General features: G+C 60.4%; 61 protein-coding genes, 1 tRNA gene and 1 pseudogene (1 of these 63 cut by a window edge). 27 read left to right on the plus strand and 36 right to left on the minus strand.

Annotated features, from left to right (window positions below; translation table 11 throughout):
* Window positions 1-106: 106 nt before the first annotated feature.
* The 6 genes from I2G20_RS12730 to I2G20_RS12755 all read right to left on the minus strand — a co-directional run bounded on the left by I2G20_RS12730 (window position 107) and on the right by I2G20_RS12755 (window position 5,775).
* Window positions 107-415 (minus strand): carbonic anhydrase, encoded by a 309-nt coding sequence (locus I2G20_RS12730; RefSeq protein ID WP_196260114.1) that lies wholly within the window; start codon window positions 413-415, stop codon window positions 107-109.
* Window positions 416-932: 517 nt separating this feature from the next.
* Window positions 933-1,937: a TRAP transporter substrate-binding protein gene (locus I2G20_RS12735; protein ID WP_196260115.1), complete on the minus strand. Its 1,005-nt coding sequence runs from the start codon at window positions 1,935-1,937 to the stop codon at window positions 933-935.
* 47 nt (window positions 1,938-1,984) lie between these two features.
* Entirely contained in the window at window positions 1,985-3,259 is a 1,275-nt protein-coding gene (locus tag I2G20_RS12740) for a TRAP transporter large permease (RefSeq protein ID WP_196260116.1), read from the minus strand.
* Window positions 3,259-3,801: a TRAP transporter small permease gene (locus I2G20_RS12745; protein ID WP_196260117.1), complete on the minus strand. Its 543-nt coding sequence runs from the start codon at window positions 3,799-3,801 to the stop codon at window positions 3,259-3,261. Before I2G20_RS12745 ends, I2G20_RS12740 begins: the two co-directional genes overlap by 1 nt.
* 42 nt (window positions 3,802-3,843) lie before the next feature.
* Entirely contained in the window at window positions 3,844-4,797 is a 954-nt protein-coding gene (locus I2G20_RS12750) for a phosphoglycerate dehydrogenase (RefSeq protein ID WP_196260118.1), read from the minus strand.
* Between the two features lie 39 nt (window positions 4,798-4,836).
* Window positions 4,837-5,775 (minus strand): dihydrodipicolinate synthase family protein, encoded by a 939-nt coding sequence (locus I2G20_RS12755; RefSeq protein WP_207747631.1) that lies wholly within the window; start codon window positions 5,773-5,775, stop codon window positions 4,837-4,839.
* Between the two features lie 343 nt (window positions 5,776-6,118).
* Here I2G20_RS12755 and I2G20_RS12760 point away from each other — a divergent pair, with 343 nt between their 5' ends.
* Window positions 6,119-7,123: a substrate-binding domain-containing protein gene (locus tag I2G20_RS12760; protein ID WP_196260119.1), complete on the plus strand. Its 1,005-nt coding sequence runs from the start codon at window positions 6,119-6,121 to the stop codon at window positions 7,121-7,123.
* Window positions 7,124-7,284: 161 nt separating this feature from the next.
* Here I2G20_RS12760 and I2G20_RS12765 read toward each other — a convergent pair whose 3' ends face one another.
* From I2G20_RS12765 to I2G20_RS12790, 6 genes are read right to left on the minus strand one after another with little or no spacing between them, the layout of a single operon-like run.
* Window positions 7,285-9,096 (minus strand): CocE/NonD family hydrolase, encoded by a 1,812-nt coding sequence (locus I2G20_RS12765; RefSeq protein WP_207747632.1) that lies wholly within the window; start codon window positions 9,094-9,096, stop codon window positions 7,285-7,287.
* A 14-nt stretch (window positions 9,097-9,110) separates the two neighbouring features.
* The gene (locus I2G20_RS12770) at window positions 9,111-10,676 is read right to left on the minus strand and encodes an ABC transporter substrate-binding protein (protein WP_196260121.1); all 1,566 of its coding nucleotides are present in this window, start codon (window positions 10,674-10,676) and stop codon (window positions 9,111-9,113) included.
* 34 nt (window positions 10,677-10,710) lie between these two features.
* Window positions 10,711-11,691: an ABC transporter ATP-binding protein gene (locus I2G20_RS12775; RefSeq protein ID WP_196260122.1), complete on the minus strand. Its 981-nt coding sequence runs from the start codon at window positions 11,689-11,691 to the stop codon at window positions 10,711-10,713.
* Window positions 11,691-12,677 (minus strand): ABC transporter ATP-binding protein, encoded by a 987-nt coding sequence (locus tag I2G20_RS12780; RefSeq protein ID WP_196260123.1) that lies wholly within the window; start codon window positions 12,675-12,677, stop codon window positions 11,691-11,693. Before I2G20_RS12780 ends, I2G20_RS12775 begins: the two co-directional genes overlap by 1 nt.
* Window positions 12,674-13,600 carry an ABC transporter permease gene (locus I2G20_RS12785; RefSeq protein ID WP_196260124.1) on the minus strand — a complete coding sequence of 309 codons (927 nt, stop codon included), beginning with the start codon at window positions 13,598-13,600 and terminating at the stop codon, window positions 12,674-12,676. Before I2G20_RS12785 ends, I2G20_RS12780 begins: the two co-directional genes overlap by 4 nt.
* Window positions 13,597-14,571 carry an ABC transporter permease gene (locus I2G20_RS12790; RefSeq protein WP_196260125.1) on the minus strand — a complete coding sequence of 325 codons (975 nt, stop codon included), beginning with the start codon at window positions 14,569-14,571 and terminating at the stop codon, window positions 13,597-13,599. The genes I2G20_RS12785 and I2G20_RS12790 overlap by 4 nt, the downstream gene beginning before the upstream one ends.
* Before the next feature lie 137 nt (window positions 14,572-14,708).
* Between I2G20_RS12790 and I2G20_RS12795 the strand changes: the two genes are divergently transcribed.
* Together I2G20_RS12795 and I2G20_RS12800 are read left to right on the plus strand one after the other, a co-directional pair.
* Window positions 14,709-15,620, plus strand: a complete 912-nt coding sequence (locus I2G20_RS12795; protein ID WP_196260126.1) for a LysR family transcriptional regulator — start codon at window positions 14,709-14,711, stop codon at window positions 15,618-15,620.
* Window positions 15,621-16,252: 632 nt separating this feature from the next.
* Window positions 16,253-16,600 carry an NIPSNAP family protein gene (locus tag I2G20_RS12800; RefSeq protein WP_196260127.1) on the plus strand — a complete coding sequence of 116 codons (348 nt, stop codon included), beginning with the start codon at window positions 16,253-16,255 and terminating at the stop codon, window positions 16,598-16,600.
* Between the two features lie 168 nt (window positions 16,601-16,768).
* Here I2G20_RS12800 and ftrA read toward each other — a convergent pair whose 3' ends face one another.
* Window positions 16,769-17,779: a transcriptional regulator FtrA gene (ftrA, locus tag I2G20_RS12805; protein ID WP_196260128.1), complete on the minus strand. Its 1,011-nt coding sequence runs from the start codon at window positions 17,777-17,779 to the stop codon at window positions 16,769-16,771.
* A 60-nt stretch (window positions 17,780-17,839) separates the two neighbouring features.
* Here ftrA and I2G20_RS12810 point away from each other — a divergent pair, with 60 nt between their 5' ends.
* Window positions 17,840-18,241: a rhodanese-like domain-containing protein gene (locus tag I2G20_RS12810; RefSeq protein WP_196260129.1), complete on the plus strand. Its 402-nt coding sequence runs from the start codon at window positions 17,840-17,842 to the stop codon at window positions 18,239-18,241.
* A gap of 361 nt (window positions 18,242-18,602) precedes the next feature.
* Here I2G20_RS12810 and I2G20_RS12815 read toward each other — a convergent pair whose 3' ends face one another.
* From I2G20_RS12815 to ccoN, 16 genes and pseudogenes are all read right to left on the minus strand, one after another.
* Window positions 18,603-19,481, minus strand: a complete 879-nt coding sequence (locus tag I2G20_RS12815; protein WP_207747633.1) for an alpha/beta fold hydrolase — start codon at window positions 19,479-19,481, stop codon at window positions 18,603-18,605.
* Window positions 19,482-19,937: 456 nt separating this feature from the next.
* The gene (locus tag I2G20_RS12820) at window positions 19,938-20,645 is read right to left on the minus strand and encodes a cytochrome c3 family protein (protein WP_196260131.1); all 708 of its coding nucleotides are present in this window, start codon (window positions 20,643-20,645) and stop codon (window positions 19,938-19,940) included.
* Window positions 20,642-21,115 carry a nitrate reductase cytochrome c-type subunit gene (locus tag I2G20_RS12825; protein ID WP_196260132.1) on the minus strand — a complete coding sequence of 158 codons (474 nt, stop codon included), beginning with the start codon at window positions 21,113-21,115 and terminating at the stop codon, window positions 20,642-20,644. Before I2G20_RS12825 ends, I2G20_RS12820 begins: the two co-directional genes overlap by 4 nt.
* On the minus strand, window positions 21,112-23,607 hold the full coding sequence (napA, locus tag I2G20_RS12830; protein WP_196260133.1) for a periplasmic nitrate reductase subunit alpha: 2,496 nt from the start codon (window positions 23,605-23,607) through the stop codon (window positions 21,112-21,114). The genes I2G20_RS12825 and napA overlap by 4 nt, the downstream gene beginning before the upstream one ends.
* On the minus strand, window positions 23,604-23,876 hold the full coding sequence (locus I2G20_RS12835) for a chaperone NapD (protein ID WP_196260134.1): 273 nt from the start codon (window positions 23,874-23,876) through the stop codon (window positions 23,604-23,606). Before I2G20_RS12835 ends, napA begins: the two co-directional genes overlap by 4 nt.
* On the minus strand, window positions 23,869-24,369 hold the full coding sequence (napF, locus tag I2G20_RS12840) for a ferredoxin-type protein NapF (RefSeq protein WP_196260135.1): 501 nt from the start codon (window positions 24,367-24,369) through the stop codon (window positions 23,869-23,871). Before napF ends, I2G20_RS12835 begins: the two co-directional genes overlap by 8 nt.
* Window positions 24,370-24,378: 9 nt before the next feature.
* Window positions 24,379-24,561 carry a periplasmic nitrate reductase, NapE protein gene (gene napE / locus I2G20_RS12845; RefSeq protein WP_196260136.1) on the minus strand — a complete coding sequence of 61 codons (183 nt, stop codon included), beginning with the start codon at window positions 24,559-24,561 and terminating at the stop codon, window positions 24,379-24,381.
* Between the two features lie 62 nt (window positions 24,562-24,623).
* Window positions 24,624-24,836 (minus strand): hypothetical protein, encoded by a 213-nt coding sequence (locus tag I2G20_RS12850; protein ID WP_196260137.1) that lies wholly within the window; start codon window positions 24,834-24,836, stop codon window positions 24,624-24,626.
* Between the two features lie 88 nt (window positions 24,837-24,924).
* Window positions 24,925-25,071, minus strand: a pseudogene (gene ccoS, locus I2G20_RS17290) (cbb3-type cytochrome oxidase assembly protein CcoS); the annotation flags it as partial.
* A complete protein-coding gene (locus I2G20_RS12860) occupies window positions 25,068-27,251 on the minus strand; it encodes a heavy metal translocating P-type ATPase (RefSeq protein WP_246473076.1) in 2,184 nt (727 codons plus the stop codon). The gene I2G20_RS12860 and the pseudogene ccoS, both read right to left, overlap by 4 nt.
* Before the next feature lie 20 nt (window positions 27,252-27,271).
* Window positions 27,272-28,066 carry a DUF2189 domain-containing protein gene (locus I2G20_RS12865; protein ID WP_196260140.1) on the minus strand — a complete coding sequence of 265 codons (795 nt, stop codon included), beginning with the start codon at window positions 28,064-28,066 and terminating at the stop codon, window positions 27,272-27,274.
* A gap of 15 nt (window positions 28,067-28,081) precedes the next feature.
* Window positions 28,082-28,282 (minus strand): hypothetical protein, encoded by a 201-nt coding sequence (locus I2G20_RS12870; RefSeq protein WP_196260141.1) that lies wholly within the window; start codon window positions 28,280-28,282, stop codon window positions 28,082-28,084.
* Entirely contained in the window at window positions 28,279-29,151 is an 873-nt protein-coding gene (ccoP, locus tag I2G20_RS12875; protein ID WP_196260142.1) for a cytochrome-c oxidase, cbb3-type subunit III, read from the minus strand. Before ccoP ends, I2G20_RS12870 begins: the two co-directional genes overlap by 4 nt.
* Complete coding sequence (locus I2G20_RS12880; protein ID WP_196260143.1) at window positions 29,148-29,315, minus strand: cbb3-type cytochrome c oxidase subunit 3; 168 nt, start codon at window positions 29,313-29,315, stop codon at window positions 29,148-29,150. Before I2G20_RS12880 ends, ccoP begins: the two co-directional genes overlap by 4 nt.
* The gene (gene ccoO / locus I2G20_RS12885) at window positions 29,315-30,046 is read right to left on the minus strand and encodes a cytochrome-c oxidase, cbb3-type subunit II (RefSeq protein WP_196260144.1); all 732 of its coding nucleotides are present in this window, start codon (window positions 30,044-30,046) and stop codon (window positions 29,315-29,317) included. Before ccoO ends, I2G20_RS12880 begins: the two co-directional genes overlap by 1 nt.
* 4 nt (window positions 30,047-30,050) lie before the next feature.
* On the minus strand, window positions 30,051-31,697 hold the full coding sequence (gene ccoN, locus I2G20_RS12890) for a cytochrome-c oxidase, cbb3-type subunit I (protein WP_196260145.1): 1,647 nt from the start codon (window positions 31,695-31,697) through the stop codon (window positions 30,051-30,053).
* Window positions 31,698-31,886: 189 nt separating this feature from the next.
* Here ccoN and I2G20_RS12895 point away from each other — a divergent pair, with 189 nt between their 5' ends.
* Window positions 31,887-32,390 (plus strand): DUF2249 domain-containing protein, encoded by a 504-nt coding sequence (locus I2G20_RS12895; RefSeq protein WP_196260146.1) that lies wholly within the window; start codon window positions 31,887-31,889, stop codon window positions 32,388-32,390.
* Here the strand turns inward: I2G20_RS12895 and I2G20_RS12900 are convergent.
* The 5 genes from I2G20_RS12900 to I2G20_RS12920 form a co-directional block, all read right to left on the minus strand.
* Window positions 32,387-32,818, minus strand: coding sequence for an Rrf2 family transcriptional regulator (locus tag I2G20_RS12900; protein ID WP_196260147.1), 432 nt, complete (start codon window positions 32,816-32,818; stop codon window positions 32,387-32,389). The genes I2G20_RS12895 and I2G20_RS12900 overlap by 4 nt on opposite strands.
* A 31-nt stretch (window positions 32,819-32,849) precedes the next feature.
* Window positions 32,850-33,092: a DUF2249 domain-containing protein gene (locus I2G20_RS17490; protein ID WP_343070344.1), complete on the minus strand. Its 243-nt coding sequence runs from the start codon at window positions 33,090-33,092 to the stop codon at window positions 32,850-32,852.
* A gap of 283 nt (window positions 33,093-33,375) precedes the next feature.
* Window positions 33,376-33,843 carry a hemerythrin domain-containing protein gene (locus I2G20_RS12910; protein WP_196260148.1) on the minus strand — a complete coding sequence of 156 codons (468 nt, stop codon included), beginning with the start codon at window positions 33,841-33,843 and terminating at the stop codon, window positions 33,376-33,378.
* A 7-nt stretch (window positions 33,844-33,850) separates the two neighbouring features.
* A complete protein-coding gene (locus I2G20_RS12915; RefSeq protein WP_196260149.1) occupies window positions 33,851-34,540 on the minus strand; it encodes an NnrU family protein in 690 nt (229 codons plus the stop codon).
* 85 nt (window positions 34,541-34,625) lie between these two features.
* Window positions 34,626-35,066 (minus strand): pseudoazurin, encoded by a 441-nt coding sequence (locus tag I2G20_RS12920; protein WP_196260150.1) that lies wholly within the window; start codon window positions 35,064-35,066, stop codon window positions 34,626-34,628.
* Between the two features lie 284 nt (window positions 35,067-35,350).
* Here I2G20_RS12920 and nirK point away from each other — a divergent pair, with 284 nt between their 5' ends.
* From nirK to I2G20_RS12935, 3 genes are all read left to right on the plus strand, one after another.
* Complete coding sequence (gene nirK, locus I2G20_RS12925; protein WP_196260420.1) at window positions 35,351-36,451, plus strand: copper-containing nitrite reductase; 1,101 nt, start codon at window positions 35,351-35,353, stop codon at window positions 36,449-36,451.
* 67 nt (window positions 36,452-36,518) lie between these two features.
* A complete protein-coding gene (locus tag I2G20_RS12930; RefSeq protein WP_246473077.1) occupies window positions 36,519-37,412 on the plus strand; it encodes an SUMF1/EgtB/PvdO family nonheme iron enzyme in 894 nt (297 codons plus the stop codon).
* Window positions 37,413-37,495: 83 nt separating this feature from the next.
* Window positions 37,496-38,200 (plus strand): Crp/Fnr family transcriptional regulator, encoded by a 705-nt coding sequence (locus I2G20_RS12935; RefSeq protein WP_425502642.1) that lies wholly within the window; start codon window positions 37,496-37,498, stop codon window positions 38,198-38,200.
* Here the strand turns inward: I2G20_RS12935 and I2G20_RS12940 are convergent.
* On the minus strand, window positions 38,163-38,396 hold the full coding sequence (locus I2G20_RS12940) for a DUF1858 domain-containing protein (RefSeq protein ID WP_196260151.1): 234 nt from the start codon (window positions 38,394-38,396) through the stop codon (window positions 38,163-38,165). The genes I2G20_RS12935 and I2G20_RS12940 overlap by 38 nt on opposite strands.
* Before the next feature lie 128 nt (window positions 38,397-38,524).
* Between I2G20_RS12940 and I2G20_RS12945 the strand changes: the two genes are divergently transcribed.
* Window positions 38,525-39,733: an NnrS family protein gene (locus I2G20_RS12945; RefSeq protein ID WP_196260152.1), complete on the plus strand. Its 1,209-nt coding sequence runs from the start codon at window positions 38,525-38,527 to the stop codon at window positions 39,731-39,733.
* Between the two features lie 3 nt (window positions 39,734-39,736).
* Window positions 39,737-40,240: a YbaN family protein gene (locus I2G20_RS17540; protein WP_196260423.1), complete on the plus strand. Its 504-nt coding sequence runs from the start codon at window positions 39,737-39,739 to the stop codon at window positions 40,238-40,240.
* 277 nt (window positions 40,241-40,517) lie between these two features.
* Here I2G20_RS17540 and I2G20_RS12955 read toward each other — a convergent pair.
* A tRNA-Ser gene (locus I2G20_RS12955) sits at window positions 40,518-40,607 on the minus strand.
* Between the two features lie 143 nt (window positions 40,608-40,750).
* On the opposite strand from I2G20_RS12955, the gene I2G20_RS12960 reads away from it, so the two are divergent.
* The 17 genes from I2G20_RS12960 to I2G20_RS13040 all read left to right on the plus strand — a co-directional run.
* Window positions 40,751-41,209 (plus strand): gamma-glutamylcyclotransferase family protein, encoded by a 459-nt coding sequence (locus tag I2G20_RS12960; RefSeq protein WP_196260153.1) that lies wholly within the window; start codon window positions 40,751-40,753, stop codon window positions 41,207-41,209.
* A complete protein-coding gene (locus I2G20_RS12965) occupies window positions 41,202-41,906 on the plus strand; it encodes an MBL fold metallo-hydrolase (protein ID WP_196260154.1) in 705 nt (234 codons plus the stop codon). Before I2G20_RS12960 ends, I2G20_RS12965 begins: the two co-directional genes overlap by 8 nt.
* Before the next feature lie 244 nt (window positions 41,907-42,150).
* Entirely contained in the window at window positions 42,151-42,672 is a 522-nt protein-coding gene (gene rplU / locus I2G20_RS12970) for a 50S ribosomal protein L21 (RefSeq protein WP_196260155.1), read from the plus strand.
* 12 nt (window positions 42,673-42,684) lie between these two features.
* A complete protein-coding gene (rpmA, locus tag I2G20_RS12975; protein WP_196260156.1) occupies window positions 42,685-42,951 on the plus strand; it encodes a 50S ribosomal protein L27 in 267 nt (88 codons plus the stop codon).
* Between the two features lie 112 nt (window positions 42,952-43,063).
* Entirely contained in the window at window positions 43,064-43,606 is a 543-nt protein-coding gene (locus tag I2G20_RS12980; protein WP_196260157.1) for a GNAT family N-acetyltransferase, read from the plus strand.
* The gene (locus I2G20_RS12985) at window positions 43,603-44,154 is read left to right on the plus strand and encodes a GNAT family N-acetyltransferase (protein WP_196260158.1); all 552 of its coding nucleotides are present in this window, start codon (window positions 43,603-43,605) and stop codon (window positions 44,152-44,154) included. Before I2G20_RS12980 ends, I2G20_RS12985 begins: the two co-directional genes overlap by 4 nt.
* Window positions 44,151-45,194, plus strand: a complete 1,044-nt coding sequence (obgE, locus tag I2G20_RS12990; RefSeq protein WP_196260159.1) for a GTPase ObgE — start codon at window positions 44,151-44,153, stop codon at window positions 45,192-45,194. Before I2G20_RS12985 ends, obgE begins: the two co-directional genes overlap by 4 nt.
* Window positions 45,182-46,333, plus strand: coding sequence for a glutamate 5-kinase (gene proB, locus I2G20_RS12995; protein WP_246473078.1), 1,152 nt, complete (start codon window positions 45,182-45,184; stop codon window positions 46,331-46,333). The genes obgE and proB overlap by 13 nt, the downstream gene beginning before the upstream one ends.
* A gap of 10 nt (window positions 46,334-46,343) precedes the next feature.
* Window positions 46,344-47,624: a glutamate-5-semialdehyde dehydrogenase gene (locus I2G20_RS13000; protein WP_246473079.1), complete on the plus strand. Its 1,281-nt coding sequence runs from the start codon at window positions 46,344-46,346 to the stop codon at window positions 47,622-47,624.
* Window positions 47,621-48,238, plus strand: a complete 618-nt coding sequence (locus tag I2G20_RS13005) for a nicotinate-nucleotide adenylyltransferase (protein ID WP_281389728.1) — start codon at window positions 47,621-47,623, stop codon at window positions 48,236-48,238. The genes I2G20_RS13000 and I2G20_RS13005 overlap by 4 nt, the downstream gene beginning before the upstream one ends.
* 202 nt (window positions 48,239-48,440) lie before the next feature.
* Window positions 48,441-48,833 (plus strand): ribosome silencing factor, encoded by a 393-nt coding sequence (rsfS, locus tag I2G20_RS13010; RefSeq protein ID WP_196260160.1) that lies wholly within the window; start codon window positions 48,441-48,443, stop codon window positions 48,831-48,833.
* An 18-nt stretch (window positions 48,834-48,851) separates the two neighbouring features.
* The gene (rlmH, locus tag I2G20_RS13015; protein ID WP_196260161.1) at window positions 48,852-49,337 is read left to right on the plus strand and encodes a 23S rRNA (pseudouridine(1915)-N(3))-methyltransferase RlmH; all 486 of its coding nucleotides are present in this window, start codon (window positions 48,852-48,854) and stop codon (window positions 49,335-49,337) included.
* A gap of 112 nt (window positions 49,338-49,449) precedes the next feature.
* The gene (locus I2G20_RS13020) at window positions 49,450-50,730 is read left to right on the plus strand and encodes a murein hydrolase activator EnvC family protein (protein ID WP_196260162.1); all 1,281 of its coding nucleotides are present in this window, start codon (window positions 49,450-49,452) and stop codon (window positions 50,728-50,730) included.
* The gene (locus I2G20_RS13025) at window positions 50,730-52,127 is read left to right on the plus strand and encodes a S41 family peptidase (RefSeq protein ID WP_196260163.1); all 1,398 of its coding nucleotides are present in this window, start codon (window positions 50,730-50,732) and stop codon (window positions 52,125-52,127) included. Before I2G20_RS13020 ends, I2G20_RS13025 begins: the two co-directional genes overlap by 1 nt.
* A 174-nt stretch (window positions 52,128-52,301) precedes the next feature.
* Window positions 52,302-53,513, plus strand: a complete 1,212-nt coding sequence (locus tag I2G20_RS13030) for a divergent polysaccharide deacetylase family protein (protein WP_196260164.1) — start codon at window positions 52,302-52,304, stop codon at window positions 53,511-53,513.
* A 29-nt stretch (window positions 53,514-53,542) separates the two neighbouring features.
* Window positions 53,543-54,088 (plus strand): RNA pyrophosphohydrolase, encoded by a 546-nt coding sequence (locus I2G20_RS13035; protein WP_196260165.1) that lies wholly within the window; start codon window positions 53,543-53,545, stop codon window positions 54,086-54,088.
* On the plus strand, window positions 54,085-54,247 hold the 5' portion of the coding sequence (locus tag I2G20_RS13040; RefSeq protein WP_196260166.1) for an aspartate/glutamate racemase family protein. 524 nt of this gene lie beyond the right edge of the window; the window shows 163 of its 687 coding nt (coding positions 1-163); it begins with the start codon at window positions 54,085-54,087; its stop codon lies off the right edge, out of view. Before I2G20_RS13035 ends, I2G20_RS13040 begins: the two co-directional genes overlap by 4 nt.

Genomic DNA, 54,247 nt, shown 5'->3' on the forward strand with positions numbered 1-54,247 from the left:
CGTCCGGAGATCGAGTGACAAAGCTTTCGACATGTCCGCCGGCCTCCTCACCCGGCAAACATGATGAATCAGAAACGCGTTGATTTGGGAACCCGCACCGATTCATTCAGCTCGGGTGACGCTCTAGACCATCCACATTGAGGAAATTGCCGGCCAGTCGCAGCACGAAAATATTTCCCGGCCCCTGATCGAATGCCAATTCCGGAGAGATTCGGGAATCAGCGCAGCTAAGGACAGCCGCGAATGGCTGCTGAGATTGGGTCCGGGCAGACCGGGTCGCGGAGAAGTCTTCGTTGACTCTTTGGTTGCTCGCGTACCTCGCATTGCCTGCCATCAGCATCGCTAGAGCATCTTGAGGCGTCAGCGTCGAAGGAGGCGGGGGGTTGGGAGGAGGATGCGACAGGGACGAATTCATGGTCGTGTTTGCCACCGTGATTGAACCAATCGAAATGAACGACCACCCGGGCAGTGTCCCCGCTTCTCCCTCGTGGGTCGCCCTAGGCCAACGTCAGATGAGGGGACAATGTTCCGGTTCTGATAGGACTGAAGCGCGTGGCAATGCTTTCGCGCCCTGTCGTCCGCACCGCTAAGCGAACGTCAGCGAAAGCTTCAGCGGGAATTCCGATTGGAGGTGGGTCCAGCTTTCGCGAGACCTCGGCCCGGTACCAACGGTTGTTGGCCCGGCACACCGGGTGGCGGTGTAGCACCTCCACGATACGACAATGGCTACCATCCCGCAGGCAGAGATCGTCAGCCGCAAGGCCCCTTGTACCGTTCAATACCGGCGCGGATGCGAGCAGCCGCGCCGGTTGATGTCCGATTAGACGATCAGGGCGTCCAGGGCATTCATTCCGATCGGATCGGAACCCATGCTCCAAGTCTTTCGATCTTTTTCTATTCGCCTCTCGAATCTTTCGGATTCTGAAGTCGCTCTAGTTTCCGAGAGCGGTCATCAAGATATCGACGATATCGTCTCCAGCCCGTTCGCGAACCATATCCACGACGTCGCTTGTCTTTTCCTGGAACTGCGCAAGCTCCTCGGATTCCAGGTCGATAATCGTCATGTGTCCGGCAAGCTGCGCGCGTTGGCTATCCTGTAACTCAGCCTGCACTTCCCACTGGAACTTTGTTGCGATTTCGAAACCCTCGTCCACCGCCTGCCTCACGTCCTCGGGCAAGCTATCGTACCACTCCAGATTGACCGCGTTTATATTGGCCAAGAGGATATGGTTGGTGTTGACGAGGTGCGTTTGGACTTCATAGAAGCGCTGGCTCAGAATATGACCGTAAGGGTTCTCCTGAGCGTCGACCACGCCCTGCTGCAATGCGCCGTAGAGCTCCGTGAACGCGATAGGTGTCGGCGCGGCGCCAAGGTTCCGCCAGATCGCTATATGAATCGGGTTCTCCTGAACGCGAACCCGAAGACCCGCCGCGGCGATGTCGTCAGGCGAGTGCACCGCGACGCCCTTGGTGGTCAGGTTGCGGAAGCCGCCATCCATGACACCCATGAACTTGAGCCCCTTTGCTTCCATCGCCGCGCCGATGGCCTGGGCTAGCGCGCCCTCGTTCAACAGCGCATAGCGCGCCTCGTTGTCAGCCGGGATCACATAAGGGATATCAAAGACGGCAAGCTCTGGGACGAACTGCACTGCGGCCGAGCTCGACATCGGACCGAACTGAATGTCACCGAAGATCGTTCCCTCCATGATCTCGCGGTCGCCGCCAAGGGCGCCGCCGCCCTGGTCGAGTACTTCCACCCTGCCGTCGCTTCGTTCCTCGATCTCAGACTTAAGGCGCATGAACGCCTGGTACATCGGGTGGCCGGTGTCCGACAGCGTATGCGCCATGATCATCGTGTGATCCTGGGCCGCCGCCGGTGCAGCGAATGCGGCGACCGACAGTATGGTTCCGCTCAATAGAATAGTGACAGTACGCATGATCTCACTCCCTTGGTTTTTTGAACAATGGACGATTGGGGTTCGCACTAGAACATCATCGGCAACCACAAAGAGATCGTGGGCACGTAGGTGACGATGGCGAGCCCCAGAATCAGCAAGGAAAGCGGGATCGGCAGCCCCTTGCAGATTTCGACGAGACCCAGCCGGGTGAGTTGGGTCGCGATGAAGATGTTGGCGCCGACGGGCGGCGTCACGAAGCCAATGGCCAGATTGATGGTCATGATGATGCCGAAGTGGATCGGATCCACTCCGAACAGCAGCATCACAGGCAGCAGGATCGGGGTCAGGACGATGATCGCAGCGAGCGTCTCCATCACCATGCCGACCAGCAGCAGAAGGGCGTTGACCAGAAGCAGGAGCATCAACGGTTCGCTGACGACGCTTGAGACGAAATTGCCCAACATTGCAGGTACGCCCAGCAGATTGAGAACTCGGCCAAGCGCCGCGCCGGTGCCCGCAATGATCAGGATCGGGGCGATGGTGAGCGCACTTCGCCCGACCACCCGGATCAATTGCACCAAGCTCAGTTCGCGGAAGATGAACAACGAAACCAAGGCACTGTAGGCAACGGCGATCGCGGCCGCTTCAGTGGGTGTGAAGACGCCGCCATAAATGCCCCCAAGAACGACCACCGGTGCCAGTAGCGCCCAGAAGCTGCTGCGGACAGCTTTTAGGAACGGGATGTCGCCGGCTGTCGTGCGGATTCGGTCCTTGTTGCGCGTTCCGTACCAGAAGGCGTAGGCCATCAGCAGGCCGCCGATCACCAGGGCGGGCCCGATGCCGGCCAGGAACAGCTTGCTGACCGACACATTTGCGGCCATGCCGTAAATGATCATCGGTATCGAAGGGGGCACGATCACACCCAGCGTACCCGCTGTGATGACCAGCACTGTCGCGAAGCGCTTTTCGTACCCATTGTCCGTCAGAAGCGGAATGGCCATGGAACCGATGGCGGCGACCGTGGCGGGGGACGACCCAGAAATGGCGCCGAAGAGAATACAGGCCGCAACGGTCGAGATAGCCAAACCGCCGTTCAGGTGCCCAAGGATCGCGTCGGCGAAATTGAACAGGCGGCGGGCGAGGCCGCCAGCCGTCATGATGTCACCGGCAACCATAAAGAGGGGGACCGCAAGCAGCGGAAACGAGTCGAGCGCGGTAACGATCGTACGGACGACCTGGCTGGGATTAATCGGTGCCCCAAGCCATCCCGGAACGAACGAAGCAAGGCCAATGGCGACGGCGATAGGAATGGTGAGGAACAGCAAGAGGATGAATGAGCCCAATGCCAGCGCGGGGTACATCAGCGGCCCTCCCGGTTGTCCGGCTCGACCACCCCGGAAAGCGTCGCAATGGTCTCCTGTGCGGCAGGAGGGACGCCATTGCGAAGCTGGAGATAGATTTGCTGGAGGGCGCGAATGATGGAGGCTACAGCGCCTACCGGCAGTGCGAGATAAACGCACCACATGGGAATTTCGAGGGATGGTGAAAGCTGGTTCATCTGCTGCACGCGCAGCACGAATGGCACGCTGTAGTATGTGATGACTGCGCTAAAGCAGATTATCCCGACCATCGAGATCATCCGGAAAAGGCCGATCGAACGCGGGCCGAACAGCACCGGCGCGAAATCGACAACAATATGGCGCGACTCCTTCACCGCGAGGCTGGTGCCAATCATCGTGCACCAGATCAGCAGATACCGCGCCAATTCCTCGGCCCAGACCAGAGGATTGTTCACCACATAGCGCATGAAGACCTGCGCCACGAGGATCACCGAGATGGCCACGAGGATTGCCGTCAAAAGGTAGGCCTCGGCTTTGCGATCTATAAATCTGAGAACTGACATGTCAGTCACCATCGGTGGGCCGGCCGAGCGGAAGCCGGTGTTTCAAAGAAGGTTGCGGGGCACACGCCCCTCTAGCGCATCGACCACCGCGCGCGCGGTGATCAATCCTATGCTGCTGTAGGTTTCGTAGGTCTCTGCGGCGGTATGCGGCGTCGTCACGAGACCCGGCACATTGAGCAGCGGATTGCCCGGATCAACTGGTTCGGTCTCGTAGACGTCGATCGCTGCCCCACGCAGCCTGCCGCTGTCCAGAGCAGTCTTGAGGGCCGTTTCATCGACCAGCGCACCGCGCGCTGTGTTGATGAAGTAGGCGCCGGCCTTCATGCACTCAAAGGCCTCGGCATTCATGAAATGTCTGGTCTCGGGCAGGCTGGGCAGCATGGCGCAGACGATGTCCGAGCGGCTCAGGACCTCCTTGGCGTCCACCATCTCGACGTTGAGGGTTCTGGCGGCCTCGAAATCGGGAAACTTGTCGTGGGCAATGACCGTGACGTCGAAGCCGCTCAGTTTCCTTGCGATCATACGCGCAATATTTCCAAAGCCGAGTATGCCGACGGTGCGGCCCGAGAGTTCCTCGCCGACGAATCGGTCCCACGCCCCCTGCCGAGTCGTAGCGTGAAGCTGCGGGATATTGCGCATCGCAGCGAGAACCAGCCCGATCGTCAACTCGGCCACGGCATTGGCGTTGCCACCGGCGGCGTTGGTCACCTTGATACCTCGCGCGCGCGCCGCCTCGATATCGATATTGTCGACACCTACGCCAAAACGGGCGATCACCTTGAGCCGCGGCGCCAAGGCGAACACCGCCTCGTTCCAGTTGTCCACGCCGGCCACGACCGCGTCTGCCCTCTCCACGCGCTGGGCAAGCTCCTCGAAGGTCATCGGTCGACCGAAGGTGTTCTCGATGACGCTGCAATTGTTGGACTCGAGCAGCGCCTTACCCTCGCCGCAGAGGCGGGAATAGTTCGTGGCGGTCACGAGCACGGTGCGGGACATTGACTTATACTCCTCGGGCGATTCCTGGGCTCGAAACTATTAGAGACCGATCAGCGTCTTGCAGCGCGCGCTCAGGCTCTGCATCTGCGCGATCGTGGTTGGGAAATGCAGGTCGTCGAAGCTGCCGATTGGCCGGCTGCGACATATGCGGCTTTCAAATGTGCCGATCTGCCTGTGATAGTCTTTGGCGCTCACCGGATAGTCGAGATATTCGGACAGGGCGCTGACTGTCAGGATCTCGGCCAGCATCTCGGCCTTCTCGGGCTGCGCCTGCCAGTTTTCGACCAGCCAGACATACAGCGCGGGGTGGAAGTTCGCCATTACACCCGAATAGCCATGGCCTCCGGCTTTCAGACTCCCCAGAAGCGTCTGGGCATTCGCGTTCAGCAGATGCAAGGGGGTGCCAGCGACGAGCTGTAACCGCCGCTTGATCGTTTCTTCGTTGCAGCAGGTGTCCTTGATGAAGGTGTAACGTCCAGACTTGGCACACCACGAGATCGTCGCATCAGTCAGCAGCCGCTTATAGGGATAGGGGCATTCATAGACGCCCAACGCCACTTCGGGAATCGCCTCGGTGAGGCGCTGCAAGTTTTCAAGCGCCGTTTCATCGGGCTGGTCGGCCGTCGCAAGGCGATTGGAGATCAGGATCGCGCTCTCGACGCCGGTATCGGCGATAGCATGGAGTTGCTCGACCTGCTGGGAGCAGGAGTCGGCGGTATGTCCAGAAGCCACCACCGGCACGCGCCCATCTGCATACGCGACGATGAAACGGGTTAACTCGATCGATTCCTTGTCCGAGAGGAAGAACATCTCGCTCGACTGGCAATTGGCAAAGAGGCCGTGAACACCGCTCGCGATATACCAGTCGATCAGTCGCTCGAGAGAACGCCAGTCGATCTCGAGGTTGTCCCTGAAAGGGGTCAACATGACCGGCCAAACGCCAGAATGGCGGTCGAGTGTGGAAATGGAAGCGCTCAAGATATCGTCATCCTCTTTTCGTCATAGATCGGCAAAGAGGTCGCGCTCCGCGAGCATCCTTCAGGACGCACGGCTAGAACTCACGCGCGCGAAATCGCGCTCGGAAAATGAGCCCTGATGTCGTGAATTCTCCTCACCCGCTGAACTTGCTCACACAAGTTAGCAAAGGACATTTAGCATGGGATTGGAAGAGCTGCAAGTGGGTAGCGCTATAGTGCGGTTTGCAGAGAAAGCAAGGTTCGCTGACACGCCGCGCGGGTTGCCAGTGGCTTATCCGACAAATACAAATCGAGCCGGGGTAGCGTTGGGGCGGCTGGCGGCCCGGGACTGAAAGCGAGAGTCGATGCCAAAGACGATTAAGGAAATCGCGCACGACACCGGGTACTCGCGGACGACCGTGACACTGGTCATCAACGGGAAAGCGGACAACTACCGGATCAGTCCAAAGGCAAAAGCGGCCATCGAAGCCTATATCGCCAAGCACGGCTATCGCTATAATCAGGCAGCCCGAAGCCTGAAGCTCGCACGAAGCCACACCATCGGCCTGATTGTTCCCGACATTGGCAATGCATTCTTTGCCCGGGTCGCGGCAGCGTTGGAGCGCCGATGCCGGCAGGAGGGGTTCGTGCTGGTTACCACCTCGACGGGGGAAGATCCGGCCATCGAACGCCTGGCACTCGAGAATTTTGCGGCCCGAGGGGTGGACGGGGTCGTTCTAACGCCCAGCGAGCCGAGACGCCGACTTCCCGCCGGCTCCCGAAAGGGCGAACTGCCCACTGTCCAGTTCGATCGCTACTACGAAGGCGACGGTGGATTTGTGGTGACCAGCCACCACTTTGCCAGCGCTGAGTTGTTGACCGAGCGTGTTCTCGAGGCTGGCGCGACCGACATCGCCTTCCTAACCGGTAGTCCTTCGAATCCCACCACCCTCCAGCGTATCAAGGGGTTTGAGAGCATTACGGCGGACCATCGTCGCGCCAGGACCATGTTTCATGTCTGCTCGTCCGATATGGATACCGAAGAGGGCGGGCATGGGCTGATGATGGACTTTCTTGATAATCACCACCGCCTCCCCCAGGGCCTCCTTTTCGGCTCGCTGCTGATCTTCCATGGGGCCATGCGCGCGATCCGCACGCGCCTGGGCTCCATACCGACAACCTTGATCGTCGGAACCTTTGCGGAGTCCAACATCATCGAGTATCTGCCCAATCCTGTATTTGTGGTTCGCCAGAACGAGAGTGAACTGGCCGAACAGGCTTTCCGTACCCTTGCGCAACTGATGCGCAAGGAGACACCGGAAGAGCACGTCCACTTCGTCGCTACCGATCTGGTCCAATACCGCCTCTAGTATTTCGAAGACGATAGACACGTCGACCCTCACCAGCCTGACAGCTCTTGGTGGGCTGCGGCCGCTCGCTCCCACTCGCCCCGGCCGTTCCGCATGGATTGCTGGATTGCTGGATTGTCTAGAACTAGGCAACCACAAGTCGACCGTATCTGGATGGAGGGTTAGCACGCATAGCAGCGCAAAGCTGATAATGCGCGAGGACCTGTCAGGATCGTGTTTCTGGCTACTTTGCGGTGGGGATTGAGATCGTAGCCCGGCGTTGTATTGGGGCATATGTCGAAACGTGGAAAATTCGAAGATGCAATTTCCAGCCGGATGCGATGTCCGTTCATGAACCGGTTGGCGGTCGGATAGAGAGGAATCTCGAGGAGCACGGGCTGGTTCGGCACCAATGGGACAGCCTTGTCGAACCCTTCGCGGTAACAGGCCCGCAGCACGCCATCGCATAAGTTCATGGCAAATCCGTCCGGATAAACATCAACCAGCTTGGCGGTGAAGTCGGCATTCTCAGCGTCCGATTGGGCAAATAGAACTAGCCGCATATCGCCAATGAGCACGACGTCCTCGGTCAACGGCTCGGTCTCGAACACCAAGACGTCGTCGCGCTCTGCAGTTGCAGGGGCCGTTTCGTCCCCGCCAAAAAACCGCGCATCAGCGCGTTGGTCATAGGCCCCACCTTCCATCAGCGGGGCGCCCGAGGTGATCGGCCCGCCAATGGTCGGTACGGGATTGGCAGGGTCGGCAATAAAGTCGTGACGGCTGTCGCTCGTAGGCGGGGTAAAGGACAACCTGCCGCCAGTGTCGAGATAGAGTGAAATCGGCTCGGCTTGCTCTGGAGGCCATTGCGTTGCGCTGATCCACTGACCACCGTGGTCCCGGCGACCATTCGCCAGGTTCCTGCCTGTACCGCCACCCATGACGAACACGCGAACCGGCGCGCCTTGCGGTGGCATGCCATTGAACACATCGCGAAAATAGCCGATGCGCCACGAGACGAAATCCTGTCCCATCCCGGCATCAAAAGTCGCCTCCGGTCCGAAATCCACCTCTCCGGCATGGGTTTTCGAGCGTGCGCCATGTGTCCACGGGCCGAGGATGAGCGACGTCGGGTGCCCCAACGCCTTAAGTCCGGAATAATTCTCCACCGCTGTCACAGCGTAAGGATCATACCATCCTGAAATGTGCACCGAGGGAACGACCGGCATGCGGTCATAAAAACCTGCTGCATAAAGGGAGGGGATCTTCCAATAGTCGTCAAACAGCGTCTTTTCCCACTGCTCGAACAGATAATTTTCATAGCCCGGCACGGCGGCGAGGGGGGAATTGCCCCGCGACCAAGGCATCTTGCCGAACCAGTCCCTAATGTCGATTGCCTCTATCTTGGCGCGTTTCTCCGGATCGGCTGCGACCTCGCGACTACGCAGGGCGTGGCGAAAGGCCCAAGTGGCCTGCTTGAGTTCGAGCGCGCCGCCATAGCGGATGCCGCCCTGATAGGCATTAGAAAAGCCCCCGCAATCGAGCAGCATGGCCTTTAGCCCCGGCGGATTGAGCGCGGCGGCTGACATCTGAGTGTGAGCCGAGTAGCTCAGCCCCATAGTACCGATGCGCCCGTCGCACCAGCCCTGACGAACAAGCCAGGCTATGGTATCGAAACCGTCCTCGGCCTCGCCACGATATTTGGTGAATCGCCCTTCGGACCGGTAGCGCCCACGGCAATCCTGAAAGACAACGGCAAATCCTGCGCCAACGAAAAATCCCGCAAGTTCCTCGCGCCCGAACACCTCCGGGTGATCCAAGGTGAACTCGTTGGCGCGCGGTTCGGTCTTGTCGTACGGTGTGCGTTCCATGAGAACGGGCCATGGTCCGTCCCCTTGCGGAAGGAAAACATCGGTGGCCAACCTTATGCCATCTCGCATGGGCACCATCACGTCGCGTATGACAGTGGCCACAATAGAGGGTGCGGGTTTGGCCATCGATATCATATCGCCTAGTCCGCGCTTGAGAGATTGGTCATCAGCGAGCGCCCATCCGGGCTGGGGCTGAAGATCAGGCCATCTCGCACCGCCCAGTTGTTACCTTCCCAATAAAGCGGTGTGATGGCGTAGTCGTCCATCGCGATCCGGGTCGCTTCCTGAAGCAGGCGTTCGCGTTCGGCATCGTCAAACTCGGCAAAGGCCGCCGCCAGCGTTTCATCGAACTCGGGGTTGGAATAGCGGAAGCGGTTGTTGGCACCCCATCCACGTTCCTCGTCATAGGTGGCGAGGACATTGCGCAGTCCCAGGCCGGACTCGCCGGTCGTAATGCCGAACGAGAACAAAAATGCCGAGAACTCGCGCGCGGTGGCGCGGCCCGAATAGACGTTGAACGGCAGGGTTTCGACAGCGACGTTGAGCCCGACCTGTGCCCACATCTGGCCAACCGTCTGGGTGACGATGCCATCGTTGATATAGCGATCGTTCGGCCCGTGTACCGTCAGCCCGAAGCCATCGGCATAGCCCGCCTCGGCCAGCAATTCGCGGGCGCGCTCGGGGTTGTATTCGGTGGGCAGAAGATCCGGATCATGGCCGAAAATTCCCGCGGGTGCAAACTGTCCAGCCGGCTCGCCGGAATCGAACTGGATGCGCGAAACGATGGCTTGGCGGTCAATCGCATGTGCAAGCGCTTCACGTACCCGCACGTCAAGGAACGGGTTAGCATCCGTGCCCGTCACCATCGGTGTGGTCTCTCCACCCTGATCGAAGCCCATATAGACCATGCGCGCCGACGCAACCGCGATCACCTCGATGCCATCGAGGGCACGAAGGCGGTCGAGATCGTTGGGCGGCACCGCATCGATCATGTCGACCTCGCCGGCCTGCAGCGAGGCCACGCGCGAAGCGTCCGAGGAGATGAAGCGAATATCGATCTGCTCGAAATCCACGGCCTCGCCCCAATAGTCGTCATTGCGTGCGATCACCACCCGGTCGCCGGGCGTATAGGAGACGAATTGATAAGGCCCGGTGCCGATTGCTGCATCGCCAAAGCCGAACTGATCGGAGGCCATGCCTTCCCCAATCTCGTCGGACACGATGTAGATCGTTCCCAGATCGTTGAGCAGCGTCGGAGCCGGGCGCGAGGTAACGATTTCGATGGTGTAGTCGTCGACGGCGGTAACGCTCTCGATAACCGCAACACGGGGGGCGAAGGGAGCCGGGCTGTTCTCAATGCTCGGCACGCGCTCGAGCGAAAAGATCACGTCCTGCGCGTTGAATGCAGATCCATCATGGAAGGTAACGCCTTCACGCAGATTGAAGGTCCATGTGACCTGATCGTCAGCCACGCTCCATTCGGTGGCGAGCGAGGGGACAAAACCGCCATCGTCGCCGAAGGTCACCAGCGTCTCGAACATGTTGAGTGCGATCTGCTGGTTTTGTCCGGTGGTTGCGAACTGCGGGTCGATCGAGCTTGGCTCGGCCTGTAGCGCCACGGTGAGGCTTTGCGCCAGCGCCGGTGACCCGGCCATCAGCGCGGCGAGAGCCGTTCCGAGGGCCAATGTCCTGATGGTTGATTTCATGGTTTCGTTCTCCCTTTGATTTTTGTGGTCTGGGTCAGACCTTGTGGCAGGCCACTATGCGTCCCGGAGCCACCTCGCGCAGGTCGGGCTTGACCTTTGCGCAATGGCTGTCCGCGATTGGACAACGGGGGTGGAAATGGCAGCCTGACGGTGGATTGAGCGGCGAGGGAATCTCGCCCTTGACCGGCTGGAATACGCGCTTGCCGGTGACCAGGCGCGGCACTTCATTGAGCAGCGCCTGGGCGTAGGGGTGGAGCGGTTTGGCGTAAAGCTCCGGTGTCGGGGCACTTTCGACAACGCGCCCCAGATACATGATGACCACGCGGTCCGAGATGTGTTCGACCACGCCAAGGTCATGGCTGATAAAGAGATAGGCGAGGCCAAGTTCGCGGCGCAGATCCATGAACAGATTGAGCACCTGCGCCTGCACGGACACATCGAGCGCGGATACGGACTCGTCGCAAACGATAAGTTCAGGCCGCACCGCAAGTGCACGGGCAATGGCGATACGCTGGCGCTGCCCGCCCGAGAATTGGTGCGGAAACCGCGTGCGGTAGGATGGATCGAGACCCACTTTGTCCAGCAACTCGGAGACGTAATTCTCGACCTCCTTGCCTTTGACCAGCCCGTGATAGCGCGGTGCTTCGCCAATGACGCGGTCGATCCTGTGACGCGGGTTGAGTGAGGACATGGGGTCCTGAAAGACCATCTGCACCCGCATCCGGTCTTTCGAACTCCCGCCTCCTTCAAGCTTTTCGCCGCGCCAGTGGATGGCCCCCTCGCTCGGGGCATGGATACCGGCGGCGACGCGCCCCAAGGTGGACTTCCCACAGCCGGACTCGCCCACGAGACCAACCACTTCGCCTTCGTGAATATCGATTGAAACATCATCGACAGCATGAACTGTCCGCTCGGAGATTTTCGCACCCAGACGGCGCGCGATCTTGCCAGCGAGATCGATACGCTTGGAGAAGCGCTTGGAGATGTTCTCAAGTTTCAGCAGCGGCTCGGCCATCACGCGACCTCCCTGCTTTGTGCAGCGACTTCATCCTGAAACCAGCACCGCGAAGCGCCGGTCGCGCTCTCGATCAGGGGCGGGTGCTCCTCGCACTTGGTTTGCGCAAAACGGCAGCGCGGCATGAACCGGCAGGCCGTGCCGCGATTGATCGGCGATGGCGTAGAACCGGGTATTTGCGTCAACGGCGCGCCGCGCTTGTTGCGCGAAGGCACCGAGCCGATCAGCCCCAGCGTATAGGGATGGGTGGGTTGGGAAATGACCCGGTCGACCGGGCCTTCCTCGACAACCTCGCCGGCATACATGACCACCACGCGATCCGCGAACCCGGCAACGACCGAGAGATCATGGGTCACCCACATCACCCCCATGCCGCGCTCTGTGACCAGCCCCTGCACGAGCGCCAGAATCTGCGCCTGGATGGTGACATCAAGCGCGGTGGTAGGTTCGTCTGCGATGAGGAGATCCGGGTCGTTCAACAGCGCAATGGCGATGGCGACGCGCTGGCGCATGCCACCCGAGAATTGGTGCGGATAGGACCGCATGCGCTCATCGGGCGCGGGAATGCCAACCCGTGCCAGCGCATCGCGGCAGAGGGTCCATGCGTCCTTTTTGGAGATATCGCGATGGGCGCGCAGCGTCTCGATCATCTGGGTATCGACCCGCAGGACCGGATTGAGCGTCATCATCGGGTCCTGAAAGATCATTGCGATGCGGTTGCCGCGCAATTGCCGCATCGCTTCGGGGCTTAGGGAACTCAGATCCTGCCCGTCAAACTGCATGGTGCCGCCGACAACCTTGCCCGGCTTGTCGATCAGCCCCATAACCGACAGCCCGGTGACCGACTTGCCCGAACCGGATTCCCCGACCACTGCCAGAACCTCGCCGCGATTGACAGTGAAGGATACCCCGTCCACCGCCTTGACCGCGCCACGCTCGGACAGGAAATGGGTTTGAAGCTCGGTGATTTCCAAGAGAGTGCTCATTGGGCATTCCTTGGGTTGAGAACGTCGCGCAGATGGTCGCCGACCAGATTGATGGCGACGATGAGAACGAGCAGCGCGATGCCGGGATAGACCGAAATCCAGTACTGGCCCGAGAGGATGAACTGGAACCCGTTCGAGATCAGCAGGCCCAGCGAAGGCTGGGTGATCGGCAGGCCGACTCCGAGGAAGGACAGCGTCGCCTCGAGTGCGATGGCCGAGGCGATTTCGACGGTGAAGATCACCATCATGGGCGGCATGCAATTGGGCAGCAGGTGTCCGAAAACGATCCGCCATTGCGGCAGACCAAGACACTGGGCCGCCTCGATATATTCCTTGCGCCGCTCGGCCAGCGCTGCCCCGCGTACCGTGCGGGCGAAGGTGGCCCATTGCACCACGATCAGCGCAATGATGATCTTGTCGATCCCGCGCCCGAGCACTGCGAGCAGGATCAGCGCGATGAGGATGGCCGGGAACGAAAGGTGCAGATCGACGATCCGCATGATGATGGTATCGACCCGCCCGCCGAAATAGGCTGCGGCAAGGCCCGCCGCCAGCCCGATGAACAGCGCGATGGTGCAACTGACCACACCGACCCCGAGCGAGATGCGCAGCCCGTACATGATGGCCGAGAGCATGTCGCGCCCCTGTCCGTCGGTGCCCAGAACAAAGGTCATGCCCGACCAGCCGGTTTCGCCGGGCGGCAATCGATTGTCCATGATCGAGAGCGAGGCCAGATCGTAAGGGTTCTGGGGTGACAGCAGCGGCGCGAAAATCGCGATCAGCACGATGAGGACCAGAAGGATCAGCCCGAACATCGCCGTCCAGCTCTTGGCAAATTCGCGAACGATACCGCGCCAGGGCGCTTCGCCCTCGATAGCGCCGGGTTTGGGAACTGGGGGCGGGGTTACGCTTGCGATGGTCATTGCCCCGCCTCCTCAAGCCGGATGCGTGGGTCGATGATGGAATAGAGAATGTCGACGATGAGATTGAGAAGGATGAACACCAGAACGATCACCATGAGGTAGGCGACGATGATCGGCCTATCGAGGACATTGATGGAATCGATGATGAGCTTGCCCATTCCGGGCCAGGCAAAGATGGTTTCAGTCACCACCGCAAAGGCGATCAATCCACCAAAGCTCATGCCCACCACCGTCACGACGGGAATGAGAATGTTGCGCAGCAGGTGAATGAAGATGACGCGGCGCTCGCGCAGCCCCTTGGCGCGCGCGAAACGGATGAAATCCTGCGGCATAACCTCAAGTGTGCCTGCCCGCGTCAACCGGATGACCAGCGCCAAAAGCCCGACCGCGAGGTTGAACGCAGGCAACGCAAGATGACGCAAACCTTCGAGTGTAAAGAACGAGGAGCGGATGCCGAGGAATTCGCCCACCGGCCCGCGACCGGTGACCGGCAGCCAGCCCAGCGTTACCGAGAACAAAAGGATCAGCATGATCCCTTGCCAGAAATTGGGCAACGAGAACCCAAGGATTGAGCCCGCCATGATGGTCTTGGACGAAAAGGCGTTTGGCCTGAGACCCGCCCACAGCCCGAGCGGAATGCCGATGACGACCGCGATGAGGATGGCGGCGAAGGCCAGTTCGAGTGTTGCGGGCATGCGTTCGAAAATGATGTGCAGCGCGGGGCGGTTGAACACAAAACTGTTGCCGAAATCGCCCTGAAGGACATTGCCAAGAAATATGAAATATTGCTCGTGCAGAGGTCGGTCGAGCCCGAACTGCTGGATCAGACGCAGCCGGTCGGTCTGGGTCGCCTCCGGGTCGATCAGAATGTCAGCGGGATTGCCGACGGCAAATACACCGGCAAAGACGAGAACCGACATCACCAGAGCGATCAGCACAGCCTGCAACAATCGCCTTATGACAAAGACCATTCGGCACTCCCTCTCTGCGCAGGCCTTTTGCGGCGCTGCACACCTCTTGACGACAGCGTCAACCATGCGCTTGCGCAGCACAATCTTATGATCTACCCAAATCAGTGTATTTGCCGGACAAATAGTATTGAGTTGAGATGATGACCGAAACCGGGATCGAATTGCGCCATCTGCGGGCCTTTCGCGCCGTCATGACAGTGGGTTCGACGCTCCACGCCGCCAAGGTGCTCGGCCTGTCCCAGCCCTCGGTCAGCCGCCTGATTTCAGAGCTTGAATCGGCGCGAGCCGAAATTCTGTTCGAGCGGCGACAGGGGCGCCTCTATCCAACTGACAGTGCAAGGCAGTTGATCGATGAGGTCAGCCGGGCCCTTGAAGGTGTCGAAGCCGTCGCGAGCTCCGACCGATGGGGCCAGCGCCCATTGACCATCGCAACGCCCAACGGCCTGGCAACCAGCCTCCTGCCTCCGGTCCTCAGATCCATGCAGGAGATCTACCCCCGGCTCAAGATTTCGGTCGATCTTTTGACCTATCACGAGGCGATAAACGCTGTCGCCATGCGTCGCGCGGATATAGGTCTGGTCAAGATGCCGGTCGATCACCCCGCGATCGCGCTCGAGGAACTGGTCACGGCCCAAACCGTGGCCCTTATCCCGAGTGAACATCCGCTGGCCAAGCTTGATTTGGTACGCGTGCGCGATCTGCGTGGGGTGCCCCTGATCCTGCTCGGTCGACATCGTCCGTTCAGGGTCCAGCTTGATGAAGCGATGGAACGTGCCGGGATCGTTCCCAACGTCGTGCTCGAAACCCATGCGGTCAATGTGGCACGGTCCTTTGTCGAGGCCGGTATCGGCATCACCCTCGCCAACGCCCTGATCGCCAGCCGTCAGGCCCGCCCCAACATTGCCGTACGCCGATTTGAGATCAATCTGCCCCACACATTCGCAGCAATCACATCGCGCAATGCGCCCCGTTCTCAGATCCTGGATACCATTTTTGATTTGCTGCGAACCACCAGCAAGCGGTTGGCCGAGGACACCGTTCTGCAATGACGTCCCTTTCAACCCTCGGCTGGCCCCAGACGAACACCGGCGAGCCGCTCAGGGTCGCTCTTCCCGGTTTTAGGCATCAAGTAACTCCCACGCCGTTCAAACTCTGGCCTTACGTGCCCGCTTCGGCGTGAGCGCTAGTGGAAAGCTCTGTAACGCCGTGTCATCGATCCCAATCGGCGATGACAACAATGCGGGTACGATGATCATCGCTGGGCCACATATCCAGCCTTTGCGGCGGATGAAAAATGCCCTGCACAATATGAATAAGGTAGAACGGTCGGGATCGTCGGTGAGTGATATCAATCCTTTGAGACACATTAACCCGTTCGCTTGCGCGCAAGTTTCCACAATCGCAATCCGAAAAGCGGCCCAACGGGCGCAAGCGGCTGGCGTGTGCAGAAGCGCCAAATTCGAGCAGTCGCCACCAGTATAGTTTTGCCTCGAACAGGCGTCCTAGACCGCTGACAGTCGCCTAAACTGGACATCACTTCAGAGTGTGACCTGTCAATTTCCTTGGCACTGCAAGGCAATGACCGGAAAGGATTGCACCCTCAGCGGCCCAATGCGAACTTGGACGCTTCAACGAGTGATCGTTGCAAAACGCCTGCTAAGCACAGTGGCCGGAGAGTTCGATGACCATCCATCAGATTCGAATCTACGAGATATTTGAGTCCAACAAACAGTTCTTCCACGACCGGTTCAGAGATCATGCGGCCAGGATCATGCGGCGCCACGGGTTCGACCTCATTGGAATGTGGGAGGCTCAAACGCCGGAACGAACTGAGTTTGTGTATTTGCTGCGCTGGCCGAGCATCGCCGCCAAGGAGACGGCATGGAGCGCGTTCATGGATGATGAGGAATGGGCAGAGATCAAGCGGGTGACAGGTGCTGCCCATGGGCGCCTAGTTGGCGCGATCGAGGATCGCATTCTCTTACCGACGGCGTATTCCCCAGCCTTGCTTGATCGGACACAATGCTGATGCTGCTAATCTGCGCGTTGGAAAACATCAAACCCGTCCGGTCGTTCGCGGGCTGGCAATTGAACGCGCATGTCCGTGAATGGTGGGATTCAGAAACATATGATGAGGCCGACCTTGCGGATCCGCGGGTAGCGGCATGGGCCGCCCAATGCCGCATTATCCGAATTGCTAAACGGATACACGGCGGCCGACAGGTTGCTCGCTGATAAAGCGCGTTTGATATTCGCTCGGGCTAATGCCGAGCCTTTTCCGAAAATGGTGCCGGAGAGTGTGGGAACTGCCGAATCCCGACGCCAGTGCCACGGACTCGATATTCGCCGGCCCCTGGCATAATAGCCGTTGCGCTTCAGCGACCCGTTCGTCCACGAGCCAATCTCCCGGTGTCTGTCCAGTGGCCTCGCAGAACCGACGCAGGAACGTTCGAATACTCATACGACATTCCCCGGCCATACGTTCCACACTCCAGTTCATCGCCAGATTCGCGCGGACATTCTCCAGAAGCGGGGTGATCTCCAGACCTTCCCGGTGAGCGACCGGACGCTCAAGGAATTGGGCTTGGCCTCCCATGCGATGCGCGGGCATCACCAAGCGCCGAGCAACGGAATTTGCAGCCGTCGCGCCAAAGTCCTGTCTGATGATTTCTATTATTAGGTCGATTCCGGCAGCACTTCCGGCCGAAGTATAGATTCGATTGTGTTCGCGATAGAGCGATGCGTCGTCCACCGCGATCTCAGGGTAGCGCGCGCGGAGTTGGTCCGCATAGCGCCAGTGTGTTGTCGCCGTTCCCCCGGAAAGCAGTCCCGTTGCCGCCAAGACAAAAGCGCCCGAGCAGATAGACGCAAGCCGCGCACCCCTTTCATGCACGACGCGAAGCTGCCGGCAAAGCGTATCGGGAACAGGAATGTCAACTCCCTTCCAGCCGGGAACGACCACAATGTCAGCCTGTTGCAACATCTCTAGTCCGTTTTCAGCCATGATGAAAAAGCCGCCATGCGCGCGCATCGGCCCTTCATCTACCCCGCAACTTGCGAAGCGATACCACTCAGGCCCCATCTCGGGGCGCGAAAGGCCAAAGATTTCCGCCACGATCCCGAATTCGAAGGTGCAAAGACCATCGTAAAGCAGGGCGACGACGAGAGGACCCGTGAGGATTGGCATGATGTTTACGTATATTGTCATTTTCGCCAATTGCAAGCGCAGGTGCACTTCGGACAGATGGACGGCGAAAGGAGAACAAGCATGGCAACTTCCGTCACCGCTATTCCGCCGGCTCCAAGCGCTGAGGCCCGCGAGCACTTCGCAGCCGGATTTGGATTTGAAACCGACTGCTGGGACACGCACGAAGCCCTCGAAAAAGGAGCTGATTTCGTCCTGCTCGACGTGCGCAGCCCAGCCCTGTTCGCCAAGGGTCACATTCCTGGAGCCATCAATCTCCCCCATGGGAAGATTGTGCGGTCCAAAATGACTGACTGGCCGGACGAAACGATCTTTGTGACCTACTGCGCCGGCCCTCATTGCAATGGTGCAGCGCGGGGAGCGTTGCGACTCGCCGAGTTGGGGCGGCCGGTCAAAATCATGGCCGGAGGTATAACCGGCTGGCTGGACGAAGGCTTCCATCTCGTTTCGGACGAAGCCGAGTGACGAACGTCGTCAGAAGCGCTCTACCGGCGGACGTTGCGCCGTTGCCCGATTTGATTCAGCAATACGCAGCGTTCGAGCAGGCGGCTGCGCAATATGCCGCTCTCACATTCGACTATGCACTTTGGAGCGCTAGCCGCTTTGTGCACCTCGATTGCCTGTTCGTCTGTGCCAACACGCGGTCGAGGCGTAGGAAAGCTGACTGTCTCCTTGCCACCTCGCATCCCTCGTTCAACTCGTTGGGGTCTGGGTCAAGTCCAGACCTGCCATCCGAAATTGGTCACACTTTTGTTCACGACGGCTACCAGAAGAACCACGCCCCTAGGGCGTCCGGACGAACGGCGCATCATCGGGCGGGAACCTGTTACGATTGAGCTTGTTCGCCCTCTGACACTCCGGAGATAAAATCGGTCAGTGCGGGAAGGGTCTCGTTCGGACGGTCTTCAAGCAAGGTATGCGAGGCAAACGGCAGGTTGAGAAGTCGCGCCCCCTCCACCCGTTCGGCCAGATCAAACGCTTGCCGCCGGGATACGAGAAAGTCCTCGTCTCCGTGCACCACAAGGAGCGGAACTTTGATGGCCCGAACCGTCTCCCCCGGGTAAGCATCGGCATCTCGACCAAGCCACATGGACTTTGTTGCCTCGAACAGCCGGGCGAAATCGGGTTCCGGGTTTTCGGCCTCGTACCTTTCGATCTGCTCCGAAAACATCTCGCGCCATTCTTCGACCGTAACACCCTGATAGACCTCGCGGATCGGGTCATCGTCGGGCAGCACCCAGTGCGCTGCAACAGCAACGACAAAACGCGGCCGAACGACACCAGGTGCCGCCGCGAGCCGCAACGCGACGATTCCACCGTCACTATGGCCGATAAGTCCGGCCTCGTTCAGTCCGAGTTCTTTCAGCACGGCGGCGACATCATCCGCGAGTTGACGATATGTCATTTTCACCTGGCCCAGGCCCGACCTGCCATGACCGCGGCTGTCGATGGTAATCAGCCGATATTGTTGTATGAGATGCTTGGCGAGCGGCACGAAGTCGGCTCTGCTCCCCAAGCCGCCATGCAGGAGAACAATTGGTGGTCCGTCCGACTTGCCTGCCTGTGAGACAAACAATGCGGTTTCGCCTGCTGTAACCATGTGCCCAGTATCAAACATGCTACCCTCTCTTAACGTTTGTACACGAGGTAACGTGCGAAGTGGCAAGATGAGTTGATCCTGAACAAAGTGCTGCACGGCGCGCATTGAGCCGGCAAGCTACGGCGACAGCGCCTGCCGAACTCGGTAGTGTCGACAATCGCTACCCGAAACCGATGTTATCGATCCTCCGCCGACGGTCGACCGAGCGCTTTGTTGAGGAGAAGCGCCAGCTGGTCTTGCTCATCTGCGGTAAGCTGGGACGCCGCGTTCCTGGCAAACTCGAAGGACTGCTCGACGCGTAAACGGCTTCTCCCATAGGCGTGCGGGTGAGTTGGCGAGAGCGCCCACCTTCGGGATTGACCTGCGCTCTCTCGCTCGCGCATCTTCTCAGCCGTTGAATCTCCGGACTGTCTAAATACGGATCCAGACCGTAATGGCATTCGGATTAAAAGGGTTCCAAAACAACAATTTGCGTAAGGTAGAAACCAAATCGTCAGATCCCTTCCGCGACACCCGGAGCCCGAAAGGGCCCGCGTCTGGGGCTTCGGATCGGCGCGAAATTCAGCGAAAATGGCCCGGAAACGTCAGATACTCGTCGATAAGGGCCAGGCTCTGCTCATATTCTGGCGCATGCGCTGCGAGTTCGTCTCTCAATTCGACTGGGGGCAACCAGCCTGGATCGATGCCGGTCATGTCGGGCAATTGGTGCGCAATACCCTTGTGACAGTCGATGCAGGTGTAACCATCCTGCTGAATCAAGAACGCGTTATGAATCTCCGCCGCCCGTTGGGTCTGACGGGTGAAGTCCATGGCGACCTCGGAGTGGCAATTGCGGCATTCAAGCGAGTCGTTGGACTTTAGACGCGCCCATTCGTGCTGGGCGAGACGTAGGCGCTCATCAAGGAATTTCTGCCGGGTATCGATGGTGCCGAAAATATGTCCCCAGACTTCCTTTGAGGCCTGCATCTTGCGCGCGATCTTGTCAGTCCAGTTGTGGGGAACGTGGCAGTCGGAACAGATGGCCCGTACCCCTGACCGGTTGGTGAAGTGGACGGTCTGGGTCATCTCCTGATAGACATTAGCCTCCATCTCATGACACGAGATGCAAAAGGCTTCAGTGTTGGTGATTTCCATGGCGGTATTGAAGCCGCCCCAAAAAACCACCCCCCCGACAAAACCGCCTAGGGTTAGAAACCCCACGCTGAGATAGGCGCTGGGCCGGCTGGCGATGTTCCAGAAAACCAGTAGCGGTCTTTTCAGCCAATTCATTGCACGGCCTCCCTATCAACCTGCATCAGGGTCAGCATGTCCCTGAATTCATTGGGGACGAGAGGTTGCGCGTCGGATTGCTGAACATGGCAGGCTGTGCAGAAGTAGCGGCGCGGAGCGACGTCGGCCAGCATCTGGCCATCGCGGTCCATATAGTGCGTAAAACTTAGCATCGGCGCGCGCACAAAATCATTGAGCTCGCGCTTGTGGCAATCAAGACAGCGGTTGGTATTGAGCGTCAGCTGGTACCCGTCTATCGAATGGGGAATAACGGGCGGTTGCTCGGGATAATTGCGCATGCGGCGCACATCGTCGGTAATCGTCCGCGCAATGGGCGGCGCTGGCACTTCGGCCATCGGATCGGCAGCGCCCGTCAGCCGCGGAACTATGTCCTGAGCGAGTGCCGCGGTGGCCAGAAGAACAAAGCCGATAAGAACAGCAAGCAATTTGGGTGTGGTGTTGCCAGTCATGCGTGTTCCACCTTCACTGCACACTTCTTGAAATCGGTCTGCCGCGATATCGGATCGTTGGCGTCGAGCGTGACTTTGTTGATCAACTGACTGGCATCAAACCAGGGAACAAAGATCACGCCTCGTGGCATGCGATTGCGGCCCCGCGTCTCGAGCCGCGTTCGCATCTCGCCACGCCGCGACATCACGCGGATTTCCGCGCCCCGGTTGAGGCCGCGTTCCCGGGCATCGTCAGGATGCATGAAGCATACCGCGCCGGGGAATGCCTTGTAGAGCTCGGGCACCCGCATGGTCATCGATCCCGAGTGCCAGTGTTCGAGCACCCGGCCGGTGACTAGCCACAAGTTATATTCCTCGTCGGGCGCCTCGGCAGGAGGTTCATATGGAACGGCCAGGATGATCGCCTTCCCATCCGGCATGCCGTAGAAATCGACATCCTTGCCAGCCTCTACATAGGAGTCATAACCCTCCCGATAGCGCCATTTGGTTTCCTCGCCGTCAACCACTGGCCAGCGCAGGCCGCGTACCTCATGATAGGTGTCGAACGGTGCCAGGTCATGCGCCTTACCGCGTCCGAATTCGGCATATTCCTCGAACAGGCCCTTTTGCAGGTAAAAGCCGAAATGATCTGCCTCTGCGTTTGCGTAGGCGGCATCGACCTCTCCGCGCGCAAAGCGGTCGACATGGCCGTTGGCAAAGAGCACATCATAGAGCGACTTGCCCCGGTATTCGGGATTTGTGTCGAGAATTTCGGCAGGCCAGACTTCGTCCGTCACAAATCGCTTGGAGAATTCCACAAGCTGCCAGAGATCCGAGCGTGCCTCGCCCGGGGCATCGACCAACTGGTGCCAGAAATGGGTGCGCCGTTCGGCGTTTCCGTACGCGCCTTCCTTTTCGACCCACATCGCGGCTGGCAGGATAAGGTCAGCGGCCATCGCTGTGACGGTGGGATAGGCATCCGAGACGACGATGAAGTTCTCCGGATTACGATAGCCCGGCCAGGTTTCCTGGGTCGTGTTAGGCGCGGCCTGCATGTTATTGTTGACCTGAACCCAATAGAAATTGATCTCCCCATCCTTGAGCTTGCGGTCTTGCTCGACGGCATGGGCACCAACCCAGTCGGGGAGCAGGCCCTCTGGCAGATGCCAGATGTGTTCGGCCTTTTCGCGATGCGCGGCATTGGTCACGACCATGTCGGCCGGCAGGCGGTGGGCAAAGGTGCCGACTTCTCGCGCTGTGCCGCAGGCCGAGGGCTGGCCCGTCAGCGAGAACGGGCTGTTTCCGGGTTCGGAAATCTTGCCGGTCAGCAGATGCAGATTATAGATCATATGATTGGCCCACACGCCCCGAACGTGCTGGTTGAACCCCATCGTCCAGAGTGACATCACCTTTGTAGCGGGGTCGGCGTAAAGCTCCGCCAGTTCTTCAAGGAAGCCCGGTTCGACCCCGGAGATTTCGGCCGCCCTTTGAAGAGGATACTGGGCGACATGCGCTGCAAAGGCATCGAAATCGATAGGCTCCATAGCGCCAGCCTCAGCGGCCCCGGTCGCGACCTGTTGCAGGGGGTGCTCGGGGCGCAAGCCATATCCGATATTGGTGTTACCGCGCATGAACTTGGTGTGCCGGTCAACAAATGCCGTGTTCACCCGGCCGGTCGATATGATGTGATGGGCGATATAGTTCATGATCGCCAGATCGCTGCCGGGCTTGAAGATGATCGACAGGTCCGCAAGATCAGACGACCTGTTGGTGAAGGTCTGCAGCGATGCTACCCGCACATGCGCATTGGACAGGCGGCGGTCGGTCAGCCGCGTCCAGAGGATCGGATGCATTTCCGCCATGTTCGATCCCCAGAGCACAAAAGCGTCGGCGTGCTCGAAATCGTCGTAGCAACCCATAGGTTCGTCCATGCCGAACGTGCGCATGAAGGCGGTCGCCGCCGATGCCATGCAGTGCCGCGCATTAGGGTCGAGATTGTTGGAGAGGAACCCGGCCCGCATCAGTTTCGAAGCGGCATACCCTTCCCAGATCGTCCACTGGCCAGAGCCGAACATGGCGACACCCCTGGGCCCTTTCCTGGCAAGTGTCTCTTTTGCCTTCGCCGCCATGACATCGAACGCCTCGTCCCAGGACACAGGCTCGAATTCGCCCTCCTTGTCATAGACACCATCACGCTTGCGTAGCAGGGGCTGCTGGAGGCGATCGGCGCCATACATGATCTTTGAAAGAAAATAGCCCTTAATGCAGTTGAGGCCGCGATTGACTTCGGCCTGCATGTCCCCATGGGTTGCGACCACGTGGCCTTCGCGCACGCCCACCATGACCCCGCAGCCTGTGCCGCAGAACCGGCATGGAGCCTTGGACCATTCGATGCGCAGGGCTTCGGAACCCCCGGTGACGGGCTGGGCCACGGCCGGCAGGGATATGCCGGCAACTGCCGCCGCAGCGCTGGCGGCTTGAGCTTTTATAACGTCGCGGCGCGTGAGGGTCATACCGGTTCTCCCAAGGTTTGGACGGGTTCGGCCTGCTCGTAAACGAGGTTCGCCGAGATGACATCGTCGATGGTGGCAATGCGGGTCAGCACGGCGCCCACTGCACCACTGGTTGAGCCTTCGATGATGAGAATTATCCGGCCCTCATCGGCGTGTGCTATCTCGCAATTGTCCACGCCCAATATTTCGGCGACAACGGCAGCCTGACGTTCGGGCCGGGTGCGCACGAGGGCGCTTGATATGTGCAACATTTCCGGTGAATCACGCATGAACTGCCTCCGAGTCATGGCAAACAATTCCGATGGCGCGCACGGGGCAGGAGGAAACGCATGCGCCGCACCCGGTACACAAATCGCTATCTAGCCGGGGAAGTGGGACGCCACCCAGTCGCGGGGAGAAGTGCAATGCGCTTTGAGGGCAAGCGTCTGCGCAGGACTGGCAATAGGTGCCGCGTGCGGCGAGGCACTGATCCGCTATCAATAAGCTGTGTCCAAAGCCAGCGACAGATGGCAAGGACGAAAACACCGGCTCCGGGCAGACGTGAGCGCACGCATCGCAGAAAGTGCATTCGCCGTCCTCAAAACTGATTTCGGGTAACCCGGCCTCGCCACGTATGATTATGCCGGTTGGGCAGGCGTCCATGCAGGCGCCGCAGGTAGTGCAATGGGCATCGACATCGGCCTCCTGGACGCCGGGCGGACGCAGCGGCGGTGTTCCACGGCTCGTTCGTCCCCTTAAAAAATTCCGGCGCGAAAAATCCATCGCCGTGTCCTAGGCCGGCGGGCCCGGCGGGCCGAAGACGATCTGCCACATCCAGACGAGGAACCCGTATCCTCCGACGATGCCGACGGCGATGAATGGCCAGATCACCGCAGCAAGCACGAAAAATACGACAAGCTCAAGCCTGCGGGTGGTCTTGTCCGGCGACTTGGTCTCGCTTTGCGAAGGCGTCACCTTCTGTCTCCTCCTCGACGTTTTTGATTCAGCCTACACAAAATTCCGCCCGACTCAACCTGCTAGGCGGGATGGCGCTTGAACCAGTTCACAACGGCCGCAATCAGGAACAACGCTACGCCGCCGAGGAAAAAACCACCCAGCACGTGATTGAAGAGAAAACCGATATCGAATTGGCCGTAGACCATCACGCCCCGCGCCGTGCCAATGGCCGCCCCAAATAGACCGCCGGCCAAAAATGCGAGCCAGATGTTCCATTTACGTCTGGACACCATGAGTGGACTCCCCTCCGCCGTTCGCCACTTTTCTGCCGTTTTCAACGGGCGAGGCGCCGGGTGGTTCCGCGCGCCGGACTGTCCTCTGGGGTGGCAGGTCGACCGATAAAAGGATCCGTTCGGCCGCGCCGTCCAAATCCTCATACTGCCGGGCCCTGAGCGACCATAGGAAGACACCCAGGCCAGCGAAACCCATCAGAAGGGACAGCGGGATGAGATAAAAGAATTCGCTCATTTAGCCGGCGCCCCTCCTAGCCGCATGGCGTTGGCGACCACGATCACCGACGAGATGGACATGGCGAGTGCCGCAACGAGCGGAGTGACATGGCCGAGGACCGCTATGGGCAGCGCAATAACGTTGTAGAGAATCGAAATGACAAAGTTTTGACGCACCAGAACAGCTGCTCCCCGTGCAATGCCAATCGCCTCGGGTACGGCCAGAAGGCTTTCATGGAGGAAAACGAGGCCCGCCCTCGCCCGCCCGACATCGGCGGCGTTCGACGGGGTCATCGCGACGTCGGCAAGCGCGATGGCCGGACCATCATTGAGTCCATCGCCGATCATCAGCACCTTGTGCCCTTCCGCTTTGAGGGTGGCGAGCCGGGCGAGTTTTTCGCCCGGATCCTGCTCGGAAAAGGCGCGCTCGACGCCCAAGTCCGCAGCGAGCGCGGAAACGTTCTTTTCGCTGTCGCCAGAGAGCACTTCGAGATCGAGGCCAGCAGTTTCAAGCGTAGCGATCGCTTTCCGGGCGTCCTTGCGCAACTCGTCGCCAAAGCCGAATTGAGCGAGGATCCGGCCATCCGCAGCGAGGACGGTGACTTGGGGGGCATCGGCATCGCCCGTGGCCCAGGCCCGGCGGCCCAGCCGGTAATAAACGCCGTCCACCCGGCCTTCGACCCCGAAACCGGCGCTCTCGCTGATCTCTTCTGCTTTGCGGATTTGCAAGTCGCGCGCGGCGGCGGCGCGGCTGATGGCGCGGGCGACCGGGTGCAGGGAATGCGCGGCTAAGGCCGCCGCCACGATCAGATGCTGCGGATCGATGTCCAAATCGGGATCGAGGACCAGTTCGCCTGTCGTCAGCGTACCGGTCTTGTCGAAGACAACGGTATCGATTTCGGCCAGTCGTTCAAGTGCGGCGCCATCGCGCAACATGATGCCGCGGGCAAAGAGCCGCTGGGCTGCAACCACATGCACCATCGGGACGGCAAGCCCGAGCGCGCAGGGGCAGGTGATGATGAGCACGGCAATGGCGATGGTGATCGAGTGGTGGAAGTCGCCGGTCACCACCATCCAACCCGCAAAAGAGAGAAACGCTGCTAGATGAACGATCGGCGCGTAATATCGGGACAGGCGATCGGCGACGCGCCGATAGCGACCGCGCCCCGCGTCGGCGGCATCCATCATGCGGATCATTTCGGCGAGAAAGGAGTCCCGGGCAGCGGCCTTTGCCACGACGGTGAGCGGGCCGGTCAGATTGAGTGTGCCAGCCCGGAGGAGCGTTCCGGGTGCTGCGACGAGCGGTACCGCCTCGCCGTTGACGAGGGAGACATCAATATCGGAGTGCCCTTCGGAAACCTCGCAATCGAGGGGGATACGCTCGCCGGCGGCGATCAAGAGCGTCTCGTCTGGCGTGATTTCAGCGAGGGGGCGATATTGCGTTTGGCCGGATGCTGCCCGCACCACGGCGCCGCGGGCAACAAGACGTTCCAGCCCGCGTACTGTCGTGCGCGCACGCTCGCGCATCATGTGATCAAGCGTGCGACCGATGAGCAGGAAGAAGACAAGCGAGGTGACGGCATCGAAATAAGCATGGTGTGCGCTGTTGAGCGTGTCAAATACGCTCAGCAGGAAAGCCAGAGCGATCCCGATCGTTATCGGCACATCCATATTTGTCGTGCCCCGGCGCAGGGCGGCAAAGGCCGACAGGTAGAAAACACGTCCTGAATAGAGAAGGGCTGGCAGGGCTATGAGCCCGGAAATGCCATGCAGCAGATCGCGCATCGTTCCATCGGCGCCCGACCATACGCCGACCGAAAGCGTCATGACGTTCATGGATGCAAAAGCAGCGACGGCGAGGGCCTTGACCAGCCGCCAGAACTCGGTATCCGCCGTGGGGGCGGTCAGATCGAGCAGATGGCCCTTATAGCCCAGTTTTTCGAGCGCCCCGAGAGCTCTGCCCACCGCCGCCGGGTTGCGCCAGACAAGAGTTACACGCTTGCCCGAAAGGTTGACTCGCGCGGATTCGATGCCCTCGAGACCGCCCAGGGCGTCTTCGATCTTGCCTATACAACCCCCGCAATGAATGGCCGGGGCGGAAATATCGGTCTGCACCGCGCCATCGGGCAGGGTGCGACTCACCAGGCGCAGTTCGGCCTCATCCGGTCCGGCGACCGCCCGGCGTCCGATATCGGCCATTTCCGCCGGCGCGCAACATGTCATTGCGGTTCGTCGCAGATTGCCTTGTAGCTATGCCAGGTGGCATGGCCAAGAAGTGGGAATATGAGGACGAATCCGGCAAAGCCCGTAAGGATGCTTACGGCACATAGTGCCAGGATAATTGCGCCCCACACGACCATTACCCCTTTGTTGTGCCAGGCGTAGCTCATGGAGATGCCCATTGCGGTGAATGCATCGAGCTTCCGATCGAGCAGCAGCGGAATGGAAAAGGCACTGATGGCGAAGCCGAGCGCGGCAAAAAGTCCTCCCACCAGCGTGCCGGTCACCATAAGCGCCCAGCCTTCCGGCGTGGAAAACAGCATCTCGACGATCCGGCCGAGTCCAGGGAACGGCAGCCAACCCCAAAAGAGCGCGAAAAGCAGAACAGCCGCCCGCATCCAGAGCATAGCCAGTAGGGCAAGGATCGCGCCGATGAAAAGAATATGGTAGCCCGCCCCGCGCTTTATGAGGACCATGTCCGTCAGGCGTACGGGTCTGCCTTCGGCAATCCGGTGACTTTTTTCGTAAAGACCGGTGGCCAGCGCGGGCGCGACGACGAGAAAGGCCGAAAGGGCCGGGAACAGGATGTGATCCCACCCATAGAATACCATCCCCACGACCACGAGGGCCGAGAGAGAAGCGACCGCAAGGCCGTAAAGTAGGCTCGGGGCAGGGACCGTCCAGAGATCGCGCCAGCCGCCAGCAAGCCAGTCGAGCGGTGCACTGAGCGGCAGGTTGCGTTTGCGCCGCGAGGGAAGGGGAGCATCGATCTCTATCTGGGTTGAATCTGTCATCGGTGCAGGTCCTTGTCAGCAGGATGAGCGCGCGGCCCGAAAACCGGGAGCCTCATGACCGGGCTTGAGATGATCGACGCAGGCTGGCTGCGAAGCGAAGGCGACATAAACGAGGTGGGCATTGGCAAGCACAAAGAGGATACATCCCCCGGCGATGAGGGCGGCGACGATCCAGCGACGTCTGCCAGCGCCCGTAATGCCTGCTGTCCGGCTCATGGCTGATTCTCGCGCAGCCAGCCCACATACAGCGCGAGGATGCGTAGATCGGCTTTCGACAGTCGGCCTTCCCAGGAAGGCATGTGTCCGGCCCTGCCCGTGAAAATCGAGTTGAACACCGCCTGTCGGTAACCGCCATAAATCCAGTGATCGTCGACGAGATCGGGGGCACCGAAATCGACCGACCCCCGGGCGTTGTCGCCGTGACAGGATGCGCAGTTGAACGCGAACACTTCGGCACCGTGAGTCATATCGTCGACGGACGCGCCGCTCCCCAGCGCCAGAAGATAGTCGGTCACCGCCAGGATATCGCTGCGCCCCAACATTCCGTCCCGACCGAAGGCCAGCATTTGCGAAAACCGCGTTTCGGGATGAGCTGCATTGATACCGACACGGATGGTCTCATGGATGGTGTCGAGATCGTCCCCCCACATCAACGGAGCCTGGGAGATATTGGGAAACCCTGAATTCCCCACGCCCTTGCCGCCATGACAGGCCTGGCAATTGTCGCCGAAAAGCGTCTTGCCATAGCCTTTGACGAGGTTCATCACCTGCGGATCGGATGCAAGCGTCGCCAACGGTTCGGTTTCGATCCGCTGCGTCCACTCGGCCCGTTCTAGGCGCGCCAAGGCCACCCGCGCTTCGACGGACGTGCGCTGGTCGATGCCCAAAAGGCCGCGTGTATAGGAGTTGATCCCTGGCCAGGCCGGCATAAGGATCGTCCACACGATGAGATAGAGAGCACCAAGCGTCAGCCCGATAAACACGATACGCGGAACGGGGGTGCCAAGTTCCTTGATCCCGTTCCATTCATGTCCGGTCGTCAAGCGGCCGGTAACGGGGTCCCGGTCGGGTGCAGGTGCGCTCATGGCCGGTCCTCGTCGTTATCGAGCGGTGCCCGTTTGGCGGCGTCGAATTTTTTCGCATTCGAAGGCCAGAAAACATAAACAAGAACGGCCAGCGACATGGCGATCAGGTAAAAAAGGCCGAAGGACTTGGCGAAGGCCACAAGGGTGTCGTGATCGGGGAGCATTACCGTGCCTCCGCTACAGCAGTTTGGTAGGGTGTTTCGGTCAGGCGACCCAGTATCTGGAGATAAGCCACGAGTGCGGCCATTTCGGTGATCTGGCCGGGACGACCGTCGAACAGGCCGATATTGGTCTCTGCGCCATAGCGCTCCAGCACATCATAGGCGGCGGCCGCATCGGGACTGGCCTGGGCCACCGCATCGCGCGGGGCGTTGGCGATCATCTCATCGGTATAAGGCACGCCGACGGCGCGCATGGCAGCAAGGTGCCGGTCGAGATCGTCGGTCCTTAGCGGGGTTTCCAGCAGCCATCCGTAGCGAGGCATGTTGGACTCAGGCACGACGTCACGCGGATTGACGAGATGGGCCACGTGCCAATCATCGGAATATTTCCCACCCACGCGGGCAAGGTCCGGACCGGTGCGCTTGGAACCCCAGAGCATGGGATGGTCGTACTGGCTTTCAACCGCCAGCGAATATGGACCGTAGCGATCGACCTCATCGCGCAGGGTGCGGATCATCTGGCTGTGACAGGCGTAGCACCCTTCCCGGATATAGATGTTCCGCCCGGCGAGTTCGAGCGGGGTATAGACCCGCATGTCGGGCGCCTCCTCGACGGTTTCGTCGATGGTGAACAGGGGGGCGATTTCGACGAACCCGCCGATCGAGGACACGACGATGATCGCAAGGACGAACCCGATTGCGCTGCGCTCGAGCCGGGAATGAAGTTTGAGCATCTGGTTATTCTCCTGCAGGAACCGCTTGGGGAGCGGTGGCTGGCAGATCGGGGGCGACATTCTCGCTGGTCCGCTCGACCATGCGGATTGTCATGAGGACGTTATAAAGGGCCACGATGGCGCCGAGCAGGAACAGTGTCCCGCCGATGGTCCGGGCGACGTAGTAGGGATGCATGGCGACGAGGGACTCAAGGAATGAGTAGGTGAGCGTTCCGCTCTCATCGTAGGTGCGCCACATCAGGCCCTGGATGACGCCCGAATTCCACATGGCAAACACGTAGACGAGCGTACCCGAGAGGGCGAGCCAGAAGTGGACCTCGACCAATGCCTTGGAATAGAGCTGGGATTTCTTCCACATCCAGGGCACGAGCGCATAGAGCGAGCCGAAAGTGATCATCGCTACCCATCCGAGCGCGCCGGCATGGACGTGGCCAATGGTCCAGTCCGTATAGTGGGACAGCGAGTTCACGGGCCGGATGGCCATGAAGGATCCTTCAAGGGTGGTGATGGCATAAAAGATCGCAGCCAGCATCATGAAGCGCAGCACCGCATCGTCGCGTACCTTGTGCCATGCGCCATTGAGCGTGAGCAGGGCATTGCCGGCAGACGCCCAGGAAGGAATCAGCAAAACGACCGAGAACACCATGCCCAGCGTCTGCACCCAGTGCGGCAAAGCGGTATAATGGAGGTGGTGGGAACCCGCCCACATGTACATGAAGGTGATGCCCCAGAAGCTGATGATCGACAGCCTGTAGGAAAAGATGGGACGTTCCGCGCGCTTGGGCAGGTAATAATACATCATGCCCAGAAAGCCGGCAGTGAGGAAGAAGGCCACGGCATTGTGGCCGTACCACCATTGGGTCATGGCATCCTGCACGCCCGAGAACAGGCTATAACTCTTGGCCTGGGTGAGCGAGATCGGCACCGCGAGGTTGTTGACGATATGGAGCATCGCCACGACCAGGATGAACGCCATGTAATACCAATTGGCGACGTAGATATGAGGCTCCTTGCGGCGCATCAGCGTGCGGATATAGATGAGAAAATAAGCAACCCACACAAGGACCAGGAGAATGTCCGCGTACCATTCGGGCTCGGCGTACTCCTTGGATTGAGTGATGCCCAGAACGTAGCCGCTGGCGGCCAGGACGCAGAAGAGGTTGTAGCCGACAAGCACGAACCAGGGGCTGAACTGATCGGGGATACGAGCCCGCGAAGTGCGCTGGAGGACGTGGAATGATGTGGCAATCAAAGCGTTGCCGCCGAAGCCGAAAATCACGCCGCTGGTATGGATCGGCCTGATGCGACCAAAGCTCGTCCAGGGTCCGGCAAGGTTGAAATCGGGGTAGGCAAGTAGAAGGGCCACCCAGGCTCCGACGGCCATACCGATGACACCCCAGACCAGAGCTAGGATAATGCCTGCTTTGGTAGGTGCGTCGAAATACTCGTCATAGCTGCTTTGAGGCGGGTTCGGTGCGCTCCACACACGAAGCATCATGAACAGCCCGGCAAGGCCGAAGAGGATCATGATCCACCCGTGCGCGGCCAACGGGTCACCCCTCCCGCCTATCGCAAAGGCAAATCCAAAGCCTGTAAGAACGAGAAAGAGCAGACTCGAAAGGGCGCGTTCGTCGCGCGTCAGACTGGACATTTTTCGGGGCGTTCCGGTGCTTGGCTCTGGAAAATAAGAAGTATTTCCGATGCATCTTATCGGCTTGGCGGCGCCCGCAATTTGATCTAGGTCAAATTGCAGAACGGTGTCCCCTGCGACAGAGGAGCGCTGTGCCGTAATCGATCGGAGCACGTTCCGATCCTCAAACGAATCTGGGTTACAAGTGTCATGACGCCTGGCCGGGATCCCCTCACCTGCGATGTTCGCCCCCTGATTGCGCAGGGTGTCGAGCCTTTCGCTCGCATCATGGAGGCGGTAGGCAGGCTTGGACCGGGTCAGGCGTTACGACTTCTTGCGCCGTTCAAACCCATGCCCCTGGTTCAGGTCATGCAGCGCAAGGGATTTTCCGCGACCCTCTCGCCGCTTACCGGTGGAGACTGGGAGGCTGTTTTCGAGCCGCTCGCAGGGGACAGGGAACGACCTGAGGCCGACTTGGACTGGCCTGAACCGCGGCGGTTTCTCGATTGCACAGGCCACATGCAGGGCCAAGCCGATGCGCTGGTCCGTGAGGAGTTGGCGATGCTCGGTCCCGGAGAGGTGCTGTTTGCCTTGTTGCCGGAAGACCCGTTGGCGCTCAAGCGGGACTTCGATGAAGCGGGTATGCGTTGGGCAGGGCAGTGGGACGCTGTCACCTCGGGCTACGCGATCATGGTGCAGCGCCGGCTTGCCTAGTCCGGAGGAAGCACGAGGCCGAAATCTCGTGGATCGAGTTCGAGATCGGCCAGAGTGTGCGCGTCCAGTTCCGCCAGAAAGGCAGCGAGTGCGGAATGGAGCACGCACTTGAGCCGGCATTTGGCAGTAATCGCGCAGCCGTTCTTGGAACTCATACACTCCACAAGCGCAAAATCGGGCTCGGTGGCGCGCAGGATGGCGCCCAGATTGATGTCGGCTGCTGGACGCGACAGGCGCAGGCCACCGGAGCGGCCGCGGACTGAGACGAGATAGCCCGTCCGGACGAGAAGATTGGCGACCTTCATCAGGTGGGCACGCGAAATGCCATAGGCATGCGCCACTTCTTCAATAGTAATCAGGCGATCATCCATCGAGGCTGCATAGAGCAGCAGCCGCAGGGAATAGTCACTGAATCGGGTCAGATGCATCTCGATTTGCAGCGTCGGCGGGCGCTGGCCATCAGCCTCGTGTGATCCGGACGTGCCAGATGTCCGGCCCCCGGCGCAGGTAATCCCAATCGAAGCCGTCGCCATAGAGCGAGACGAATTGGCGGTGCAAAGGTGCCGGGTCATAGTCGTTGACGATATCGAACCCCTGTCCCGGCTCTAAATCTCCGAAGATGCGGAATATCGCCTGATGACGCACGGCTGGAGGAACAGAACGCACGTCCACAACGCGGGCCCCTGATTCAATTGTGCTCACGATGGCTCTCCTCGAAAATGGGGAAGCGACACGGCCCGCATGGCAGGGCCATCGGCGGGAGCGGTTATTCGGGTGGGCACCATTGCCAGTGCCTGGGCGAGCGGAGCGGGAAGGGACATGCTGACTACTGCGCTAAAGATGTTGCCCGACATTAATGGACCTCACCACGGTTGTATTTGAGCTAGGTCAAGGACCAACCCCGATCCTGGCGTGACATGTCCTCATCATGCCGAACCTGCCGCCAAACGCCCCATCCCGTCCCCAGGAGGTCAGATCGCTTCCTTCATTGCGTGATCGTCGTGGCAGGCTCGATCCCGACGATGCGCCGCATGGCATAGCGCTCCATGTGGACATGCCTGCGCATCCCGCGAGCAAAGCCCACGAACAGTAAGCGTGCATAGCCCGCCGCGAGCGGGCAGCGCCCGGCCAGCGCGTCGAGGGTTTCGAGGACTTCTTCCATCTGGCAGGCATCCTCGCAGTGCTCGGCGGACAATCGCCGGAATATGTGCCGCATTACCGGATCCTCGCGCGCCAGGTGTTCGAGGGCCGGCATCAGGCTCAGGTCCTCGAGCAGGCGAACGTTTTCAAGACAGGAAATGAGAGCTGCGCCGACCTCCCTGCATTCTTGCCTGTCGATATCGCTTGTCGCGCCTTCGCCCAGGCATAAGAGTCGGTCGCAGCCGAGCAGCAGGTTGCTGTACCCCAATTCAAGCGTCGAAAACATGCGTTGGGTATGTTGGTCGCGATACATCGCCACCTCAATAACGTGTTGCGGCAAGCGGATCGGCGCCGAAGAGGAACGCATGTCCTCCGAGGAGCATCCAACCCGTCAGCACCGAGGCTACGGCCATCGCAGCCAGAAGCGGCAGATCGAACCGCAGGCGGGCGCGGCCTTGGATAATGGCGAGGAACGGGATGATCGATGTCGTCTCGGCCACCTTGGGCCATCTGCTCCCGAGCCTGCGCCGTGAGCGCCGGTCGCCGAGAACGAATCCGGCCAAGGCCAGAAGCGCCAGAACGCCGAACAGAAGCACCGAGCGCATATCGCCGTTGGGTGGAATGTGGCCTCCTGCCCAAAGAAACGCCCCCCAGAAAACGGGATGCCGCGTGACCTCGACGATAGCGCCGGTTTGCCGGCGCGAGTCTGGAAAAAAGGACAGAGACATCGGATTGGGGGAAAGCAACCCGGCGACGATGAGAAAGACCGCAACGGGTGACACGATGATCGTCACCCAGGCCTGCCAGCCCGAAGGGTACCACAACAGTGTTACAGGGGCTTCCAGCGTTGCGAGGATCAGCCAGGTGAGGGCCAGTATCGATATGGCCGAATAGATGACGATATAGGATGGCAGGCCCAATCTGATGACCAGAACATCCCGAACGCCAGGCAGGGCCGTCACAAGATGGGTGAGCAGAAACACCGACAGGGCCAGCACGACATGGGTCATTGTCCAACTCCAGTTTCGGGGTTGTGCCGCCGCTAAAGAGAAGCGAGCTGCCTGCTGTCAATCACGGGCAGCTCGATGATCCTTGTCAGAGGCCTAGGGTTTCGTAGGCCGCAGCAAGGCGCTGGCCTGCGACCGGCGGCTGGCGCACACCCTTCACCGCTTCGATATTGTGGGGATCGTCACCGACCTTGATCACGCCGACCATGCCCATGGCGAGATGCGGCGTACATTTTACGCCGTAGACGCCCGGCACATCGAAGGTGATGGTGACATCCTTGCCGAGCGTGCTGCGGAAGGCCTCTACACCCTCCGGGAACATACCGGCGATGAATTCGACATTGTGCCCGGGATCCGTGGCCAGGAACGTAACCGTATCACCCGGCTGGACATGAAGAGCGGCAGGCTCGAAGACCATGACCCCCGCTGCGCCCTTATTGAGCATTTTGACTTCATGATCGGCAGCAAAGGCTGGCACGGCCAACAAGGCAAGCGTGGCAGCGAATGCGGCGGCGAGAGGCGTTTTCATTTTGAACTCCATTTCTAGGCGCATAAACGAGCGCTTGGAGACTCATTAAAGCAGCGCCGTCTCACCCTCCTTGTCCCAAGACAAACTCACGTGCGACATTCTGTCGTTACAAATAGATTAACAGCGCAAGATCAAAAATACTTGGTGCGACAATATAGCCAAGCCCTAGCCGAGCGATGTTTGTTCCGGCGCAAACTGAACTTCTCCGCTTTCTTTTAAAACTCTCCTGACACGGCCCAACTGAGGGCTGTACAAGCCAGGAGAATAAAATGACCAAGTTCAATATCGTGCTACGCCGGACCCTGCTTGCAGGGGCGGCAACGGCAGCTCTGGCGATACCCTTGGGCCTCGCCCTTCCCGCGTTCGCCAAGGACGTCGTCGATTTCGAAAGCCTTGAGCGGATCACGGTAGACCTTGTGGCTCCACCCTTTGCTCCTGCGCACGAGCAGATCGCGCCGGCTGAGCCGCGGGTGGTGCAGTTCCGGATGGAAATCGAAGAAAAACCCATGGTCGTCGACGGCCAGGGTACGGTCCTTCGCGCCATGACCTATGACGGGTCGATGCCTGGCCCGCTGATGGTCGTGCATGAGGGCGACTATGTCGAACTCACGCTGGTCAATCCCGAGACCAACGAGATGCCGCACAATGTCGACTTCCATGCCGCGACGGGCGCCAAGGGCGGTGGCGCGCTGACCAATATCTATCCAGGTGAAGAGGTTGTGCTGCGCTGGAAAGCGACCCGACCCGGCGTCTTTGTCTATCATTGCGCGCCGGAGGGTATGATTGCCTGGCACGTGGTGTCGGGGATGAGTGGTGCCGTTCTGGTCTTGCCGCGCGACGGCCTCAAGGACCACGAAGGCAATCCGGTCACTTACGACGATATCTTCTATATCGGCGAGAACGACCTTTATATCCCGCGTGACGAGGACGGGAACTTCAAGACCTACGACACACTGGGCGAGAGCTTCGGCGATACGCTCGAGGTTATGAAGGGACTGATCCCGACGCACATAGTGATGAACGGTGCGGTTGGTGCGCTGACCGGGGAAAATGCGCTCAAGGCCAAGGTCGGGGAGACCGTGCTCATCATTCACAGCACCGCCAACCGCGACAGCCGTCCTCACCTCATTGGCGGGCATGGCGATTATGTGTGGCCGGAAGGCAGCTTCAACAACACCCCGCTTCGCGATCTCGAAACCTGGCTCATTCCGGGCGGCGCTGCGGGAGCTGCGCTCTACACCTTCCTCCAGCCAGGCGTCTATGCCTACGTCAACCATAACCTCATCGAAGCCGAACAGCTCGGTGCGGCAGCCCACGTCCTCGTTGAAGGCGAGTGGAACGACGATCTGATGACCCAGGTCGTAGCGCCCCGACCGATCGAATAGGCGAGAGCCTGATTCTGCGGTCCGGCCAACGGCGGCCGGGCCGCCTTCTTCTCGAATGGAAGCGCAAATGACCGCAATAATGGGACTTAAGAATGCCGGATCGGTCGCAATGCCTCTCGTTGTACTGGCTGCAATCGGAGCCGGTGCCATTGTCCTGTTTTCACCGGACGGCGGAGCAACCGGCGGGCACACACCGGTCGAATCGGTGCTGGTAGCCCCTGGTTCTGTCACCTACCGCGATGCCGGCCAGTTTTCTGTTGGCGGGCACGATATCGATGCGCCCCTCGCGACGCGGCTGGTTTCGGTGCAGCTCGAAGTGATGAAATATCAGGTTTCCGCGGCCGATTATAAGGCTTGCGTCGATGCCGGGGCCTGTGCTCCGCTCGACAGACGGCAAACGGCAAGGGTGGATCTGCCCGCCACCGGAGTGAGCTTTCTCGATGCCACGGCCTATGCGCAGTGGTATTCGCGTCAGGCGGGCGAGACATGGCGCCTTCCTACCAATCTCGAATGGTTGCATTTTGCGCAAGTTGAGGGCGACACCGCCGCAGCGGCGATTTCTGGCCAGAGTCTTTCGGATCGTTGGCTGGCCGAATACAGGTCCATGGCGGCACGCGGTAAACAAGGCGAGCCAACCGTGCAGCCGCGAGGGGCATTTGGGGAGAATGCGCTGGGCATTGCCGATATCGCCGGTAATGTATGGGAGTGGACAGATACATGCCTCGAGCGCGTGGTGCTTAACGCTGCCGGCAATGTGATGTCGAGGCTCGACAACTGTGGTGTGCGGGCGCTGCAAGGCCAACACAGGACCTATATGTCGGGCTTTATTCGCGATGCGGTGGCCGGGGCCTGCGCTGCGGGTCTACCACCGGATCACCTTGGCTTCCGCCTCGTGCGTGAACCGAAATGGCACGATCCGCTGATCGGTTGGATACGCGCCATCGTGCGGCGGTTTGCCTGACCTAGCTACTAGCCGTTGCCCGGCGGTTCCCGTCGGCCTAAGTTGTCCGAAACGAACCGACCGACCGGACACCTCGCGCGCCTATGGCCCATCCCTATCTCGATACGATCCGCCGGTTTGATCTTTTCCAGTCATTGGACGAGCCGGCGCTCGCACAAATGTTCGAACGCGCCACGTTGCGCCGGTACGGCGCGAGCTCCGCAGTGTTTGAGCAAGGGGCGGAGGCGCACGAATTTTTCGTGCTCGTCGAAGGGCGGCTCAAGGTTTCGCAGGTGACCGAGGACGGTCAGCAGGTCATCATCCGTATCGTTGTGCCGGGCGACCTGTTCGGTATCGCCAAGGCTTTGCAGCGGCACGACTATCCCGGCACGGCAATCGCTGTCGTCGACAGTGCTGCTTTGGCTTGGCCGATGGGGCTATGGGGCAGCTTCATCGAAAAGCACGCTTCGCTCGCGATCGGCGCGATGCACGCTGTCGGCCAGCGCCTCCAGGAATCGCACGCGCGCCTGCGTGAAATGGCCACCGAGGAGGTGGAGAGGCGGGTGGCTCATGCGGTATTGCGGCTTTTGCAGCAATCAGGTCGCAAGGAAGCAGATGGAATCAGGATCGATTTTCCGATTTCCAAGCAGGATCTCGCTGAGATGACCGGCACGACACTCCACACCGTCTCCCGCATCCTAACCGCTTGGCAAGAAAAGGGACTGGTCCAGACGGGGAGGCAGCGGCTTTTGGTGCGCGATCCGCACAGACTCATGATGCTTGCCGACAATGTCGGCGAGACGCGCTGATCCGCGTCGAATCCTTAAGCATTGCAGCCACCGCGTCGGGTGACATGCCATGTTCGAGCGCGGCTTCCCCAACGGTATGAAAACCGGAAATCGGACACCCTACACAGTGCATTCCGTGGGCGATGATGGCCGGCACCGTGTGCGGCCAGCGCGTCATCACCTCGAGCATGGTCATGGTCTTGTCGATGCCAGGCATTGGTCTCGTCCATTGATCCAGCTTCTATCCTAGCCGGCAAGCGTCGCGATTTCCTTGTGACAGCGCAAAGACAACCCATCGTTCATGCTTCAAGAGTGGCATCGTAATCTCGATCATGGAGTTGAGACGTGTTCTTTACCCGTATCGCCAATGGCGGCATCCCGCGCGGGATCGCCGCTAACGGCCCGGCGATCCTCTCCTACGGCTTCAGGCCCTTTTTCCTTTTAGCCGGCGTTTGGGCAATTCTGGCGATGTCGCTCTGGGTGATGGCACTGATCTCTGGATGGCCGGTGGGCGGGACGTTCGGACCGGTCAACTGGCATGCCCACGAAATGGTCTTCGGTTACACCAGTGCGGTGATGGGGGGCTTCATGCTCACCGCGATACCAAACTGGACCGGCCGCCTTCCGGTATCCGGAACGCCGCTTCTCGCCCTTGTGGCGTTGTGGTTTGCCGGAAGGTTGGCCCTATTGTTTCCCGACGCGCTGGGATTGCCCATATCCCTTACAATCGAAGCCGCATTTCTGCCGGCGCTGACGCTGGTGGCGCTGCGCGAGATCATGGCAGGGCGGAATTGGAAGAACCTCAAGATACTGGCCGGCCTCAGTGCGCTGACGACGGCAAACATTTGGTTCCATATCCTCGCCTTCAGTGGCGAGGACACAAGCATTGCGAGCCGCATGGCGATTGCAGCATTGGTGATGCTGATCTGTCTTGTTGGCGGGCGGATCGTGCCCAGCTTTACACGCAACTGGCTGTCGCGGCGGAGGCAAAAATTGCTGCCCGCACCGTTCGACCGGTTCGATCAGGGAACGCTGCTCCTGACGCTCGCCGCCTTCGTCCTGTGGGTAAGCGCGCCTGACGACTGGCTGACCGCCGCACTGTGTTTCGCTGCCGGCATAGCGCAGGGCTTGCGGCTCGTGCGGTGGCGCGGTGGTTCGAGCTGGCGCGAGCCCATCGTTGGCGCGCTCCATCTCGCATATGCCTTCGTTCCCTTGGGACTTGTGGTGATCGGATTTGGGGCAACAGGCCTTCTGACCCATGCTTCGGCAGCACACGTGCTGCTGGTCGGCGCGATCGGGGGGATGACACTGGCGGTGATGTCGCGTGCAGCCCTTGGGCATACCGGGCGCGAGATCAAGGCGCCAGTGCTGATCGTCGTGGCCTATAGCTATGTGGCAGCGGCGGCGTTGGTTCGTCCTCTGGTGGATCTCGTCCCGGCATTGTACTTCCCGATCTTCTCGGTCAGTGGGCTGTTGTGGATCTTTGCTTTCGCGCTGTTCTGCGCGGTTTACGCGCCGATCCTTCTCAAGCCGCGCGTAGAGAAAGCGAGGTAGATGATGGCACGTGTGCTGTGGGCATCCGCTGGATGCATTGCCGTGGCGCTTGCGGCGGCAGGAGTAGTGTTGCCGCTCTTGCCGACGACGCCCTTCTTGTTGCTCGCAGCATTCTGTTTTGCACGCGGCTCTCAGCGTCTGCATTACTGGCTCCTCACGCACCGGCGGTTCGGGCCCCTTCTCGCGGACTGGCAGGAGAAGGGTGCCATTGCGCCGCGCGCCAAGGCCATTGCTATTGCGGTGATCGTCGCAACCTTCACGCTATCGTTGCTCTTAGGGTTGGCGCCTTGGCTTCTCGCCGTGCAAGGCGCTGTTCTGGCTTGTGCCGCAACGTTCGTCCTGACTCGTCCCAACCCGCCAACGCGCGCTGAGAGCCAAGAAGAACATCAAGCTACAGCTGCCGAAAACAGCAGCGGCCGCTGCCAGGAGCACATCCAGAGCGGTCCGCTCGATCAAATGAGAAGCGGAGCATCGTGCAGTGGCACACGGCCTTCGGCTTGCCCTTGACAACAACACCGGACTTTCTTTGGCTTATTAGAAGTGTACTGGCGCAGCGTGCGCAAACTGCACCGACAGGTCGGGTGCGATTAGAGCGTCTCGACATCACTGCTGGCTTGCTTCAGCGTCGTTCCTATCAGATCCCATTGGCACTGTGAGCCGATCACGAATGGGCACTGGGCTGAGGCGAAATGCAGTATCAAACAAAGCAAGGGCACACGAAGATGCATACTGCTTCACTCATGCTCGAAAAAACCCTGTATTATCAGCAATATAGCAAACAAAATGGCGGAGAGGGAGGGATTCGAACCCTCGGAACGCTTGCGCGCTCAACGGTTTTCGAGACCGCCCCGTTCGACCACTCCGGCACCTCTCCGTCTTGGTGACGCGTCCCGCCGCTGGGAGCCGGCCGCGCTGGGGTCTCTTGGGTGGGCGCTATATGGCATAGGCGCTCTTGGCCCGCAACACCTTGTTTGCGGCTTGGACAAGTTCGGTTACGCTCCTCCCATGAATGCACCGATGAACGCAGACCCGTCCCTGCCGCTCTTTGTTTACGGCACCTTGTGCGACCCGCACATTCGCGCCCTCGTGCTGGGCCAACGCCTGGCCGATGAAGCGTTGCAACGGGTGAGCGCGCCTGGCTGGCGTGCTGTCTATATACCCGGCGTGCTTTATCCCGCGCTCGTCGCCAACCAGGACGATGCGGCTGACGGCCTGCTGATCGAAGGCCTTTCGGCCGCCGCTCTCGCCCGTCTCGATGTTTATGAAGGGAACCAGTACCGACGCGAAGCGCTTCTCGTCCGGAGCGGGAACAACACTGTCGGCGCTCAGGCCTATCTGCCACGCCGGGCGATTTCTGCGAACGCGCCGCGCTGGGACTTCGAGCATTGGACCCGCATCCACAGGAGCGATTTTTTGCGCGAGGAGTTTCCGCCGGCCGGTATCGAGAAGGACAACGGGGAGAGAACCGATGTTTGAACGCGATGAGATCGAAACGGCCAAAGGGCCGCTTGCAATCATTCCCGTCCACCATGCGAGCCTCGTTCTGGAATGGAACGGAGAGACCATTTTTTGCGACCCCGTCGGCGGCGCGGGGCGTTACGCCGCGCTCGAGCGGCCGACTCTCATCGTTCTCACGCACCATCACGACGATCACCTGGATTTTGAAACGCTCGACGCCCTGATTTCAGACGAAACCGCGCTCGTCGCCCCAAAGCGCGTGTACGACCAGATGCCCGCCGACATCGCCGCCAGGACCAAGATGATGATGGCAAATGGCGACGAGGCAAAGGTCTGCGGCGTCCGGCTAAAGGCGATCCCCATGTACAATACCACCCCCGAGCGGGCCAAATACCACGAAAAAGGGGTGGGCAACGGTTATCTCTTCGACTTTGCCGGCACAAAGGTCTATCTCGCTTCCGACACAGAGCCGATACCGGAGATGGACGATCTCGGCCCCGTCGATATCGCCTTCCTCCCCATGAACCTCCCCTATACGATGACTCCTGATCAGGTCGTAACCTGCATTGGAAAGGTGGAGCCCAGAGCCGTCTACCCTTTTCATTACGGATTTGCCTCCGGCGAAATCGGTACCCAACCGCAAGAGCTATCTGCCGCACTGCCTCCTGGCAGCCGAACCGAAATCAGGATCCGCGACTGGTATCCTGACCGCTGAGGCCGCCACGAGGGGCCCAAGCCGCTTGACTCGCGGGACATTTGCACCGATAAGCACCGGCAAACGCGCGGAGGGGCATCCCCACGCGCCTGTTTTGTTTGTTCAACACGCAGCCACAGGCCGCCCGGACACCTGCCAACATCAGGCGTCAAAGACGAAGACCGCGGACAAAAAGGGCACCGCCGCGGCGCCGCAGGACGCGAAAACATAAGGGAACCGGGCTTTCTCGTCCGGTCACAGACAAATGACGTTCGCAGTCATCAAGACCGGCGGCAAGCAATATAAGGTTGCTGCCAACGATCTGGTCCGGATCGAAAAGATCGCCGGAGACGCCGGTGAAGTTGTAACCTTCGAAAACGTGCTGATGGTCGGCGACACCATCGGTGTCCCGCTCGTCGAGGGCGCGCTGGTGGCCGGCGAGGTCGTCGAGCAATTCCGCGACAAGAAGGTCATCATTTTCAAAAAGAAGCGCCGCCAGCACTATCGCCGCAAGAACGGTCACCGGCAGGAGTTGACCCTCGTGCGCATCACCGAGATCCTGACCGGCGGCGCAAAGCCCTCGGCCAAGAAAGCCGCCGCACCCAAGAAGGCCGAAAAGGCCGAGGCTGTTCCGGTCGCCGACGTCGCAGAGGAAAAGCCTGCGAAAAAGGCGCCTGCCAAGAAGGCCGAGACCAAGGCGGAAGCTGCGGACGCGACGAAAACCAAGGCCAAGGCTCCTGCAAAGAAGCCAGCGGCCAAGAAGGCCGAAAAGGCCGACAAGGAATAAGGACGAACAAAGATGGCCCATAAGAAAGCAGGCGGTTCATCCCGCAACGGTCGCGACACCATTGGCCGCCGTCTCGGCGTCAAGAAGTTCGGTGGCGAAACGGTTGTGGCCGGCAACATCATCATCCGCCAGCGCGGCACCAAGTGGCACCCCGGCACCAATGTCGGCTTGGGCAAGGACCACACCATTTTCGCGCTGGTCGACGGCACCGTGACGTTTGCCACCAAGTCGGGCGGCAAGAGCTTTGTGTCTGTCGAGCCAGTCAAGGCAGCCGAATAACGGCGGTCGGATATAAACCGAAACGCCGGAGACCTTCTCCCCTGCGTTGCGGTCAGCTAGAGATAAGGGGAGCCGGTCACCGGCTCCCCTTTTTTGCATTTGGGTTCAGGTGATGGACACCGACTTTTCGACCGATTGGCTGCCCTCGCGGATCGAGACTGCGCGCCTCGTCTTGCGCGCGCCGCACATGGACGATGTGCCGACCATTGCGCGTTTGGCCAATAATGAAAAGATTCATCGCATGACTGCGCGCGTTCCCTTCCCCTACGGGACAGCGGACGCCATCGCCTTTGTCGAGGACTTCGCGCAGCGCCCCGAGGAACGCCCGTTCGTTATAACGGTTGCGTCCGATGGGGTAGCGGGCGTCGTCGGGCTGACCTTCCAGCCCGGGGAAGCGCCAGAACTCGGCTATTGGCTGGGCGAACCCTATTGGGGACGTGGCCTTGCGACAGAAGCGGTGCAGGCGCTCGTGCAGGCCGCACTTGGAAGACGCGAGTGCCCGGCGCTGATCGCGCGTGCCATTTCGGAAAACCGCGCATCGCGAGCCATTCTTGAAAAAATCGGTTTCGTTCTTGAAAGCGAAGCAATTGCCGCGTGCGGACCGCATTCGGGCGTATCGGTTGCCCGCTACAGGATCGGAGCGACGGGGCAATGACAGGGTCCCAACCCGAGATCGAGACTCTCAGGCTCGTCCTGCGCCGTCCGCGTCTGCGCGATGCGCCGCGCATTGCTGCCCTCCTCAATGACTACGAGGTCACCAAAAACCTCGCCCGGGTCCCTTACCCCTATACGATGCAAATGGCTTTTGACTGGCTGATCCGGCAGAAGCGCGAATGGTCACCGGAATCGATAACATTTGCCATTTGCGAAAAGGAGGCCGGGCTCATAGGTTTCTGCGGCACCCATCGCGAGGGACGCTTGCCCGAGATCGGCTACTGGCTCGGACGGGCCTATTGGGGCAAGGGTTATATGACCGAGGCGACGCGTGCGGTGATCGACTGGTATTTTTCCCACTCGACCGGCGACACTCTCGTCTCGGGTGTTTTTCATTTCAACACCGCCTCGCTCCGTATCCAGGACAAGCTGGGCTTTGTAAGAACCCGGATCGGCAAGCGTATCTGCCTTGCCCAAAAGGCCGAGATCGACCATATCGAGACCGAACTTACCCGCGACGCCTTTTACAAGGCGCTGGAGACACTATGAAATTCCTCGACCAGGCCAAGGTCTTTATTCGTTCGGGCAATGGCGGTGCCGGCGCCATCGCCTTCCGACGCGAAAAATTCGTTGAGTTCGGCGGTCCTAACGGCGGCAACGGCGGGCGGGGCGGCGACGTCATCGTCGAATGCGTCGATGGACTCAATACGCTTATCGACTATCGTTATCAGCAGCACTTCCGGGCCGGAACCGGCACGCACGGCATGGGGCAGAACCGCACCGGCCCCGATGGCGAAGACGTCATCCTTAAAGTGCCCGTCGGTACGCAGATTTTCGAGGAGGACGGGGAAACGCTTATTGCCGATTTCACCGAGATCGGCCAGCGCGAAGTGCTCTTGGAGGGCGGTAATGGCGGCTTTGGCAATGCCCATTTCAAATCCTCTACCAACCAGGCTCCCCGGCGCGCCAATCCGGGCCTTGCCGGCGAGGAAAAATGGATATGGCTGAGGCTTAAACTGATTGCAGATGCCGGCCTCGTCGGCCTGCCCAATGCCGGCAAGTCGACGTTTCTTTCTGCGGTGACCGCGGCAAAGCCCAAGATCGCCGATTATCCTTTTACGACCCTTCATCCCGGCCTCGGCGTCGTCCGTATCGGCGCGCGCGAATTCGTGCTCGCCGATATACCGGGCCTCATCGAAGGCGCATCGGAGGGAGCTGGGCTTGGCGACCGTTTCCTGGGCCATGTCGAACGCTGCGCGGTGCTGATCCACCTCATCGACGGGACCCAGGAGGATGTGGCGGGCGCTTATCGCACCATCCGGGACGAACTCGCCGCGTATGGCGGGGGGCTGGCAGAAAAAGAAGAAATCGTCTGCCTCAACAAGATCGATGCGCTTGATGAGCAAACTGTCGAGGAACGTGCCTCAATGCTGGGAGAGGCTTGCGGAGGTACGGTCCTCACCATCTCGGGTGCGACCGGTCATAACGTCGATACTGTGTTATATGCGGTCCTCGAAGCCCTCGATCACGGTAAGGAAAACGAGGCACGCTCCTCACGGATCGCGCCGGAGCAAAAATGGACGCCCTGATGGCCGCCACCGAGCCCCAAATCAACGCGCTTGCCCCTTATAAACGGCTGGTCGTAAAGATCGGTTCGGCGCTGCTCGTAGATACAAAGACCGGAAAACTCCGCGAGCCCTGGCTTGAATCACTCGCCGCGAGCATCGCAACCCTGAAAGCGCAAGGCCGCGAGGTGGTGATCGTTTCTTCGGGCGCGATCGCGCTCGGACGCCGTATCCTTGGGCTTTCCGCCAAGTCCTTGCCGCTCGAACAGAGTCAGGCCGCTGCCAGTGCGGGGCAGATCGCTCTATCCCAGGCCTGGGCCGGCCACCTTGGCAAGCATGGGATCGTGACGGGGCAGATTCTTCTCACCCCCAATATCACTGAAGAACGACGTTATTTCCTGAACGCGCGCACGACCGTCAATACGCTTTTGAGCCTTGGCGCCGTGCCCATCATCAACGAGAACGATTCGGTTGCGACCCTGGAAATCCGTTATGGCGATAACGACCGGCTGTCGGCGCGCGTCGCCTCGATGATAGAGGCCGATCTTCTGGTGTTACTCTCGGACGTCGATGGACTCTACACGGCTCCACCGGCTCGCGATCCCCTAGCCAAGCATATTCCTTTCGTTGCCGGCATCACCCCCGACATCGAGGCAATGGCGGGCGGAGCGGCCAGCCATCTTTCGCGCGGCGGCATGACAACCAAGATCGAGGCAGGCAAGATCGCAACCCATGCCGGGACCGCCATGATCATCGCCTCTGGCACCGGGCCAGACCCTCTTGGCACGCTCATGAACGGGGGCATTCATACGCTCTTTGCGCCCACCGCCACCACAAAGGCCGCACGCAAGCGCTGGATCATGGGCACCCTTGAGGTCGTCGGCCATATAACGATCGATGACGGCGCGGTCCGCGCGCTGGGCACCGGGCGCTCGCTTCTTCCGATTGGCGTAGTCACGGTAAGTGGCGACTTTGTTCCCGGCGATGCCGTTGCCATTCATGACCTTTCCGGCCGCGAGATCGCCCGCGGCCTTGCCGGCATGGACCGCGAGACAGCCGAACTGGTCAAAGGCAAGAAGAGCGACGCCATCAAGGAAATGTTCGGCCTCAATACCCGCACCGAGCTCGTCCATCGCGACAATCTCGTGCTGTTGAAGGCCTGAGGAGAAAAAAATGTCAGCAATGTCCAACAGCGACGGTGTCGCCGCCATGATGGCCGAAATCGGCCAAAAGGCTCGCTCCGCTGCGCGCGTACTGGCGACCGCCCCGGGCGCGCAAAAGGACAAGGCACTCCTCGCCGCGGCCGACGCGATCCTTGCAGGCGAAGACGCGATCCTTGCCGCCAATGCCAAGGACCTCGAGGCTGCAAGGGCCAACCGCGTTGCCGCATCCTTCATCGACCGATTGACGCTCAATGCCGATCGCATTGCCGCAATCGCCACGGCCCTGCGTGAAGTCGCCGACCTGCCCGATCCTGTTGGGGTTGAAATCGCCCGCTGGCAGCGCCCCAATGGGCTCGATATCGCTCGTGTGCGAACACCGTTGGGGGTTATCGGGGTTATCTTCGAAAGCCGCCCCAACGTCACCGCCGATGCTGGAGCCTTGTGCCTGAAGGCAGGAAACGCGGTGATCCTGCGTGGCGGCTCGGACAGCTTTTTTTCCTCGCGCGCCATTCACGATGCGCTTGTCGAGGGTCTTTCAGCCGCGGGTCTCCCCGAAGCGGCGATCCAGATGATTCCCACCACCGACCGCGCCGCTGTTGGCGAAATGCTCCGGGGGCTCGATGGCAGCATCGATGTCATCGTTCCCCGCGGCGGCAAGGCATTGGTCGCGCGCGTGCAGGAGGAGGCCCGCGTGCCCGTCTTCGCCCATCTCGAAGGTCTCGTGCACATCTACCTCGACAAGAGCGCAGATCTCTCTATGGCCGTCGATGTCATCGCCAACGCCAAGATGCGCCGCACTGGCATTTGCGGGGCAGCGGAAACCCTTCTTGTCGATCGCGCGGCGGTCAAAACCCATTTGAAGCCCGTCCTCGACGCTCTGGCTTCAAGGGGATGCGAAATTCGCGGCGATGCAGAAATCCAGGCAGTCTATGCCGGAGCGGCCACCGCGACCGAGGAGGACTGGCATACCGAATATCTCGACTCCATCATTGCGGTCAAAGTCGTGGACGGGATCGAAGGGGCGATAACCCATATCCAGACCTATTCGTCCAATCACACCGAAGCGGTGATTGCCGAGGATCCCAAAGTGGTCGAAGCCTTCTTCAACCGCCTCGATTCGGCGATCCTCCTCCATAACGCTTCGACCCAGTTCGCCGACGGCGGCGAATTCGGCTTTGGGGGCGAGATCGGCATCGCGACCGGCAAGATGCATGCGCGCGGCCCGGTCGGCGTCGAGCAATTGACGAGCTTTAAATATCTCGTTCGCGGCACAGGGCAGACCCGTCCTTGAGCGCGGCTTTCTTTTCCCGGGATATCGTTTCGCTGCCACCCTCCTCGCCGGGGATGCGCATAGGTCTGTTCGGCGGCAGCTTCAACCCGCCGCACGAAGGCCACCGCCTTGTGTCGCGCGAATGCCTCAAGCGCCTCGATCTCGACGCTGTCTGGTGGCTGGTGACCCCAGGGAACCCGTTAAAGGATCATTCCGATCTTGCCCCGCTCGATGCGCGCGTCCGCGCTGCCCGGGCACTTGTGGCCGGGCCCCGCTGTCACATCACCGGCTTTGAAGCCGCTCATGGATTTACCTACACCTTTGAAACCCTCTCCCACCTGCAAAAGACCCTTCCAGGGCGCAGATTCGTCTGGATCATGGGTGCCGACAGCCTTGCTGGCTTTCACCATTGGGAGCGCTGGGACGAGATTTTCTCAATGATGCCGGTTGCCGTCTATGTGCGGCCCGGCTCGACCCGCAAGGCCGCCGTTTCACGCGCCGCCTCACGTTTCCGCCACGGCCGGATCGATGAGTCGGACGCTCGGCTCCTGGCAACGCTCGATCCGCCCGCTTGGGTGTTTTTGCACGGGCTGATGAGCACACTGTCCTCATCCCAGCTGCGCAGCCGGAAATAGGGCGCCGTTCCTGACATTTGGTTACCGTCTCATTAACGACATTAAGTCATGATGACATTGTCGGTGTGCGCCGTCTTGGCAAACCCCTTGACGATGCGCATATTGGACGTTCCGGTGTGGTTTGCGCCGGATCCACAACGAAAGGAAAAAGTGCAACCCTGATGACCCACGGACACCTTCTCCAGGCGGAGGTCGCCCCTTAATGGCTCTCACGCCCATCAAGACCGCATCAAACGATGCATCCCCCAAGACCCTGCCGCAGCAGCCCCTTCTCGATCTGATCCTCGCTTGCCTCGAGGATACCAAGGCCGAAGACACCCTCGCCATAGACGTTACGGGAAAATCCAGCTTGACCGACCACATGGTCGTAACCTCGGGCCGGTCGAACCGCCATGTCGGCGCCATTGCCGACCAGCTCGTCAAGGCGTTGCGGGAAAACGGTTATGCCAAGCCCCGCATCGAAGGGCTGCCGACGGCGGATTGGGTTCTGGTCGATGCTGACGATGTGATCGTGCACGTCTTCCGGCCCGAAGTTCGCGAGTTCTACAACATCGAGAAGATGTGGGCTGCGGATTTCAAGGCCGACGCACACTGACCGTCTGACGGATAGTCGATGCGCATTATGCTTGTTGTCGTCGGGCGCATGAAGGATGGGCCCGAAAGGGTGCTGGCCGCGCGCTATCTCGAGCGCGCAGCAATCGGGGGCAAGCCTCTCGGCCTCGCCGGTCCGGTTCTATCCGAATTGCCCGAATCGCGCAGCCGCAGCGCCGATGCACGCAAGCGCGAGGAAGCCAGGTCCATTCTCTCGGCCATCCCTGAAAAAGCCGTCATCGTCGCGCTCGATGAACGCGGAACGACCCTCGCAAGCGAACCCTTCGCTGCCAGACTTGCCCAATGGCGCGATGAAAACCGGCCCGCCCTCGCGCTCGTTATCGGCGGACCTGATGGACTCGATGACGAGGTAAGGTCCCGCGCCGATCTTGTTCTCTCCTTTTCACCCATGACATGGCCTCATCAGATCGTTCGCATCCTTACCGCCGAGCAGCTTTACCGGGCCACCACAATTTTATCCGGACATCCCTATCATCGTGGCGATTGAGCCCCGAATCCCTGATAAAGTCCGGCCCGTGATTCGGCGTGCTTTTGCATTTCTGCGACCCCCCGCTCTCCTTCCGGTCTTAATACTGGCGGGATCGCTTCATTCTGCCCCCTTGGGCGCGCAGGAGAGCGAGCCGGACCCCGTCGACCTCGATACCATCCCCCATGCCGAATTGGAGCCGACCGCCGAGGAGGCCAGCGACGATCTCGCGCGGCTGGCCGACCGGATGCGGCTCACCGACGAGCGCATTGCCCAGATCCGTGCCGAAATCGAGGCGCTCGATGGTGACGCAAGCCGCCTTGCGGCCGAACTCGTTGCCACCGGCCAGCGCGTCGACCTCGCAGGTGAGGATATAAGGCTGATTGAGGAACGGCTTGAAGAGCTCTTTGCTTCCGAGCGTTCGATCCGCCACAGGCTCGACGGGCATGACCGCTCGATTTCCAACCTCCTCGCTTCGCTCCAGCGCATCTCGGCCAGCCCGCCTCCGGCCCTGATCGTTGATCCCTCCGACGCCCTGGGATCGGCGCGAGCTGCTCTCTTGTTGAGCGCTGTTCTTCCCCAGCTTCAGGAACGCGCCCGGACGGTCACCGACAGTCTCAATGCTCTGGTGGAAATCAAACAAACCGCCCTTGCCGAGGCCGAACACCTCAACGCCAACCTTGAAACCCTGAATGCCGAGCGGCTGCGTATCGCCACGGTCATCGAAGCGCGCAAGCAGGGGCTGGAGTGGTTGACCGAGGATCTCCTCGTAGAAGAAGCGGGCGCGCTGGCCCTTGCCGACCGAGCGACCTCTCTCGAACAATTGATCGCCGGGCTCGAGGCCCGCATCGCAGCGGTTACCGCAGCGGGAGATGCCCGCACCGCGGCTGCGAGCGGATCGAGCGTTCCGGTTCTCGACCGCGAAGTCCTTGAGGTCGCCTTTGCCGACCAGACCCGCACCGAGCCGGCTGTCCCCATTGAATCTGCAAGGGGTTTCCTCACGCAGCCTGCCGTTGGCGACCTCGTCGAGAACTTCGGGGCGGCCGACGGTTTCGGAGGCACCGCGCAAGGCGTCAGCCTTGCTACCGCCACCGGGGCTCCGGTTCTCGCCCCCGCCGATGGCTGGATCGCCTATGCAGGACCTGTCCTCAATTACGGCCAAATCGTCGTTATCAATGCCGGCCTCGATTATCTGATCGTCCTGGCCGGCCTCGAAACGGTCGAGGCCACGGTCGGCGAATTCATCCAGATGGGTACGCCGGTGGGTAGAATGGGCGATGCGGCCCGGCAGAGCGGCCCCACTGGCGTTGACGGGCCAACGCTGTATGTTGAAATGCGCGAGGGCGGCATTCCCATCAACCCGCTGGAGTGGTGGATGGTCACCCCCCAGGAACAGGAAAGTGGAACAAGTTGATGACGGTATCTTCGACAACGGCGGCGGGTCGGAAAAACAAGAGCGCGCCTATTTGGGTGCGGTTCGCCTTCGGCGTCATGGCGGTGTTGGCCCTGAGTCTGCCAGGAACCGTTGCCGCCCAATCGGACAATGAGGAAGAGCTCTACCGCCAGCTCGAGCTTTTCGGGTTCGTCTTTGACCGCATCCGCGAGGAATACATCGAGGCGCCTGACGATATCGAGCTTATCCGAGCAGCGATCCAGGGCATGTTGACCTCGCTCGACCCCCACTCGGCCTATCTCAGCCCCGAGAGCTTTGCCGATGTCCGGGAAGATACATCAGGAACCTTCGGCGGCCTCGGCATCGAAGTGACGATGGAAGACGGACTCGTCAAGGTCGTCTCGCCTTATGACGACAGTCCCGCCTCGCGCGGCGGAATCCTCGCCAACGACCTGATCGTGGAAATCGACGGGCAACAGGTGATGGGCATGACACTTGACGAAGCGGTGAGCAAGATGCGCGGGCAGGTCGGCACCGATGTCGACCTTGTCATCGCCCGCGAGAACGCCGACAGGCCGATTGAAGTCACCCTGACGCGCGACATTATTGCCATCTCGGCAGTGCGCTGGAGCTATGAACGCGAGATTCCGATCATTCGCCTTGCCCGCTTTTCAGGCCAGGCCTATGCGGGACTGGAGCGTGCGCTGCGCGAAATCATGGACGCCGAGGACGGTCCGCCTCCAGGCATCATCCTGGACTTGCGAAACAACCCTGGCGGGCTCGTGGACCAGGCCCAGTTCGTCGCCGATGCCTTCCTCTCGCAAGGGGCCATCGTTCTGACCCGCGGCCGCCTGCCCAACCAGAGCGCCCGATACGATGCGGCAGCCGACGACATCGACAGCCTCATTACCGATATTCCGGTCATCGTGCTTATCAACGGCGGCACGGCGTCGGCGGCCGAAATCGTTGCCGGCGCGCTACAGGATCATGGCCGAGCCACGCTCGTGGGGACGCGCTCCTTCGGCAAGGGCTCGGTGCAGTCGATCATTCCGCTCGGCTTTGACGGGGCGATGCGGTTGACGACCGCGCGCTACTATACCCCCGCCAACCGGTCCATCCAGGCGCTAGGCATCACACCCGACATCCAGGTGCTACAGGATGTGCCCGAGGAGTTCCGGGGCCGCGACGAGATCATTGGCGAAGCCGGACTTGCCGGGCATATTTCGGGAGAAGAGGAAGAGGAAGCGACCGTGGGGTCGTCGGTTTATGTGCCGGCAGACCGCGAAGCGGACAATCAGATGCAATATGCCATCGATCTGATCCTGGGGACCGAATCCCATGACGCCTTTCCGCCCGATCCCGCCGCCATCGTAGCCAACATGCGCTCGCCGAACGGGGCGGCAAGTACGTCCAACTAGGGCATTTTAATGCGAGTTTTCCTGGTGAGGAAGGCCGGACCTGAATAGTTAAAGCGCCCGCTCCGATCCAATCGCAGCGGGCGTTTTTTTGAGGCGGATTCCCCGCACCGAGAAAATCGAATAGCGTTGAACTGGTCTTCCGGGCGTGATTCGGCCCCCCTGCCCGGGAGCGCAATGCGGCCACATATGCGGGGGCGGAACCGGATCGGCATGACCGACGAGTTGAGCGCACCCTTGGGCAGGAAGCGGCGCAAGGGCCCTATGCCCGGCCGCAAGCTTGGCTTGGCCCAGTGGCCATGGGCCCGAATTGGCGCAGGAACTCTGTTTCTCGGGGTGGCCGGCATCGTTTTGTGGATTGCCCTGGTCAACGATCCCTCCGGCGGACGGCCGGTGGTCGAAGTGCCCGTAACGACGGCGACCGAGCCAAATCGTGTCGAGATTGAAGTAGGGCGCGAAATCCCGCCGGACGCGGTCGACATCCCCGCAACAGGACCGGGGCCCTCTTTCATATCGCTTGGGGAAAACGGTGAGGGCGTTGCGGCGATCGAACGCAATATTGCTCAGATCACCGCTCATGGCGCCTTGCCGCAGCTTGTCGAGGAAACGCGGCACGGCCCCTTGCCCCGCATTGGCAGCGACGGCCTAAAGCCCCATACCGCCTATGCCCGCCCGGCCATCACGCCCGAGGCGGCCGGCGGGCGCAAGCTGATCGCCGTCGTTGTTACCGGCTTGGGTCTCAATCCGACAACGACTCGCCAAGCCATCGATTCACTCCCCGGAGCGGTGACACTCGCTTTCGCACCCTATGGCAACAATCTCCCCGAACTTGCCCAGTCAGCGCGCGGCGCGGGACACGAGATCATGTTGGAATTGCCGCTTGAGCCCTTCGACTATCCCCAGAACGATCCCGGCCCGCATACCCTTCTTGCCGACCAGCCCGCACGGGACAATCTCGAAAAGCTGTACTGGATCTTGACGCGCATGGGGGGCTATGTCGGTGTCCTCAATCATATGGGCGCGCGGTTTACTGCCTCGGCCGCCGATTTTTCACCCATTATGGAGGAACTGGGCATACGCGGACTGGCCTATCTCGACGATGGCTCGTCCAACCGCTCGGTTGCCCCGCAGCTGGCGCGCGCCAATGAAGTTCCCTTCGCCCGCGCCGATACAACGCTCGATGCCAACCCCTCCCGCAATGTCATCCTGTCTTCGCTTGCTGCGCTGGAAGCGCGTGCCGCCGAGCGTGGCTGGGCGATCGGCACAATTTCTGCGTTGCCGGTCTCGATCCGCACGCTTGCCGAATGGTCCACGGGGCTCGACGAGAACACCTATCTCCTCGTTCCGGTGAGCGCGCTCTTGACCGACCGGCTCACGGCAGCGCAGTAAGAGCCATCACTCCTTGAAGCGCCAATACAATGACCGACAAGCAAACCCTCCGCGACGCCCTTCCCTATCGCGACTGCGTCGGCATCGCGCTCTTCAACAGAGAGGGAAAGGTGTTCATTGCCCGTCGAATCTTCACGCCAGGGCCGGACACATCCGAGGTTTCACAGCCATGGCAGATGCCCCAGGGGGGCATCGATCCAGGTGAGGACCCGCTGGCCGCAGCGCATCGCGAGCTCTTCGAGGAAACCTCGGTCCGCTCGGTCAAGCTTCTGGGTGCGATAAAGGATTGGATCTATTACGACCTGCCCGACGAAGTTTTGGGCATAGCCCTCAAAGGCAAGTTTCGTGGCCAGCGCCAGAAGTGGTTTGCCTTTGTCCTCTCCGGGGATGAAAGCGAGATCGATCTCGACGCACCCGGCGCAGGCGCGCTCGATCCCGAATTCGATGCCTGGCGCTGGGAGGACTTTTTCCGTGTGCACGACATCATCGTGCCCTTCAAGCGCCCGGCCTATATTGAGGTGCAAAAGGCCTTCGCCCACATCCCCGGACAGTTCTCAGCCGGCACAAGATCATGAAGACGATCGGTATCATCGGTGGGATGAGCTGGGAGTCGACCGCGCATTATTTCGCCGCGATCAACCGGGAAACGGCGCGCCTCAAGGGCGGGCTGCATTCGGCGCCCATCCTGCTTCAAGCGCTTGACTTCGCTCCCATCGCGCAAATGCAGTCGCAGG

This window comes from Pelagibacterium limicola, assembly GCF_015694405.1.
GTDB lineage: Bacteria > Pseudomonadota > Alphaproteobacteria > Rhizobiales > Devosiaceae > Pelagibacterium > Pelagibacterium limicola.

Excerpts from the sequence above, each read along its gene's own strand:
- I2G20_RS12730 (WP_196260114.1), bottom strand. The coding sequence starts at position 415 with ATGAATTCGTCCCTGTCGCATCCTCCTCCCAACCCCCCGCCTCCTTCG.
- I2G20_RS12735 (WP_196260115.1), bottom strand. The coding sequence starts at position 1,937 with ATGCGTACTGTCACTATTCTATTGAGCGGAACCATACTGTCGGTCGCC.
- I2G20_RS12740 (WP_196260116.1), bottom strand. The coding sequence starts at position 3,259 with ATGTACCCCGCGCTGGCATTGGGCTCATTCATCCTCTTGCTGTTCCTC.
- I2G20_RS12745 (WP_196260117.1), bottom strand. The coding sequence starts at position 3,801 with ATGTCAGTTCTCAGATTTATAGATCGCAAAGCCGAGGCCTACCTTTTG.
- I2G20_RS12750 (WP_196260118.1), bottom strand. The coding sequence starts at position 4,797 with ATGTCCCGCACCGTGCTCGTGACCGCCACGAACTATTCCCGCCTCTGC.
- I2G20_RS12760 (WP_196260119.1), top strand. The coding sequence starts at position 6,119 with ATGCCAAAGACGATTAAGGAAATCGCGCACGACACCGGGTACTCGCGG.
- I2G20_RS12765 (WP_207747632.1), bottom strand. The coding sequence starts at position 9,096 with ATGGCCAAACCCGCACCCTCTATTGTGGCCACTGTCATACGCGACGTG.
- I2G20_RS12770 (WP_196260121.1), bottom strand. The coding sequence starts at position 10,676 with ATGAAATCAACCATCAGGACATTGGCCCTCGGAACGGCTCTCGCCGCG.
- I2G20_RS12775 (WP_196260122.1), bottom strand. The coding sequence starts at position 11,691 with ATGGCCGAGCCGCTGCTGAAACTTGAGAACATCTCCAAGCGCTTCTCC.
- I2G20_RS12780 (WP_196260123.1), bottom strand. The coding sequence starts at position 12,677 with ATGAGCACTCTCTTGGAAATCACCGAGCTTCAAACCCATTTCCTGTCC.
- I2G20_RS12785 (WP_196260124.1), bottom strand. The coding sequence starts at position 13,600 with ATGACCATCGCAAGCGTAACCCCGCCCCCAGTTCCCAAACCCGGCGCT.
- I2G20_RS12790 (WP_196260125.1), bottom strand. The coding sequence starts at position 14,571 with ATGGTCTTTGTCATAAGGCGATTGTTGCAGGCTGTGCTGATCGCTCTG.
- I2G20_RS12795 (WP_196260126.1), top strand. The coding sequence starts at position 14,709 with ATGATGACCGAAACCGGGATCGAATTGCGCCATCTGCGGGCCTTTCGC.
- I2G20_RS12800 (WP_196260127.1), top strand. The coding sequence starts at position 16,253 with ATGACCATCCATCAGATTCGAATCTACGAGATATTTGAGTCCAACAAA.
- ftrA (WP_196260128.1), bottom strand. The coding sequence starts at position 17,779 with ATGACAATATACGTAAACATCATGCCAATCCTCACGGGTCCTCTCGTC.
- I2G20_RS12810 (WP_196260129.1), top strand. The coding sequence starts at position 17,840 with ATGGCAACTTCCGTCACCGCTATTCCGCCGGCTCCAAGCGCTGAGGCC.
- I2G20_RS12815 (WP_207747633.1), bottom strand. The coding sequence starts at position 19,481 with ATGCGCGCCGTGCAGCACTTTGTTCAGGATCAACTCATCTTGCCACTT.
- I2G20_RS12820 (WP_196260131.1), bottom strand. The coding sequence starts at position 20,645 with ATGAATTGGCTGAAAAGACCGCTACTGGTTTTCTGGAACATCGCCAGC.
- I2G20_RS12825 (WP_196260132.1), bottom strand. The coding sequence starts at position 21,115 with ATGACTGGCAACACCACACCCAAATTGCTTGCTGTTCTTATCGGCTTT.
- napA (WP_196260133.1), bottom strand. The coding sequence starts at position 23,607 with ATGACCCTCACGCGCCGCGACGTTATAAAAGCTCAAGCCGCCAGCGCT.
- I2G20_RS12835 (WP_196260134.1), bottom strand. The coding sequence starts at position 23,876 with ATGCGTGATTCACCGGAAATGTTGCACATATCAAGCGCCCTCGTGCGC.
- napF (WP_196260135.1), bottom strand. The coding sequence starts at position 24,369 with ATGGATTTTTCGCGCCGGAATTTTTTAAGGGGACGAACGAGCCGTGGA.
- I2G20_RS12850 (WP_196260137.1), bottom strand. The coding sequence starts at position 24,836 with ATGGTGTCCAGACGTAAATGGAACATCTGGCTCGCATTTTTGGCCGGC.
- I2G20_RS12860 (WP_246473076.1), bottom strand. The coding sequence starts at position 27,251 with ATGGCCGATATCGGACGCCGGGCGGTCGCCGGACCGGATGAGGCCGAA.
- I2G20_RS12865 (WP_196260140.1), bottom strand. The coding sequence starts at position 28,066 with ATGACAGATTCAACCCAGATAGAGATCGATGCTCCCCTTCCCTCGCGG.
- I2G20_RS12870 (WP_196260141.1), bottom strand. The coding sequence starts at position 28,282 with ATGAGCCGGACAGCAGGCATTACGGGCGCTGGCAGACGTCGCTGGATC.
- ccoP (WP_196260142.1), bottom strand. The coding sequence starts at position 29,151 with ATGAGCGCACCTGCACCCGACCGGGACCCCGTTACCGGCCGCTTGACG.
- I2G20_RS12880 (WP_196260143.1), bottom strand. The coding sequence starts at position 29,315 with ATGCTCCCCGATCACGACACCCTTGTGGCCTTCGCCAAGTCCTTCGGC.
- ccoO (WP_196260144.1), bottom strand. The coding sequence starts at position 30,046 with ATGCTCAAACTTCATTCCCGGCTCGAGCGCAGCGCAATCGGGTTCGTC.
- ccoN (WP_196260145.1), bottom strand. The coding sequence starts at position 31,697 with ATGTCCAGTCTGACGCGCGACGAACGCGCCCTTTCGAGTCTGCTCTTT.
- I2G20_RS12895 (WP_196260146.1), top strand. The coding sequence starts at position 31,887 with ATGACGCCTGGCCGGGATCCCCTCACCTGCGATGTTCGCCCCCTGATT.
- I2G20_RS12900 (WP_196260147.1), bottom strand. The coding sequence starts at position 32,818 with ATGCATCTGACCCGATTCAGTGACTATTCCCTGCGGCTGCTGCTCTAT.
- I2G20_RS12910 (WP_196260148.1), bottom strand. The coding sequence starts at position 33,843 with ATGTATCGCGACCAACATACCCAACGCATGTTTTCGACGCTTGAATTG.
- I2G20_RS12915 (WP_196260149.1), bottom strand. The coding sequence starts at position 34,540 with ATGACCCATGTCGTGCTGGCCCTGTCGGTGTTTCTGCTCACCCATCTT.
- I2G20_RS12920 (WP_196260150.1), bottom strand. The coding sequence starts at position 35,066 with ATGAAAACGCCTCTCGCCGCCGCATTCGCTGCCACGCTTGCCTTGTTG.
- I2G20_RS12930 (WP_246473077.1), top strand. The coding sequence starts at position 36,519 with ATGACCGCAATAATGGGACTTAAGAATGCCGGATCGGTCGCAATGCCT.
- I2G20_RS12935 (WP_425502642.1), top strand. The coding sequence starts at position 37,496 with ATGGCCCATCCCTATCTCGATACGATCCGCCGGTTTGATCTTTTCCAG.
- I2G20_RS12940 (WP_196260151.1), bottom strand. The coding sequence starts at position 38,396 with ATGCCTGGCATCGACAAGACCATGACCATGCTCGAGGTGATGACGCGC.
- I2G20_RS17540 (WP_196260423.1), top strand. The coding sequence starts at position 39,737 with ATGGCACGTGTGCTGTGGGCATCCGCTGGATGCATTGCCGTGGCGCTT.
- I2G20_RS12960 (WP_196260153.1), top strand. The coding sequence starts at position 40,751 with ATGAACGCAGACCCGTCCCTGCCGCTCTTTGTTTACGGCACCTTGTGC.
- I2G20_RS12965 (WP_196260154.1), top strand. The coding sequence starts at position 41,202 with ATGTTTGAACGCGATGAGATCGAAACGGCCAAAGGGCCGCTTGCAATC.
- rplU (WP_196260155.1), top strand. The coding sequence starts at position 42,151 with ATGACGTTCGCAGTCATCAAGACCGGCGGCAAGCAATATAAGGTTGCT.
- rpmA (WP_196260156.1), top strand. The coding sequence starts at position 42,685 with ATGGCCCATAAGAAAGCAGGCGGTTCATCCCGCAACGGTCGCGACACC.
- I2G20_RS12980 (WP_196260157.1), top strand. The coding sequence starts at position 43,064 with ATGGACACCGACTTTTCGACCGATTGGCTGCCCTCGCGGATCGAGACT.
- I2G20_RS12985 (WP_196260158.1), top strand. The coding sequence starts at position 43,603 with ATGACAGGGTCCCAACCCGAGATCGAGACTCTCAGGCTCGTCCTGCGC.
- obgE (WP_196260159.1), top strand. The coding sequence starts at position 44,151 with ATGAAATTCCTCGACCAGGCCAAGGTCTTTATTCGTTCGGGCAATGGC.
- proB (WP_246473078.1), top strand. The coding sequence starts at position 45,182 with ATGGACGCCCTGATGGCCGCCACCGAGCCCCAAATCAACGCGCTTGCC.
- I2G20_RS13000 (WP_246473079.1), top strand. The coding sequence starts at position 46,344 with ATGTCAGCAATGTCCAACAGCGACGGTGTCGCCGCCATGATGGCCGAA.
- rsfS (WP_196260160.1), top strand. The coding sequence starts at position 48,441 with ATGGCTCTCACGCCCATCAAGACCGCATCAAACGATGCATCCCCCAAG.
- rlmH (WP_196260161.1), top strand. The coding sequence starts at position 48,852 with ATGCGCATTATGCTTGTTGTCGTCGGGCGCATGAAGGATGGGCCCGAA.
- I2G20_RS13025 (WP_196260163.1), top strand. The coding sequence starts at position 50,730 with ATGACGGTATCTTCGACAACGGCGGCGGGTCGGAAAAACAAGAGCGCG.
- I2G20_RS13030 (WP_196260164.1), top strand. The coding sequence starts at position 52,302 with ATGCGGCCACATATGCGGGGGCGGAACCGGATCGGCATGACCGACGAG.
- I2G20_RS13035 (WP_196260165.1), top strand. The coding sequence starts at position 53,543 with ATGACCGACAAGCAAACCCTCCGCGACGCCCTTCCCTATCGCGACTGC.